Origin of the sequence: Acinetobacter sp. 161(2023) (assembly GCF_037027805.1) — a bacterium.
In the GTDB taxonomy this organism is placed as follows: Bacteria; Pseudomonadota; Gammaproteobacteria; order Pseudomonadales; family Moraxellaceae; genus Acinetobacter.
The window spans coordinates 1-57671 of sequence record NZ_JAZEYD010000002.1 but is presented as its reverse complement, the minus strand read 5'-3'; the positions used below and the strand labels follow the sequence as shown (position 1 = coordinate 57671).

The window sequence follows — 57671 nt, the reverse complement described above, 5'->3', positions numbered from 1 at the left end:
CTAATAAACGTTCAGTATCAGATTCTGATAACCCATAAGATGGTTTAATATCAATTTGAGCCTGTACACCTGAAGTTGTTTCACGAGCCGAAACAGTAAGTAGACCATCTGCGTCTACCTGAAAGGTAACTTCAATGCGTGCTTGACCAGCAGTCATTGGAGGAATGCCATGAAGGACAAATCTTCCTAATGAACGACAATGTTCTACCAAATCTCGTTCACCTTGAACCACATGAATAAGCATGGCTGTTTGGCCATCTTGATAAGTTGTGAATTCTTGACGACGAGCAACAGGAATAGCGGTATTACGTGAAATAAGACGCTCTACTAATCCACCCATGGTTTCTAAACCAAGTGAAAGAGGAGTTACGTCTAAAAGTAATGAACCGTCTTGACTGTTTCCAATTAATTGGTTGGCAGTAATCGATGCGCCAATTGCAACTACTTCATCAGGGTTGATCGTGCAAAGTGGTTCTTGATTAAAGACATTCCGAACTGCTTGCTGAACAGCATACGAACGGGTAGAACCACCCACTAAAACAACATTTTGAATATCTGATAATTCAAGTTTTGCATCACGTAAAACACGCTTACAAACACTGATTGTTTTATCTAAAGCAACCTGAATAATGCTTTCAAAAGTTGAGCGATCAAGTGTTAGTACATTTTCAAGTAATTTTAACTGAACTGATTCTTGCGTAGATAATTGTTCTTTTGCTTGACGAGCAGCAACAATAAATACGGCATATGCTTCATCACTCAAAGTATCAATATCTAATTGCTTTTTAGCCCATTTAACAATGAGACGATCTAAATCATCACCACCTAATGCAGTGTGGCCGCCGGTAGCTAAAACTTCAAAGACACCTTGTGAGAAACGCAAGATTGATACGTCAAAAGTACCACCACCTAAATCATAAATTACATAGTTATGATCTGTAGCTAAATTAGTTTCTTGATCTAAACCATAAGCCACAGCTGCAGCAGTTGGCTCATTTAATAAACGTAATACATTTAAGCCAGCAAGTTGTGCTGCATCACGAGTTGCTTGTCGTTGAGCTTCATCGAAATAGGCAGGAACAGTAATAACAGCACCATTTACTGGATTCTGTAGGCTAGTTTCAGCACGGTCTTTTAATTGTTTTAAAATTTCAGCAGAAATTTCAACAGGGGTTTTACGACCAGCGCGTGTTTCAAAAGCCGGCATCTCATTTTCAGAACCCATTAATTCATATGGATGTTGAAATTTGATATCTGCTTTTGAACGACCCATAAACCGTTTTACAGAAACAATTGTATTTTTAGGATCGGCAATAAGGAAAGGCTTTGCTTCTTCACCATAGTGAATTACATCATTTCCATAGTGCACAATAGAAGGAAGGAGTCTTCTTTCTTTTTCGTCATTGAGTACTTTAGGTTTGCCTGATAACACTGTCGCAACTAAAGAATGTGTTGTTCCTAGGTCGATACCAATCGCAATGCGGTGTTGATGTGGGGCACTGGATTGACCCGGTTCAGCAATTTGCAAAAGTGCCATGAGTTAAATCCCTTGAATATAATTTGGAAAAAGCAAAATTAAAAATCGTCGTCTAAATCAAAGTTGTCTTCGTCATCCAACATTTGATCTTCTGCTTTTTCAATATCGTTAAGAACGCGCTGGAAGAAACGTAATTTACGTACAGTATCTCGAGCTTCACTCCAGTCTTCATCTGAGTAATCAATTTTAAATTCGCGAACTAAACTCTCTATCCACTGAAACACTTCTTGTTTAAGAGTGCTTAGGTGCTCTTGTGAGGTTGCTTCATCAAGTTGTTCACGAAGTTCCAAAGCTGATTGTAAGAACTCAAAATCGCTAATAGATTGATCGAGGTGATGGTCTTGCTTTTTTAATGCTAAAAGATAAGCGGCGCGGCTGTCTATTTGCGATAGTGTTTTAAAAGCTTGATTGATTTCACTTGATTTGATCAAAGCCTGATTTTTATCTTCTGCTTTATCAGGATGATGTTGCTGCTGCAAATTCAAGAAACTAGATTTTAAGCTCGCCAAATCGATATCGAGTTCTACGGGTAAATTGAACAACTCAAAATGATTCATTAGAAAGGAGGTCCACGTTAATTAAATACATTAAAACAGTGCTATAAAAGTCACTGTTTTAATGAGAGATGGAAGGAGAAGGGTTATACAGTGAAAGACTCACCGCAACCACATTCACCTTTTTTATTGGGATTGTTAAATTCGAACCCTTCATTAAGGCCATTTTTGACGTAGTCCATTTCTAAGCCTTCTAAATACACATGACTTTTTGGATCTACAAATACCTTAACGCCAAATTGTTCGAAAACTTCGTCATGTTCATCGACAGAATCAACAAATTCAAGAACGTAAGCCAACCCAGAACAACCAGAAGTTTTCACACCCACGCGAATGCCTTCACCCTTACCTCGATTTTTAAGGTAATTGCTAATATGAGTCGCAGCATTTTCAGTTAAATGAATCATGAAAACTCCAACGTTTAGAATGGTAACAAATTACGCTTTAGATTTTTTAGTGCGGTAATCTTCAATCGCAGCTTTAATCGCATCTTCAGCTAATACAGAACAGTGGACTTTTACTGGTGGAAGTGCAAGCTCAGTCGCAATATCAATATTCTTGATGGTTTGAGCTTCATCAAGAGTCTTGCCTTTTAACCATTCGGTTACAAGAGAACTTGATGCGATTGCAGAACCACAACCATAAGTTTTAAAGCGTGCTTCTTCAATCACACCGTTATCGTTTACTTGGATTTGTAAACGCATTACGTCACCACATGCAGGTGCACCGACCATACCTGTACCAACATTTTCAGAGTTTTTATCTAAAACACCAACATTACGTGGATTTTCGTAATGATCAATTACCTTTTCGCTATAAGCCATGTCGCTTCTCCAAACCTCGGGGTCAGCCTAATATTAATATGAGGGTAAAAACACTAATTTCAATGAATTAGTGTTCAGCCCATTCAACTGTAGAAAGATCGATACCTTCTTTATACATATCCCAAAGCGGAGAAAGTTCACGTAATTTCTCAACAGCGGCTTTGGTAATTATAAGCACATGATCAATGTCTTCTTCAGTTGTGTATTTACCAAAACTGAAGCGGATCGAGCTATGCGCTAGCTCATCAGATAAACCTAATGCGCGAAGAACGTATGAAGGCTCTAAAGTTGCAGAAGTACAAGCGGAACCACTTGATACAGCAGCATCTTTAAGTGCCATCATTAGAGATTCACCTTCAACAAAGTTAAAGCTGACATTTAAATAGTTAGCAACGTTTTGAGTTGGATGGCCGTTTAAGAAAACCTGTTCAAGGTCTTGTAAACCATTCCAAAGTTTGTCACGTAGTTTACGAATACGTTCTTGTTCTGCGTGCATTCTTTTGCCAGCAAGTTCAAAAGCTTCACCCATACCAACAATTTGGTGAGTTGCTAAAGTACCAGAGCGCATACCACGTTCATGACCACCGCCATGAATTTGTGCTTTTAAACGAACACGTGGGCTACGACGTACATATAATGCACCGATACCTTTTGGACCATAAATTTTATGAGCAGAGAAACTCATAAGATCAATTTTCATGGTAGATAAATCGATTTCGACTTTACCAGCAGCTTGAGCAGCATCTACATGGAAGAACGTTTTATTGGCACGTGTTAATTCACCAATTGCTGCTACATCTGTAACTGTACCGATTTCGTTGTTTACCATCATAAGAGAAACAAGAACAGTATCAGGGCGAAGGGCAGCTTTTACCATTTCAGGGGTAATTAAACCAGTTTGTGGTTCTGGTTCTAAATAAGTAATTTCAAAACCCTGATCTTCTAATTCACGACAAGGATCTAGAACAGCTTTGTGTTCAATTTTACTTGTAATAATGTGCTTGCCTTTAGATGCATAAAATTGTGCTACACCTTTTAGGGCAAGGTTATCTGATTCAGTTGCACCAGAAGTCCAAACGATTTCACGTGGATCAGCTTTGATTAAATTTGCAACTTGCTCACGTGCATATTCAACTTTCTCTTCTGCCTGCCAGCCATAAGCATGGGAACGAGATGCAGCATTACCAAAGGTACCGTCGAAAGTTAAACACTCCATCATACGTTCTGCAACTTGCGGATCTACTGGAGTGGTTGCTGCGTAATCAAGATAAATTGGACGTTTCATATCAAATACCTGTACCCGATAAAAGAGCTGAATCTATGCCAGTCACATTTTGGCGTAATGCAACAGTTTGAACGTTGTCTCGGCTAATGAGGTCGGCAAGAGAGATTTTTGCTAAATAGTCGGCAATATGATGAGAGAGTTCTTGCCATAAATCGTGTGTGAGACACATTGCACCATTTTGGCAGTTAGCTTTGTGGTCGCAACGTGTTGCATCAACAGTTTCATTTACAGCTTCAATAATTTCTAACACAGTAATTTCATCAGCATTTCGAGCCAAATGATAACCACCATTTGCACCACGAACGCTAGAAACTAAGCCATGACGCTTAAGTTTTGCGAATAACTGTTCTAAATAAGCAACTGAAATGGATTGGCGAGCGGCAATTTCGGCGAGCGTGATCGTTTGTTCAGTTGGCTGCAAAGCTAAATCAAGTAGAGCAGTCACTGCGTAGCGACCGCGAGTTGTAAGGCGCATGATTCGATACACATGTTAAGACTAGATAATAGGATTTTATGAATCCCGACTAAAATAGTCAAGTTTTTTTATTTTTAATTCAAGTGCAGGAACAAAAGGAAAAAATTAATTTAAGCAGCCCACAAATTATATATGAAATAAACAATAAATATTAGGCTAATTATACCAAAGGCGAAGTTAATATTACGTTGACGCTGCTGTAAGCGAGTAATTCGATTTTGATATTGTTTGATTTCGACATGAAGTGAATTGATTTCTGAACGTTGTTGATCAATTTTTTCAAGCAATGGGGCAATTCGTTTACGTGAAGCAAGAGTTTCAGCTTCATCATCAGGGGTGTTAAACCATTGCTTCCAGTCAGCTAATAGTTTAGGCAGAGTAAGATGAGAAATTAAATCCAATAACTCTTTCTTGGTTTCTGCATCACCATCAATGCGCATGTTTTTAAGACTGCGCTGGTTTGAAAAAGCGAAAATCTTAATCAAATCGATAAGCGTACTATTGATTTCAAGATCAATACGTCGGTCAAAAGAGTGGATATCGAACAACAAACCCTTTTCTGTAAATTGAACATAAAAGTCAAAAAAAGGAAGGTAGCTATTGATACGAATAGTTGTTTTGTTTGAAATAAACTTTTTCGCTTGCAAGCGAAGAACACCATCGTGGGTGAGAATAAATGAAAAGAAAGTTTCTAAAATAATTAGAACAATATTCAGCAACAGACGGGGGTGTTTTTGTCTTTGTTGCGTTTCACTCATAAAAGTTTATCCTTACAAATAGCAGTTAACCGAAGAATGGGACATCCTATCCCAAACTTTAATAAATGTCCTGTTAAATATATTTACATGACTTAATTGCTTTGTAGAACAGTTTTGTAAATGGATCAAGTCTTTACTTTGATATTATAGAAATATTTTGTGGTCAAATCAGTCATCATCTCTCTCATCTGATTAGGAGTTTAGATTAATGGATAATGCAAATATAGATACGCAGGCAGAAGAGTTAGAAGAAAAAAATAAATTAAAATCAAAAAGTTCAAGAAAGTCGGCTTTGGATTTTAGAAAGTATACCAAGCAAATTTGGTTAGCTGGGCTAGGAGCTTTTTCACGCGCAGAAGAAGAGGGTAACAAGCTATTCGACTCTTTGGTAAAGGTAGGAGAAGAGTTAGAGTCAAAAACTGGAGACTTAGCAGATAACACTGTAGGCAAAGTCACAGAAAAAGCGAAAGAATCTGTATCTGAAACAAAAGATAAAGTAGAGAAAATTCTTGATACCAGTGTTAACCATTCTTTAAACCGGATTGGATTGGTCACTCCAAAGGATTTACAGCACATTGAACAGCTCTTAGTACAGCTTCATATTAAGGTGGATGCTTTAATAGAAGAAAACCAGCAGTTGAAAGAAAAATTGAATAAAAAGTAAAAAATGTTGGGATTTAGCAAATATATAACAGTTTTTTAGCATTTATTTTCGCTAAAAGCCCTGCTCTAGTATTGCGTTTTCCCCCAAAGCATTGCTATAAAGGCGTCATGGCCTTTTAAACTATAGCCTTGGACCTTAAACAAACGATATTAAGAGGATGTTTTATTCATGAATAAATCAGAATTAATCGATGCAATTGCTGAAAAAGGGGGAGTATCTAAGACTGATGCAGGCAAGGCACTCGATGCGACAATTGCGTCAATTACTGAAGCACTTAAAAAAGGTGACACAGTAACTTTAGTTGGTTTTGGTACTTTCAGTGTTAAAGAGCGTGCTGCACGTACTGGTCGTAACCCTAAAACTGGTGAAGAGCTTCAAATTAAAGCAACAAAAGTACCTAGCTTCAAAGCGGGTAAAGGTCTTAAAGATTCAGTAGCTTAATCTTTTAAGATGATTAAACGCGCCAATATAGGCGCGTTTTTTATTAAAAATCTGAATTGACCAATATTGCTCATTCATTGATTGTGGTTTTTCAGTTAAAATTCGCCTCGAAATAAAATATTGGAATACTTATGGAATCGTTTCGTACAGTCATTAAGGGTTGGCTCGGCAAAGTCCTTCTAATTTTGTTTTTGACCCCTTTAGCACTTGTAGGTATTGAAGGATATTTTAATAGGGGAAACAAGGCTGATGTTGCAAAAACAGTAAATGGCCAAGAAATATCTAAGAAAGACCTCGAAACTTTAACTCAGTCTTACAAAAAACAATACTTAGCTGCTGTTAAAGGTGATGAGAGTTTACTTAATTTGCCTGTTATTCAGGCTAAAGCACTCGATATTTTGGTGTCGCGTAATTTATTAATTCAACAAGCTGAAAAATTAGGTATTTCACTGAGTGATACTCAAATTGAGCAAATGTTAGCTCAGCAGCCTAGTTTGCAAGAGAATGGACAGTTCTCGCAAAAACTCTATGAAAATTATTTACGTTCTATTGGTATGACAAGTCAGGGCTTAATATCTAGCCTTCGTCAAGATCATGCTTTAAAAATGCTAACTTCAACTTTTTCTGATTATTCCTTGGTAAGTAAAGTTGATTTAATGCAAATTGCGAATTTGCAAACTGAACAACGTACATTACATTTGGCTAGTATTAAATTAGATGGTTATAAAACAGGTTTAACTGCATCTAATCAAGAAGCTACAGATTATTACAACAAACATCAAAATGAGTTTAAACAACAGGCTTCTGTTGATGTGGATTATGTTGTTCTGTCTCCATCAATGATGGCTAAACCAGCTCCTGCAACTGAGGCTGAACTCCAGCAGGCATATAGCAAGTTTGTTGAAACTCAGAAAAAAGATGCTAAACGAACTGTGAAGCATATTTTAATTACTACAGATGCTCGTGATGATGCGGCAGCTCAAAAACTTGCAAATGAAGTATATGCAAAAATTCAAGGCGGCCTAGCATTTGCAAAAGCTGCGTCTCAGTTCTCTGAAGATCCAAGTTCAAAAGCAAAAGGTGGTTTAGTTGAAGCATATGCGCCAGGTGTTTTTTCCGATGCGTTTGATAAAACTGTACTAAGCCTAAAAAATGGACAAGTTTCACAACCAGTAAAAACTCAATATGGTTATCATATTATTGAGGCAGAAAATCAAGCCAATCAGATCCCTTCATTCGAAGCTGAAAAAGCTCGTTTACTAGCGGAAGTTGAGAAGAATAAAGTTGCGACTGTTTATTCTGACTCGGTAAATAGCTTAAATGAAACGGTAGTGGGTAATGATTCTTTAGAAGGCATTGTACAAGAAGTAAAGGGTACAAAAGTTGAATCATTAAATGGAGTGACTTTAGCTACACAAAATCCATACTTAAGTGATCCGAGCGTTAAAATTAAGTTATTTAATGATGACGTAAAAAATGGTGACCGTAATGCATCGTCTAATATTCAGTTAGCGAATGGTGATACGGTATGGGTTAAAGTACGTGATTATCATGCTGCTGGTGTAAAACCTTTAGCACAAGCGATGAATGAAGCGAAAGCAAAAGTTATTGATGAAAAAGCGCGTAAAGCTGTTCAAGCAAAAATCGCTACAATGTTGGCTGAATTTAAGACTCAACCAGCAGATCAAGTTATTGCTAAAAATAAAGTGGCATTTGAATCGGCTGGCGTATTTAGTCGTTCACAGGGATTAAAGCGTGAAATTGAGCGTGCAGCATTTAGCGCAGCTCCACCTAAGGCTGGTATGTGGTCTGTTACGACAGCGAACTTACCAAATGAGCTGGTTGTTGTTGCAGTGTCAAATGTAAATTCATCTGCTGTAAATGCGATTCCAGCTGATCAGTTACAGCAGTTAAAACAACTTTATCGTCAATCGCGTGGTCAACAAATATTGGAAGATTACAGTCAATATTTAAAATCACATGCGAAAATTAAATAATAATTTGATTCAATAAAAAAAGCGCCTCGGCGCTTTTTTTATTGGCAGTTAATCTAAGCTGTTTCCAATATATTGCTGTCTATATTGTTTAGGAGATAAATCAAAAATTCGTTTAAATGCCTGACTAAATGCTGTTTCGGATGAATAGCCAACCTTATTTGATATTTGCTGAATTGATAAGTTACTTGTACGTAAATACTGACTGGCTAAACGGAAACGATAATGCTGTAAATAAGTTAGAGGTGGCTCACCAATAATGCTACTAAACAAATTTGCAAATTTAGAACGTGACATACAGCATTGTTCAGCTAAAGATTCAACTGTCCATGTGACTTCAGGTTGGCTGTGAATAGCAGATAACGCATTGCTCAGTTCAGGATGAGTTAAAGCACTTAACCAGTTTTGTTGATCTGTCATCTGTTGAATATGATCGCGAATGCATTCGATGAGCAAAATACTGACTAAGTGATCAATAATTTTGTCGTGACCTGGCCTGATTTTTTGAGTTTCAATTGCTAAAAAATAAAGCCCAATTTGTAGCCATTCGGGTGGAGTGGTTTGATTTTCATGCTTAATATGCATGATGGATGGCAGGGCATTAATAAGTGGCCCAGCCATATGAGTATCGATTTGGCAGCGTAAAGATAGCAATAATGTATTATCTGGAGATGAAGTACCAAATTCGATGGCGTCTTGTCTATGACCATTAAAAAGCGACGTTATATCTAAAGAATCTACCAACTTACTCGCTGTTGATTTTGAGTCAGTCGCACTATGTGCTTTCCCTGAAGGAATTAAAATAATATCGCCAGCAGTCGCAGTTATTTTTTCTGAAGTGTTAAGTTGAATATATACAGAACCAGTTAAAACAATATAAGCAAGTAAAGCAGATTGATCTTGTGTTTTAAAAGCCCATTCTCCTTGCGCTTTTAAATAGATGTATTCAGACTTATTCAGGTGAATATCATCAAAAAATTTACTTAGTGCATCCATATTTAAATGATCAATCATTATTTTAATAAAATTATAGTGAGCTATAAGAATAGATCAACATGTGTTTTTAGGACAGAAAAGTGGAAGAAAATGCCAAAGACTTTAACATAGGTTTTTTGGACAGTTACTACTGTTAACTAAACACTATTTCTTTAACTATATAGACATATAGAAAAAGGAAATATAGCTATGAATGCACCAGTAAATGTTCAGCACGAACTTATGCCAGTGCCTGCGTCTATGCGTGAAATAGATCGCAAACGCTTTTTATGGATGATTAGTCCTGCTTTACCTGCTATCGGTTTAGCTATTTTAGCTGGTTATCAGTTTGGTCCACGCCCTTTGAAGAAAGTCTTCGCATTAGGTGGTCCACTTTTATTACATGTCGTGATTCCTGCAATTGATACTATTATTGGGAAAGATGCTCGAAATCCGACAGATGAAGAAATTAAGCTTTTAGAAAAAGATCCATATTACTCACGTCTTGTGAAGAGCTTTATCCCTCTACAGTATGCTGCGAATGTTTATGCATGTTATTTAACAAGTCGTAAAACAACATCTTTTATTGATAAGATTTTACTTGGTATCTCAATGGGTGCAATCAATGGTATTGCGATTAATACAGCCCATGAGTTAAGTCATAAGCATGATCGTATAGACCATATTCTGTCTCATCTTGCTTTAGTTCCAACTGGCTATAATCATTTCCGTATTGAGCATCCTTACGGCCATCATAAGCGTGCAGCAACACCAGAAGATCCAGCTTCATCACGTATGGGTGAAACATTCTATGAGTTCTGGCCACGTACTGTTATTGGTTCTTTTAAGTCTGCAATAGAAATTGAAAAAAATCGTTTAAAACGTAAAGGTAAAGAATTCTGGTCTTCAGATAATGAACTATTACAAGGCTGGGGAATGACTGCTGCTTTTCATGGTTCTATGGTTGGAATTTTTGGTAAAAGTACAATTCCATATTTAGCGACGCAAGCATTTTATGGCATTAGTCTTTTTGAAATTATTAACTATATTGAGCATTATGGTTTATTACGTCAGAAAAAAGAAAATGGTCAATATGAACGCACAATGCCAGAGCATAGCTGGAACAACAATAACGTAGTAACAAACTTATTCTTGTACCAATTGCAGCGTCATTCAGACCATCATGCTTATCCGACTCGTCCTTTCCAAGCATTGCGTCATTTTGATGAGGCGCCAGAGTTGCCAAGCGGTTATGCAAGTATGTTACTACCAACATTAATCCCTTCATTGTGGTTTAAAATAATGGATAAGCGAGTTTTTGATCATTATAAAGGTGATTTAAACAAAGCAAATATTTCACCAAAACGACGTGCAAAAATCTTTAAGAAATTTGGTGTAGTTGATAAAGCCTTAGACAGTACAACCGAATAAATAAAAATATTAATTCCTGAAATACGAAGCCCTCTAGCGATTAAACTAGAGGGCTTTTTAGTTTTTGACATAAAGCTAATAAAAGAAGGGAAAATTTCCCTTAATTATTATTTTAGTTCGCTAGAAGATTTACCCAGTTCTCGGCGGGCAATGATTAATTGCTGGATTTGCTGAGTACCTTCAAAGATATCGAGAATTTTTGAGTCACGTGCCCATTTCTCAAGTAACTCATCTTCGTTATAGCCAACGCTTGCAGCCAGTTCGACACATTTTAAAGTAATCTCGTTACCCACACGACCAGCTTTCGCTTTCGCAATAGAAGCTTCTTTAGAGTTTGGCTTTTTGTTATCTGCCATCCACGTTGCTTTTAACATGAGTAGGCGAGCAGCTTCCCACTCAGCTTCCATACGGTAAATTTGCGCTGCAAGATTCGAAGCATGCAGGTAAGGGGTAGAGTAATTAGGATCGAGTTGGTCTTTAAAAATCTCTTTAATACGTTCTAGTGAAGCTTTAGCACAACCGATTGCCATTGCAGCGACTAGAGGCCGAGTATTGTCAAAAGTTTCCATTACTCCAGCAAAACCTTTAGCCACATCTACTTCGGCATTACCTAAAAGGTTTTCGGCTGGCACACGGCAATCAATAAAACTAATCACTGCCGTATCTGAAGCTTTAATTCCTAATTTATGTTCGAGACGTTCAACCTTCATTCCCGGTGTACCTTTAGGTACCACAAATGACTTAATAGCTGCACGTCCAAGTTTGCGATCAAGCGTGGCCCAAACAACGACTGAGTCTGCACGTTCGCCAGAGGTCACAAAAATCTTTTCACCATTTAAAATATAGTCATTACCATCTTTGGTTGCAGTGGTGCGGATAGCAGCAGAGTCAGAGCCACATCCTGGCTCAGTAATTGCCATTGCTGCCCATGTTCCATTGAACCGCTCTAATTGCTCATCATTTGCGACAGCAGCAATTGCTGAGTTCCCAAGCCCCTGACGTGGCATACTCAGCAATAAGCCTGTATCGCCATAACACATCTCAATAATTCCAAGAGCAGTCGACATGTTGGTTCCGTTACGAATACCCTCACTGTCTGTATCACCGCGCTTTCCAGCACCTGCAGCTCCAGCATTAATACCTTCACCACCTTCATTCATACCATCAATGAGTGAAGCGAGCATATCCAGCTCTTTGGGATACGCATGCTCAGCTTTATCATATTTACGAGAAATAGGGCGTAAAACATTGATCGCAACATCATGTGCTTGATCAATCATCATTTTGAATTTTTTAGGATTTTGTAAATTCATTAAAGTATCCTCTGATTGATCATTTAAGCATGTAAGCCAGATTGTAAAATTGCAGTAGCTCGTAAATCACGGTACCAGCGTTCAACTGGATGTTCTTTTGTGAAACCATGTCCACCAAGAATTTGCACACCATCTGTACCGATTTTCATGGATTTTTCAGCACAAAGTAGTTGGGCTAGATAAGCTTCGCGGTGAAATGGCTTGCCTGACTCTGCAAGACTTGCCGCATTTAAAATCAACATACGCATCGCATCAATTTCAATAACCATATCTGCAATCATGAAAGCGACACTTTGGCGATGAGAAATTGGTTCACCGAATGCAGTTCGTTCATTGGCATATTTAATACAATAAGCTTTTACAGCTTCACATGTACCTACAGCTATTGCACACCACATTAAGTTACCCAAATCTAAAAAAGCAGTGTAATCAAAGTCTGTTGCACCTAAGCGTAGAGCAGGAGTGTGATTAAAGCGAAGAGTTGCTGTTTCTGTGGCTTTAAGACCCATGGCTGGAGTGTTTTTTATTGAAATTGTGTCACTGCATTGCACGACAAATACGTCTGGCTTACCGTTAAAGTCTGCACTTACTAAAAATACATCAGCTAAATCACCTAAAATCACTAATGTTTTTTCGCCATCAATAAAAAACTGATCATTTTCAAGTGATGCTTTTGTTTTTAAAGCATAAGGATTAAATGCTGGAGTTGCTTCTTGAACTGCAAAGGTTGCTGTAATGTCTGAGTCTTCTGCAAAACATGGTAGATACATTGACTGAACTTCAGCAGAACCCCAACGTGTGATTGCATTGATAACGCTAAATGTACTGAGTAACCCTGCTGTGAGGCTAAAATCACCTTCAGCTAGTTTTTCAGCTATTAATAGATTACTCACAATATTTTGTTCGGTTGCGACACCACCTAATGCCTCTGGAAGTGCATAGTAGTTAAGACCTAGCTCCTCAACATATTGCCAAAGACTTTCAGGAAACTGAGCATTCTGGTCAGCTTCGTGTGCTAATCCTAATAAAACCTCTTGAGCAAATTGAGACATTGCATCAGAGGTCATTTGTTGTTCTTCAGTTAGGCTCAAATCAAATAGATTTTTTTGTTGGTGAGGTAATCGCTGTTGGGAGATCTGTTTTGGTTTAAATGCTTTTTGAGTCTGGCTTAATACTTTAAAACCAGCTTTTGAACCTTGATAAAGAGATTTTTCAACAAATTTACGCAACTTGAGTTGATCAAGTACATCGCTACCAGCCAATCTGGTGATCAGCGATAAACCCAAACCCTGAGCTTTATTGATCATACTTGTCATGATTATGGTGTCCTAACACGTTGTTATTGTTTTATGCTGACACGCCTCATATTAAAAAACTATGTCGTTACTGACATTCAAAAAATGAGTAGATAAATGGCAAATAGAAAATAATAAAATTATAAGTTTTTGATTTTATTTGTTTAAAATTATTTAATGATTGGGTGTATTGAGAGGTATTGACTAGAATGACATGGAATCATTCTAGTCCTTTATTAAATTAAGCAAAGTTACGAATCATACGTCGCACATTTGTTTTTGCATCAATAACTGTCATAAACGTATAGGCCCCAATAAACTTACGGCTAATAAACATAAATTCTTTTGGAGGAACCGAGAAATAACGTGACGCCATTGATTTACTTGCTTGCTGCATAACACGGCTATGTAATTGGCTTTTCTTCCAGTCATAACGTTCATGTTCATCCATAAGGCCAGCGGGCATATCTGGATTATTTGCAGGGGTACTAAATGCTTCTGTCGCGATTAAAAAGACATCGGCCATGCCGGGTTTAATACTTTCAGGCATTGCATCAAAAAACTCATATCCAGTCATGGCTTGTACCATCGCATTTTTATCATGCTGATAACCTGCCTGAATTAAATTACGTGCAACCGATAACAAGTGTTCATCAAACTGACGGATAGCACCAAAATCTAATAGCACAATTTTGTCTTGAACGTCTTGACCATTACCCAAACGAACAAGGTAATTACCAAAGTTAGGGTCAGTCTGCATTTCACCCCATTCAAAAATTTCACGAACTGCAATTTCAAGGGAAGCTTCGCCGAGTTGATTACGACGCTCTTGAGGCAAAGACAACATCACAGGGCTATTGATTGGAACACCGCGTTCGAAAGTCATGCAAAGTACTTGATTGGTGCAGTATTCATCTATAATTGTCGGAACAATATAACGCTCGTCATCTTTTAAGCGTTCACCGAAACGACGGGTAGTGGCAGCTTCAACATCATAGTCAACTTCGCGATGCATCATTTCACGTACTTCATCAAACCACTGATCAAATTCACGGGTTTGTGGAACCATACGTGTCAGTTTAAGCATGTTTTTAAACAAGCTCATATCTGAATCAATTGCATTTGCAACGCCAGGATATTGGATTTTTAAAACTAACTCTAAGCCGTCTGATTTACGTGTTGCACGATGTACTTGTGCGAGAGATGCAGTACCAATTGGTTCATGATCAATCGTTAAATCATTTAATTTAGCACCCAGTTGCTCTTGTAGATGTGGCTTAATTGCAGGCCAATCTAAGGCAACAGTTTGGTTATTTAGGGTATTTAATGCTTGTGTAATTTCTTCTGGTAAAAAGTGTTCACCATAAAGAGCCATCATTTGGCCAATTTTAACAATAGAACCCTTAAGTTTACCTATTTCAGAAACCAGATAATTAGCTTGTTCGCTCATCGCTTTTTTACGTTTCTTTTCTTTTTCTTCTTCATTAGAAAATAAAGAAGAGGCACTTGCAGTTGCCCAACGTGTTCCTGCAAGTAAAGAAGCTTTCGCGATTGATAAGCGTCGATCCATGGAAGAAGTTTTTAAACTCTTAAGCTTATCTTTCTGATTTGACATGAAAATAGAATCCTATGCGCATCATGCAGCCAAACGCTGGTGATCTAAAATTGTAACGAATATTACATGTTTTGAGCGTATTAAAATAGTTCTCTCAGACTGAATGATAGGCCGAAACGGTCATCTTTATTCCAATAATTCTTAAATAGCCTAAGTAATTTGAAAATTTAAGAAATTAAAACAATTCAGATGAGTAAAACTAAGATAAAACAGATCTTTGATAACAAAATGGATTACATTTTAAATTGAATCTTTAATTCAGATTTCTGCATCAAATGCAGGCGATTGGTCTGAATATGTTGCAATAACATCTGTTTGACTGAATCATGCATAAAACCAAGTGCATGAGCTTTTACTATAATGATGCTAGGAAGGGTATAAAAGAAGTACTTAACATCATCAAGAGTTGCGTTATTAAAAATACCTTGTTCAATTAACGTCTGCTGTAAAAATTGCTTTTCATTTAATACAGAATCTGAAGATTCATCCCAAAAACGGTGACGCATTGCCATCAGATTGTTGTGTTTATAACTCATAAAATTGTCAGCTCAGACTTCAAATCTAAATAAAATATATGGAGTCGAGCAACGAATATCAAGTTGAGATTATTTTTTCTTCAGTTGCTGTTTGAATTTTTATGTAACTCTTATAAATAGCCTAAGCAAATTTAAAAATTTTTTAAAAAAACTATAATCGAAACAATTTCATCTATAACACCACTTATCATGACTCCTGCATGTAGATTGTTAAAAAGTAATAAAATCGACTTTTCTATTCATGAATATGAACATGATTCAAATGCCAAAAGTTTTGGATTAGAAGCAGCCGAAAAATTAGATTTAGATGTAAACGAAGTATTTAAAACTCTAATGGTAAGTGACGATAAGAATTATTTCGTTGCTGTCTTGCCAGTTAATCACCAATTAAATTTAAAAAAAGTAGCTACGGCGTTTGGATGTAAAAAATTACAGATGGCTAATCCTAAAGATGCCGAACGTTTAACAGGATATTTAGTAGGAGGGATTAGTCCTTTAGGCCAAAAGAAACGATTAAAAACTGTCATTGATGCATCAGCTCAAAACTTTAATAAAATTTATGTAAGTGGTGGAAAAAGAGGGCTGGATATTGGTTTAAATCCAAAAGATTTAGCTCAGCTTTTAAATGCTCAATTTGTTGATGTGCTTGATTAATAATAATGACTGAAAAACATACTTTAAGAACTAACCATGATTCTCTATCTATATTGAGAAAATACTTTGTTGCAGATCTTTTTTAAAAAAGAGAGAAGCACAAATAGTGAAGAAAAAGCTTGAACTATTAAATGAAAATGATTATCATTATTGTTAATGGCGATGTAGCTATTTCCTAAAGGAGCAAAGACATTGGTTGTAATATCAATCTTATATTCTATTCGTTCATGCTCATTTTCTTACGAATTTTAGAGTTATACCAGAAGCACCAACAATGAGAATAGCGAAAGGTGAGTTGATTCCTGGTATGTGACACCTGCGAGACATTATAAAAATATGCAGGTTCAAGTAGCGGTAAATGGAACTAAGAAAAATAAATACTATCAGCGCAACAAAAAGAATAAACCAAGAGTGGCAAGCGAGGATGGCTTGCCACTCTTGTATTTACAGTTAGCTTCATACTTATTTATATTGTTCAACCTTTTTAGAGTTTTAACTCTGTTCAGTAACAGATCTCTTATATTTTTGATTAAAAAATAACCACTAATGTTTCATTTATTAATATCCCGCCTTTTTAACCAATTTTTTGTATACCCTGAATAAAACATGATCAAAAAAGAGGTAAAAGCGTGCTTATTTTTCATGGAAAACCTGTTCATGGAGCAATTTTTGATATGGATGGGACAATGTTTGATACTGAGAGGTTGCGGTTTCAAACATTGCAACATGCATCTCAAGAACTCATTGGACAGGAATTTTCACACGAATATTTAATGCAATGTTTAGGTTTAAGTGCAACTACTGCTGAACAATTGGCTCAACGTTTATATGGCGTAAATGTTCCCTATAAAGAAATACGAAAAAGAGCCGATGAGATGGAACTCGAATATATTCGAAAACACGGCGTACCGATTAAGAAAGGTTTGGTTCAAGTTTTAGAACGTTTACGAAAATCTGGTTTAAGAATGGCTGTTGCGACTTCAAGCCGCAGAGCAATTGCCGAAGAATATTTAATTAATGCGAATGTTTATAAGTTTTTTGATGTGATTACCTGTGGTGATGAAGTAGAACAAGGAAAGCCGCATCCAGAAATCTTTTTAAAAGCTGCTAGTCAACTTCACTTGGATGCTAATCAGTGTCTTATGTTTGAAGATTCTGAAAATGGTTTAACTTCAGCTCACACTTCAAAAGGTTTGACGATTTTATTAAAAGATATTAAAGAACCAAATGATGAAATGCTGGAAAAAGCCGATTTTTATTACGATCAGATGTATGACTTGTTAACTGATCTCGACCAATTTATTCCTGTTATGGATATGCCAGAGATGCAGGAATCTTTTCCGCAAAGCCTAAATCAACTGACGGTTGGGATACACGGTTTCGGTGCTATCGGTGGCGGTTATATGGCGCAAATCTTGTCACATTGGGATGGATACACCAAACCAAAGAAAATCATTGCTTCAACACGTAATAGTCTTTTTCGAGAAGCCGTGAATGCATTTGGAACTTATAGTATTCGCTATGGGCAGTTTTCTTATGATGAACGTATTGAGAATATGACCATTGTTGATTCTGACAATGAACAACAAATGTTAGAGATGTATACACATTCAAGTTTGATTGCACTTTGCTTACCTGAACAAGCGATTGAGGCCGAGTCAAAAATGATAGCAAAAGGATTATATGCTCGTTTTAACTCTCCACTTGAAACATGTATAGAACCGTTAACTTTTTTAATTATTTTAAATAAAGTTGGCGCCAAATATTTGGTGATGAAGCATCTTAGAGAAGCTCTACTAGAGTTAACCAATGATGAAGACGTAACTGAGCATATTTTAAAAGAACATTACTTTTGCGACACCGTTGTAAACCGTATGGTTTCAAAATTGTCTAATCAAAATCTCTATCGACAGCTTCGCATTAAGCATCATTTTCTTGAACAGCATTTATCTGATGTGGAGCATGAAGAACAAGTCGAAATTGAAGATTGCAATAAACTTTCCCAAGATCAGCAAAATCAGGCATCTTTATATGTTGATAACATGCGCCGTAATTTCCAACCAGGTCATATATTACAAAGCATGGATCTAATTCTGTTTCACAGCGAAACGGATATGCCAATTTATGTAGAAAAAGGCAGCCCTTTACTCGAAAAGTTACGTCAAGTTGTCTTGGTTAATCAGATTACGGACATTCAATTAATCAAAAACCGTCTATGGAATGGCGTGCATGCCATGCTTGCTTGGTACGCATCTTTAGTAGGTTATGAATCTATTGGTGTTGCTATGGGTGATCATTCAGTTAAAGCATTTGCAGAAAACTTAATTAGAGAAGTAAAGCAAGGGCTTGCAATTGTATTACCTAACTATGCAAAAGATTTGGATCGCATGGCACAGAGCTTTCTAGACTCATGTGAATATGCTTTTAAAGACCCGTGTCAGCGTGTGGCAAGAGATCCACTTCGCAAATTAACTCATAATGAAAGAGTAATTGCGTCAATTGAGATGAATATAGGTCATGATTTGCCTTATAAAAACCTATTAAAAGGCGCTGCGCTAGGGTATGCCTATGCGATTCAATATTTAGAAATTGAAGAGGCTGATGCGATTAAGCATTTACAACAGCAAATTCATAAATTGGATATGAGTACTGCCCAAAAAAGACAACTTGAAGTTGAGTTAACGCAATTAGTTCAATATTTATTTTCTGAACAAGGCAAACAGCCTTTAAACATGAATATTACCAACTCCAAAAGCACGCGTACTCAGTATGCTTAAGTTCGTTTAAATAATTAATGTTCTACAACTGAAAGCCAAACATGCTTTAATACGAAAATTGAATGATTTTGAATTAAAGCTGTGCTGCTAAAACCTTCAACGTTCATGGTGCCAACTTCTATACGGGATTATCCCGAATGGCATTTTGGGCGCCAAAATTATGCTTTATGGTATTTAGAAATTAATGATCAAAAAATAGTTGATTATTTAGATGCCTTGCGCGCGCATTTTTCAGAATTCTTATTAGAACCCAATAGCCGTCAATATCATATCACGCTGTTTATATGTGGATTTTTAACACACGAAACTGAACTCTATAGTGATGACTTTAGTTTGAGTGAATTTGAGCAGCAAAGAGAAATCTTAAGAAAAGAGAATTTTTCCTCATTTCAATTAAAAATTGGTTCAATTGATAGTTTTACTAGTGCTTTATTTGTAGAAATCCAAGACACCGAAAATATTTTATCTCAAATACGTCAAAAGTTAGATTTAGTTTCTCATGAAATTGCCGCTTTAGAGTATTGTCCGCATATCACTTTGGGATTATATGAAAATGCCTATAGTAGTGATTTGATTTTACATAAAATTTCTGAATTACCTGTACAATACAAACACGCTGAATTTGATCTTAAGTTCGAGCATCTAACATTTGGTTATTATCAAGCTCAAACTTTACAAGGTAAGTTATATCCATCTCAGCATTTGTTCTTAGGTGATTCATGTTGCAACTGATTTTGGGTGGAGCCCGTTCTGGCAAAAGCCGACTGGCTGAACAAACGGTAATAAATACGCAATTAGCTGTGACTTATGTTGCTACGGCGCAAGCGCTTGACCCAGAAATGCAAAGTCGAATTGAACACCATCAAAATCAGCGTCCTGCTCACTGGTCTTTGGTTGAAGAACCATTATATTTAGCAAATGCTCTACAAAAAATTGATAGTCCTAATCAAATTATTTTGGTGGATTGTTTAACGCTTTGGCTAACCAATTTGTTACTTTTAGATGATCAAAGTATTCAACAATTTGAATGTGAGCAGCTGTTAAAAGTTTTACCTAAGCTTGATTCAGAAATAATTTTAGTAAGTAATGAAACAGGACTTGGGGTTGTCCCGCTCGGTGAGATAAGCCGCCGTTTTGTCGATGAAGCAGGCAGATTACATCAAGCTTTAGGACAAATTGCAGATAAGGTTGTGTTTTGTGTGGCGGGTTTTCCAATGATTTTAAAAGGTGAGAAATAAAATGAACTGGTGGTTAGAGTCTGTACAGCAACCAAATTTGGACGCAAAACAACAAGCAGAGCAACATCAACTCCAACTCACAAAACCTACTGGTGCCTTAGGGGATTTAGAACTGATAGCAGTTAAACTTGCCAGTTTACAGTCAAATGCACATCCACAAGTTAACCATCCATGGATCACCATTTTTGCGGGCGATCATGGCGTGGTTGAAGAAAATATCTCTGCATACCCTCAAGCCGTAACTCGTCAAATGCTGCAAAACTTCACGACGGGTGGGGCAGCAATTAGTGTAATTGCCAAATATCATCAAGCTCATTTGCAAGTGATTGATTGCGGTACAGTAGGTGAAGCGTACGAATACGCAGGCGTTGAACGTCATTGTATTCGTGCTGGTACGGCAAATTTTGCCAAACAAGCTGCAATGAATGCAGATGAATGTCGTGCTGCTTTAGAGTTAGGTAAAAATAGTGTAGATACGGCTAAAGCCGAAGGTGCAGATATTTATATTGCTGGTGAAATGGGAATTGGAAATACCTGTTCTGCTTCTGCCTTAGCATGTCTTTTATTAAATGATACTGCCGAACAATTAACTGGAGTCGGGACAGGAATTGGTGCCGATCAGTTAAGACATAAAATTGAAGTCATTGAACAAGCAATCGAGCTTCATCACAAACATGTTACTGGTGATGCGTTCAAAACATTGTGTGCAGTTGGTGGATTGGAAATTGCGGCGATTGTGGGGGCATACATTCGATGTGCGCAGATTGGCTTACCTATCATTGTAGATGGCTTTATTAGTTCGGTCGCTGCTTTATGCGCGGTACGAATGAACCCTAAAGGACGTGATTGGATGTTATTTGGCCATCAATCGGCAGAGTATGGTCATCGCCGTATTTTGCAGGAACTCAATGCAGAGCCGATTTTAAAAATGAATTTGCGTTTAGGTGAAGGCAGTGGTGCAGGTGCTGCCTTAGGATTAGTTAAAATGGCATGTGTATTACACAACCAAATGGCTACCTTTGCTCAAGCTGCCGTAAGCGGGGATAAAATTGGGTAAATTCAAAATTGATTTGCTCAGACATGGCGAGAGTCAATATAGCCATACTTTACGTGGACATTTGGATGATGAGTTAACGGAAAAAGGTTGGCAGCAAATGCAGTCAACCATTGAGCAAGTTACAAATCAGCCATGGGATGTGATTGTTAGTTCCTCATTAAAACGTTGTGCTTGTTTTGCTGAGCAACTTGCAAAGACAACTCAGCTACCTTTACTTTTAAGCCATGACTTAAAAGAAATGTATTTTGGTGAGTGGGAAGGCATCTCAACTCAGCAAATTTATGAAACTTCACCGGAATTACTAGCAAATTTTTGGCAAAAACCGAGTCAATATTGTCCACCGCGTGCAGAAACATTAATGCAATTTCAAACAAGGGTGCTTAAAGGCTTTCAGGAACTACTTGTACATATGCAAAAGCAAAATTGGCAACATGCATTGGTTGTTACCCATGGTGGCGTGATTAAGCTATTGGCCTGTTTAGCCACGCAACAACCTTTAGATGATTTACTGAAAATGCCGGCAGAGCTTGGGAAATTATATTCATTCGAATTTTCTGAAACAGATGGTCAATTAACTTTCATGTTGAGATAGCAATTTTATATTTCTCTACACATGTAAGTTATTATTTTTATAAAAGATATTTGAGTGATTGTAATAGAACTGTCATTGCTAAAAATTAAGCTATTGACATTTCTTATTAATCACTCATCTGACTTATGAATATTTTATTTAAAACGACTGTGCTCGCAGCATCATTATTACTTGCAGCTTGTAACAATAATAATGATCAAGATGTTCAAACTACGCCATCTACAAATCAATCAAAATATTATCAAACAAAAACACCCTACCAACCACAACAAGAAATAAAAAACTATGAACAAGCACCCAACGGGTTCCAACCAGTTTTTACAGAGCTAGTTGCACGTCATGGTTCAAGAGGACTCTCAAGTCTGAAATATGACTTAGCGCTTTATAATTTATGGAAGCAGGCAAAAGCAGAAAATGCTTTAACGCCGTTAGGTGAGCAGTTAGGAGCTGACTTAGAAGCAATGATGAAAGCCAATATCTTATTGGGCTACGGTGTTGAAGGTATTCGCCAGTATGGTTATGGAAATGAGACCATGACCGGTATTTTAGAACACCGTGGCATTGCAGATCGTTTATTGCAACGCTTACCAAGTCTTTTAAATTCACAAGCATCTATATTGGTACAAAGTTCTGGGGTGGATCGTGCAGTAGATAGTGCTAAATTCTTCACTGCTGAACTCATTCAACAACAACCGCAACTTAAAGATAAAATTGTACCAACGCCTTATACCAATTTATCGAGTGCAAGCGTTCCAAGTGTTGAAGATGGTGGTGTTGATCGTTTTAAACTCTATTTTCATAGTTTGAATGCAGATGAAGACTTGACTCAACCATTGAGTGTTAGTCAACAAAAGATTTATGATGCTAGTCAGACCTATCAAGATTTTGAAGAAAATAATAAAGATTTAGCCCAAAAGTTAGATGAGTTATCAAAAAATACAGCAGCTGAAAAAACAGCCCAAACTGTACTTAATCCGATTTTTAAAGCAGACTTTATTAAAAAACTGGGTACAACAGGTTATAGCTTTAGCAATACCGGATCCTTTACGGTAACTTCACCAAAAGGTGAGCAAATTACAGAAAAAGGTAAGGGTAAAAATACAATTGCCAGTGCAGTTGATACAGCAGCTTATATTTATGAGCTGTATTCAATTTCTGGTGGCATGAAAGATGAGTTAAAAGGTATCAATTTTGATAAATATATGCCGTTAGATGCTGCAAAATTCTACGCTGAATTTAATGATGCAAACGATTTTTACGAAAAAGGTCCAAGTTTTACAGAGTCAAATCAAGTCACAAGTGAAATTGCTCAAGGACTTAAACAGGACCTGTTCCAACAAGTTGACGCCGTGGTGAATAAAGCTCAGCCTTACAAAGCAGTTTTACGGTTTGCCCATGCTGAAATTATTATTCCTTTGGCAACCAGCCTAGATTTACATAATATGATGCAGCCTTTACCACTTCGCCAGACCTATAATTACTCAACCAGCGCATGGCGTGGTGAAATAGTTTCACCTATGGCGGCAAATGTCCAATGGGATATTTACCAAAATAGCCAAGGCAATACTTTGGTAAAAATGCTTTATAACGAAAAAGAAACTTTGTTCAAATCTGCATGTAACTATGCACGTTATACACCAACTAGTTTTTACTACGACTACATTAAATTGAAACAGTGCTATCAAATGCAATAGATTTTCAGTTTTTGGAGTCTTTCATGGGAATAGGGATTGCTATTCCCATTTTTATTTCTTCATAATCCAATTTGCTTTTAAATATAGATCAGTTAGAGACTTGGATATGACACCTTTTTGGATTGCATTGCAATTTTTAACTGTTCTGCCTATTGAGTTAAAGACAATGCCGACGGCGCAACAAAATGGTCGAGCTATTTTGTTTTATCCACTGGTTGGACTGATTATTGGTGGCGTTCTTTTTCTTACGTCGTGTCTTTTAGTTAAATTACCCGTTCTTTTACTTGCTGCTATCATACTGACTTTATGGATTTGGCTGACAGGGGGATTGCATTTAGACGGACTGGCAGATACAGCAGATGCGTGGGTAGGTGGTTTTGGAGACAAGCTACGTACTTTACAAATTATGAAAGATCCAAGTTGTGGTCCAATTGGAGTGCTGAGCTTAGTTGTTATTTGTTTGCTCAAGTTTGTACTGGTCTATGTGTTGATTGAACAGCATCAAGCATTATTTTTAGTCTTTGTTCCTGTACTTGGACGTATTGTTCCATCCATTTTATTTTTAACTACGCCGTATGTTCGTGAAAAAGGTTTAGGCCGTTCTTTGACCGATCATTTACCAAAAACTGCTTCATGGATAATAACCGCGTTAGTTTTGCTGCTACCTATCTATTGGGAATGGCAAGGGCTTATTGCCGTAGCTGGCTTTTTAATGGGCGTTGTTTATTTAAGACATCTATTTATAAAACGAATAGGTGGTATTACTGGCGATACAGTCGGGGCAGCAATTGAGCTTAGCGAAACCCTGCTACTTTTTGCTTTTGTGGTGAGTTATTTTTATTTAGTTTGATGTTGAATTCCGACAAAGAAAAAAAAGCCCTCAAGAATGAGGGCTTAATTGATCTTCTTAAAAAGATGAATTAACGATTTGGTAAAACGTCTTTTAAAGCTTCATGCATTTCAAGTAATGTTTTTTCAGTCGTTTCCCAGTCAATACAGCCATCAGTTACTGATTTACCATATTCGAGATCACAAAGATTTTCAGGAATATCTTGGCGGCCGCCTTTTAAATGACTTTCAACCATAAGACCAACAATTGACTTATTACCATCTAAAATTTGTTCAGTAATATTCTTAAGAACAAGAGGTTGTAAGTACGGGTCTTTATTTGAGTTCGCGTGGCTCGCATCAATCATGATTTTTGTGCTAACTTTTGCTTTCGCTAAAGCATTTTCTGCTTCTTCAACAGAGCCAGCATCGTAGTTTGGCTTACCATTACCACCACGTAATACTACGTGCGCGTAAGGGTTACCACTCGTATTAATAATCGAAACTTGTCCGTCTTCATTAAGACCTAAGAAGCTATGACCATATTTAACAGACTGCATCGCATTGGTTGCAACAGTTAAACCGCCATCTGTACCATTTTTAAAACCTACTGGTGATGATAAACCAGAAGACATTTCTCGGTGAGTTTGGCTTTCGGTTGTACGTGCACCAATTGCAGACCAAGAAATTAAGTCTTGGTAGTACTGCGGAGAGTTCGGGTCAAGTGCTTCAGTTGCACATGGTAAACCTTTTTCATTTAATTCAAGCAAAAGCTTACGACCAATACGTAAACCTTTTTCAATATTAAAAGAGTCATTCATGTCAGGGTCATTAATTAGACCTTTCCAACCAATTGTTGTACGTGGTTTTTCAAAATAAACACGCATAACTAAATACAATGAATCTTTAACCTTTTCACTTAATGCTTTTAAACGATCGGCATATTCGTGAGCAGCTTTTGGATCATGAATAGAGCAAGGACCAATAACGACAAACAAACGCTTATCTGAACCATCTAAAATATTACGAATGGTATCGCGACCTTTTAGAACAGTTTGTGAAGCAACATCAGATAAAGGAAGTTCTGATTTAAGCTCGGCTGGTGTTACAAGAGTTTGAATGCTTTTAATATTAACGTCGTCGATATCTGGCTTTGAAACGGAATTTGAATGTGTAGTCATTGCTGTCACTGGTTCGATCATACTAAAGGTTGTTTTGTGTACTGAATATACCATGAAATAATTATGAAAATCCTACATCTCATGGTATTTCAGTTTGGAAAAATCTTATTGATTTTGCTATCTTTCAGTTGAGTTGCTTGTTTTTTCGGCAACCACAGCTTGTTGTTGTACCACAGGTGCTTTCGGTTTTGCTTTGACTGGGTGAACCATAAAGTTAACACCGAGGGCAAATAGGGTAATCCCTAAAATTTTTCGGATTAAACGTTCTGGCATACGAGAACTAATTAGCGTACCAACAATAATTGCAGGAATTGAACCCACCAATAACCACATAAGAAGCGTAAAGTCGACGTTACCAGCACTCATATGTCCAAGGCCAGCCACTAAAGTGAGCAATACGGCATGTACAACATCTGACCCAATAATTCGAATCATTGGTAAGTTCGGGAACATGATCACGAGTGCCATAATTCCAAATGCACCAGCACCGACTGATGAAAGCGTTACGAATACACCTAAGATGATACCCATAACCACGATAAAGCTACGTTTCTTATGGATAGCTAAATGCTCATTCTCAGTTTGAGTGACTTCTTTACTTCTAAAACGATTAAAGAACTTCTCAATACGCGAGCGGAAAATGATAGATACACCAGTTAAAGTCAGCATAAAACCTAACACCATGGTGAGCACAGCTTTATAGTGTGTTGACTGACTTAAATAATGCTCAAGTACCCATGTGGTTCCAAAAGATGCAGGAATACTGCCTACTGCTAACCATAAAACAATTGGCCAGACAATATTGAGCTTTCTAGCATGAACCATTGATCCACAAAATTTTGAAATTGCGGCATAAAGTAAATCGGTACCAATTGCGATATGAGGTTCAATTCTAAAAAGGCCAATTAAAATTGGTGTCATTAATGATCCACCACCAACTCCTGTAATCCCTACACAGAAACCAACTAACATACCCGCTAAGATAAATTCAAAAGCACCAGACATCTTTATCGCCACTTATCACGAAACGCACATATCTTATTCCTTTTAGAGATAAACAGTTGTCATGAATAATGATTTGCTTATGCAAAAAAAAGCTAAGCAATCATAATATTGCTTAGCTTGTTCTATTTTTCATCATTTTTTTAAAGAAAAGCTTATTTTGAAGACTTTAGAGGATTAACTAAAAGTATAAGAATAAAAGTTAATGGCGTTACAAAGATCCACCAACTGACAAAACCAATTGAAAATTTATAGTGTTTAATCAGAATAAATGCACATAAACCAAATAGCATGAATGCAGCTATTTTAAAGTGTCGATAATACTTTTGAGCTATCGATTTGAAATGTCCTGTCGATTTCGGTGATCGATATTTTTCGCTCGCCATAAATAACAAATACATCCCTAATAAGATTAAGAGGAAAGCTATAAGAATCATGAGCTCACCTCAGTATTTAATTTATTCAACTTTTTTTGAATCTTTTCTACAGCTTTATGTTGGATAGGTTGAATTTTGAAGAATATAAAAATTGCTAAAGCTGCAAAGATCCACAAAAATACATCTACACGTGCAAAGGTCCAATAATCTCTGAGGCTTTGAACATACTCATGTTTAAGTAAATAACTTAGATTCAAGATGGGAAGTGCAATACTGAGCATAATAAAAACGCAAAGTTGAGTTCGCCACAAATGCTGCTTTTTAGTGAATAAAGCAATGATCAAGCTGATTAACCAAACTAAGAAAAAGCTATAAATTTCATAATTGATCGTAGTTGACGTAATTGTAAACAATCGATTGGCGCTTAAATAGGCGACAGTTGCACAAGGTAATCCTACAAACGCTGCAACATTTAAACGGTCAACTAAATAGTGCCCGAAATGAAACTTACTATTCTTATTTTGAATTTGACGTTTAAGACTCCAAAGTAACAAACCAGAGGCAATCATTACACAGCCTAAAATGCCTGAGAAAAAGAATCCTAAACGAAGTAAAGGCTGAGCAAATGTCGCCATATGCAGCCCATAGACACCCGCATTTAACGTTGCAATAGGACTATTATTACGTGTGTCTTCTAAGACTTTGCCAGTTGAAGCATTTAATGTAATTTGAGCCGGATTACGAGTGATTGAGTGATCTTCTTTTTGAAGAAAAGTAATTTGCGCCTGATTAGTATTCGGTTTTTTTACACTAATCGTTGATAAAGGTTGATTACCCCAACTTTGTTGAACTTGACTCAATAGCTTATCAATAGCTAAGTTTTGAGCAGGCTGAATCGATTGGTTCTCAGGCACAGTTTTTGTACGTATTTCGGTAAAATATTGATAAGGGTTTTCAGGGTAAATCTTTTGCATTCCCCAAGGCAGATATAAATAAAAGAAAATTGCTAAGCCCGTAAATGTAATTGTTAAAAAGAAGGGCAGTGCAACGACTGAAGAAATATTGTGAAAGTCTAGCCATGAACGCTGAGACTTAAATGTTCGTAAAGTAAAAAAGTCGGTAAATATTTTTTTATGGGTAATAATGCCTGAAACCAAAGCAATCAGCATAATAAATGCGGCAAGACATACGACTAATCGTCCAACTATTATTGGAATGCCAAAAAGTTGGTAATGGAAACGGTAAAAAAAATCGCCGCCTAGAGTTGCCGAAAGTTGAAGTTCTTTTCCCGTGTTAGCATCAAGTGTGGCATTGCCATAACCGCCGTCAGCTTTTTCCCAATACATAGTGTTGACGGAACTTTCAGGTGTAGCCACAGTTAAATACCAAGACTTGGCATCTGGAGCGTTTTCTTGTAAATATTGATATGCTGTTTTAATAGCAATATCTTGCTTTACCTCATATTGCGCAAGTGCTGGTTGCATCCATAAATTAATTTCATGGCGGTAGTAGGACAAACTTCCCATTAAGAAAATGGCAAATACGAGCCATCCAAAAATTAAGCCAGTCCATGAGTGGAGCCATGCCATAGATTGACGTATACCTTTATGCATAACCCACCATACGCGTTGCAAAAAAGAAAAGGGCACACAAAACAATTGATAGCCCAGTGAGTTTCAAAAGTGATTGAACGCAGAAACCAACGATCACAAAGATGACGTAAAATAGAATTGCTATAAATGCTGCTAGATATATAGCTTCAGCTTTGGCGAGGGTCAAAAGAAAAATTCCAATGAGTCCAAGACTTAAATATGCCATACAGGCAAAACCCATACCGAAAACTAGCAAGAATCGATAGAAAACTTTTATACGATATGACACTGGGAGATTTACAGTTTTGGACATCTTTACTGACACATACACAAAGAATAATAAATAAAGCCAATCCCTAAATTGAGATTGGCTACGATATTAATATTTAAACTTTACAGCAACTGTATAGTTGGCAGAAGGGCCGTAAAAAGCTTGGCCATCTGGAAAACTATTTAAATATTTCTTGTCAAAAATATTATTACCATTTGCCTGAAGCGTAATATGATCGTTGACTTCATAGCTCGCCATTAAGTTAACTAGAGCATATGCATCTTGTTTAATCGTACTGTTAACATTTGAATCATATAACTTTATCCCATCTTGCCATTGTAAGCCTGCACCAACTTTTAGCTTCGGTAAAACTGGTGGCGTGTAGGTGGTTAGCACGTTAAGTGTCTGGTTTGGATTATAAGTTCTTGCCTCGCCGCTATTTTTAATATCTTTAATACTAAATTGAGCATAGCCGAAGGAAAGATTCACATTATTTGTGATTTGACCTGATAAGCCGACTTCTACACCTTGTGATTCTAAATCACTCGTTGGTACTTTTCGATTAAGTGGATTTCCATCAGAGCTGCGTAGAGGGTAATTATTTTGTTCAGTTTTAAATACTGAAAGTGTTCCTGTTAAACGGTCATCTAGCCATGAACTTTTTACGCCCATTTCATAGCTTTTACCATCAATAGGTTTTAAAGCTTGATTGGTATCTTTATCAATACCAGTTTGAGGACGGAAAATTGAGGTGTAACTCATATAACCTGTATATTCAGGTGTAAAGTTATAAGTTAGTCCAACATATGGTGAGACTTTACTTTCACTATATGACATTGGTGAACCATAACTTTCACCTTTACTTTCAGCTTGGACATAGTTTGCCCCAAGTAAAAGTTTTAAATCTTCATTAAGATGCAAGCGTGTCGCAGCATAGATGGAATTAATATTCTGCTTATAGTTTGCAGCTTCTGTGAAATCTGACCAAGTTATAGATTGCGGTGTCCAACTTGACCAATCCGTGGTGGTTGATTTTATAACGTTACTATCATTAATCGTTCCTGTAGATTGTTTATCTTGCTGATGACTACGTACATAGCTGTAGCCTAAAGATGCCTCATGTTCTCGATTGAAAAGTTTATATGTTCCTTCGAGATTAAAATCGACAGCATGTTTTTCTTGGTGCTCTTGACCACCCCAAGGGGTTAGAGAAACACCTGATCCATCAGCTTTTGGATAACCATAATAATAAAGAAGACGACTATTATGCTTGGTATCAAGATAGTTATAGGTCAGCTTAGCGGTCCACTGATCATTAATTTTTTGCTTTAATTCAACAAAAGCATTTTGTGTTTCATTATCCCAGTGTGCCCAGTCAGGGTTAGGGTTATATGAGCGGTCATATGAAATTTGTTTACCATTGGCATCTAGCAAAGGCAGAGCACCCCAGTTGTTTGCATTGGGTTTATTTTGTTCTTGGCTATAACCAGCGGTCAGTAAAGTACTATCTGTCAAATCAGCTTCAATAATGCCTGCGAAACCATTTCTCTCTGACGAATATCGATCAAGGTAAGAATCACCAGTTTGCTCATAGCCCATAATACGGACACGTACTTTTCCACTCGGTATTATTGCGCCAGAGACATCAGCTTCATAACGCTGAGTATCCCAAGAACCATAACTTACACCGCCACTTGCTTGGAATTCTTGAGTCGGGCGTTTTCTAATATTATTGATTGTTGCGCTCGGATCACCGAAGGCGTTAGTTAAAGAATCAGCACCTTTAACGACTTCTACACGATCATAAAAATAAGTATCAGGATTCGTATTGTTGTAGTTATAACCTAAGAGGGGAAAACCCACGCCGTCAGTTAATATATTTGAAATCTCAAAGCCGCGAGCCATATAAGTGGTTCGCTCAGTTTCTTGATTAGATACGGTTACACCTGGAGTATTTTTTAAAACATCTCGGGTACTGTTAAGTCCGAAATCTTCAATTTGCTGACGAGTAACAACATTAATAGTTTGAGGGGTTTCTTTAGCCTCAATATTAAGCTTAGTTGCGCTACTCGAGTTTTTAACATTGTATGCTTTGGTCTGTTCAGAAGACTGCTCAGCATTTGATGCTTTAACTTGAATCGTCTGTAAAGCTTGTACCTCTGAGTCTTGAGCATAAGAGAGGTTCGCATAACAAATCGCGCAGGCGATTACGGTAAGCTTAAATGGTCGAGGTGGGGTATTCATAAGATTAAAGATAATGTAAATAATTCTCATTTATTTTATTGTTTGTAAATGTAAGCTACAATTGAAATTGCATTGTTAATTTAGATTAAAAGATGGTGAATGAATGTAATTTTAGATAGCTTGTGCTTTGGTTGCTCTTGGTAAGTACATATAGATCAAGTTCAAGATTGATAAACCTCTATGCTAGAATGCATTATTTCAAATTCTTAGGTAAATCGCCTTGGCAAACCGAAAGCTTAAAATAAGCATTGTAGTTGGGGAAGTTTCTGGAGATACGCTTGGTGTGAAACTTATGCGTAGTTTTCGAGAACAAGGAATCGATGCCGAATTTGAGGGAATCGGTGGTCCTCAAATGATTGCTGAAGGTTTTAACAGTTATTACCCAATGGAAACTCTGTCTGTGATGGGGATTGTTGAGGTATTAAAAGACTTAAAAAAATTATTCGCCGTGCGGGATGGTCTAATTAACCAATGGACTCAAAATCCAGTTGATATTTTTATTGGTATTGATGCACCAGACTTTAACCTCAGACTTTCTAAAAGTATTAAAGAAAAGAATCTTCCAATAAAAACAGTTCAATATGTCAGTCCTTCAGTTTGGGCGTGGCGTCAAGGACGTGTTCATGGCATTAAACAGAGTATAGATTTAGTACTTTGCTTATTTCCTTTTGAAAAAGTTTTTTATGAACGATATGAAGTTCCAGCAGCATTTGTAGGCCACCCATTAGCTAAACAATTGCCACTTGAAAATCCAATTCAAATTGCCAAACAGCAATTAGGTCTTAATGAAAATCAAAAACATATTGCTTTGTTGCCAGGTAGTCGAAAAGGTGAGGTAGAGCGACTTTTACCTATGTTGCTTGGAACTGCCAATATTCTGCATAAGAAATATCCAGATATTCAATTTTTAATTCCCGCGATTAACGATGCACGAAAACAACAGATTGAGCAGGGTGTTGAACAATTAGCGCCTCATTTGAAAACTGTAATTCATATTTTAGAAAATACAGACAGTGAATCAAAAGTTGGCCGTATGGTCATGAATGCAAGTGACATCATTGCTTTAGCTTCTGGAACTGCAACATTAGAAGCCATGCTCATGCATAGACCTATGGTCACTTTCTATAAGTTGCATTGGTTGACCTATATAATTGCTAAGCTTTTGGTGAAAATTCCTTATTATTCTTTGCCTAATATTATTGCGGGTAAAAAAGTCATTGAAGAGCTGATTCAGGCTGATGCTACACCAGAAAATTTAGCAACTGAAATAGAAAAACTAATGAATGTTGAGACAGCTCAAATTCAAGTGATGCAACATTTAACCATGCATAAACAGCTTATTTCTGGAAATACAGAAGATCCAGTACAGGCAATTTTGCAATGTTTAAATCGCTAATTTTTAAGATTTGATTGGCTAATTGCTTTTAGGCCAGCTAATGAAAATTTCTTAAAATGTTCAACTAAACCGTGTAATGGCATCTGGGCAATATTTTTAAGAGGCTCAGGTGCTTGAGCATTGGGTCCGGCAATAATAAGCATCATGCAAGGTGTCATCACGCTTAAAATACAAGGCAACACCGCTGGATCATTTTCATCTAAACCAGCAACTTGACTAATGAGCTTACGAATAAGAAAAAATTTCCTCATACCAGCAAGTTCAATAAAACTTAATAAATGTTCAGAAGGTGAGAACAACTCACGAATAAAGACTTTGCCATGCCAAACATCTTTTTCAGTTAATTTATGCAGCAAGGTCTCAAGTAATAAGCTTAGCTTTTCTTCTGGTGAGTGAGTACTTTCAACAAGTTCCAATAAATATTTTTCATCTAGATAGTGAGCGTGAGCTTCCAATAAAACTGCTTGATATAGCCCATCTCGACCATCAAAGTGATAATTAATTGCAGCTAAATCGACACTTGCAGCGTTAGCAATTGTTTTGTTCGCTGTCTTTGCAAAACCATATTGGGCAATTAAAGGTCCTGCTGCCTTAATAATTTTAGACTTGGTTAAGTCACCATCACTTCGCCTAGATCTGGACATATTTAACCCTAATTTTCACTCACCATAAAAAGTATATCTTTTATTCAAAGATTGGAGTAATTTAAATTTAAATTGAATTTAAACTAAGAAAATTTGAATTTAATAAGAAGGCCAATAAGATGAATAAAAAAGTGATTGCCGGTGTTTTAGTTATTATAGCCGTAACTTTAATTGGCTTTTGGGTGTGGGAATATCATAATAAAAAACAATCAGATAGTTCTTTAACTTTATATGGGAATGTTGACATTCGCCAAGTTTCACTTGCGTTTGAACAGTCTGGGCGTATTCAAAAACTTTTGGTTCAAGAGGGTGATAAAGTTAAAGCTGGTCAAGTACTAGCAACTCTAAATACCAATGCATTACAGATTCAGGCAAAACAAGCACAGGCACAGCTCAAAGCGCAACAAGAGGCAATTGTTAAACAAGAAGTGGGAGCTCGTCCTGAAGAAATTACCCAAGCAAAAGCACAACTTGCTTCTGCTCAAGCTGAGCTTGATAAAACCAATAAAAACTTGCAACGCTTACAAATTTTGGTAAGTAGTACTGATGGTCGAGCAATTAGCCAACAAGAGCTAGACTATGCCAAAAGTAATAAAGATAGTGCTGAGGCAGCGGTCCGTGAAAGACAAGCCAATTTAGAATTGATCATTAAAGGTGCTCGACAAGAAGATCGTGAAGCGACCAAAGCACAGTATGAAGTAACCAAAGCTAATTTAGATCTAATTAACTATAACCTTACCCAGACTGAACTAAAATCTCCTGTAAATGCAGTGGTACGAGCTCGGTTACAAGAAGTTGGGGATATGACAACTGCGCAAAAGGCCGTTTATACATTGGCTTTGACCGATCCAAAATGGATTCGTGTGTATGTAAACGAACAAGATTTAAGCTCTATTAAAATGGGCGGCACGGCCCAAATTATTCGTGATTCTGATCCTAATCAGCCCATTAATGGAAAAATTGGCTATATATCTTCAGTGGCTGAGTTCACACCTAAAACAGTACAGACTGAAGAGATTAGAACAACACTTGTTTATGAAGTTAGGGTGTATGTAAATGATCCGAATGATCAATTAAAAATGGGCCAACCCGTAACTGTAAAAGTGTCACGTGCTTCAGGTGAGAAAGCTCATGACTGATGAAAAAGCAGTGGTTCAAGTTAAAAATTTGTTCATGACTTTTAAGGCTGAGAGTAAAAAGGCAGCAGATATTAGTGCAATTGTTGATTTGAATATTCAAATTAATAAAGGAGAACTTACCGCTTTAGTTGGTCCAGATGGTTCAGGGAAAACAACCTTATTAAGATTAATTGCAGGACTATATAAAGCGACTTCAGGTTCATTAAATGTACTTGGAATTGATGTGAGTAAAAATCCGCAGGCTGTACAAGACCGTATTAGCTATATGCCACAACGCTTTGGACTATATGAAGATTTAAGCGTACAGGAAAATTTAGATTTATATGCTGACTTACACGGTGTTTCAAAGGATGTACGGGGGCAAAGGTTTAAGCGGTTATTGGAAATAACGGATCTTACTCAGTTTACTCAACGCCTAGCTGGGCAACTGTCTGGTGGGATGAAACAAAAACTAGGATTGGCATGTACGTTAGTTCGGTCCCCAGAATTGCTCTTACTTGACGAGCCTAGTGTTGGAGTAGACCCTTTATCAAGGCGGGATTTGTGGATCATTATTGAACAGCTTGTTCAGGAAGAAAACTTAAGCGTAATTATAAGTACTGCTTATATGGATGAGGCAGAAAAATGTGCTCAAGTTTATATCATGCATGAGGGAAAAATTTTAAAACAAGGTTCACCTGAACAATTAAAAGAAATAGCACGTGGACAAACATGGAATATAAAACCTTCAGAGCAGATTAAAGCTCGGACCTTACAAGCCCAATTACTTGATAACCATGTAGAGATTATTGATGCTGTTCCAAAGGGTGAACAAGTGAATTTTATTAGTTGTCAAAAAGAGCTATTAGCCGATACTTTACCTGAAGGGCTAAAAGCCAATGCGCGACCACCTGAACTTGAAGATGCATTTATGATGCTGTTGCAGCAGACTCAAAAGCAACCAAAACATATACCTATTTCTGAGCAAGCATTCCAATTAGAACAAAACGATAATTTAAAATCAGAGCCACCTATCATTGTAGTTAAAGATTTAGTCCGAACTTTTGGAGATTTTACTGCCGTTGCCAATACTTCATTTACTGTACAACGTGGTGAAATATTTGGATTACTTGGGCCAAATGGCGCGGGTAAAACGACAACTTTTCGAATGTTGTGTGGATTGCTACCAGCAAGTAGCGGGTATTTGGAAGTTGCTGGGAAAAACTTACGGACAGCTCGTGCTGAGGCAAGAGCAAAAGTAGGTTACGTCTCTCAAAAATTTGCACTGTATAGCAATTTAACTGTCTTGGAAAACTTGAATTTTTTTGGGGGAGCTTATGGGTTATCTGGCAAAAAACTAAATCAACAAATTGATACAGCCTTACAGCAATACGATTTAAAGCCTCATAGTAAAAGCGGTGATTTACCCGGTGGTTATAAACAACGCTTATCTATGGCTGCTGCACTATTACATGAACCAGAAATTTTATTTTTAGACGAACCTACGAGCGGAATTGACCCGCTTGCACGGCGATCATTTTGGTACAGCATTGGTGAGCTGGCAAATCAGGGCATTACCATAATTATTACCACGCACTTTATGGAGGAAGCAGAGTATTGCGACCGCATTGCCATACAAGATGCCGGAAAGTTATTAGCCTTAGGTTCCCCCCAACAAGTACGCAATTTAGCAAGTAAAGATAAACATATTGCTGACATGAATGAGGCTTTTATAGCGATTGTGGAACAAGCACGCACCTTAAGGCATGCTGTTTAGGAGGTCTACAATGAGCTTTGGATTTTGGAATCGGCTGACAGCGTTAGTTCGTAAAGAAACTAAGCAGCTTATTCGCGATAAAAGCAGCCTCGGGATTGGACTCGTTTTACCTGTTATTTTAATTCTATTGTTTGGTTATGGACTTTCCTTTGACTTAAATCTGGCACGAGTTGGCGTTGTAGTTGATCAACCTTCTCCACAGATCAATCAGGCTTTAGCTGGTTTAAATGGCTCAAGATATTTAACAAGCCAAGAGTTTCATAATTTGCCTGAAGCAGAGCAGGCCATTCGAGATGGAAAAATTGATGCCATTTTGCATTTTCCTTCAGATTTTGCGAATCAAGTACAGCAAGGTAATGCAAAGGTTCAACTGTTATTAAATGGTACATCAACCACCATAGCAACAGCCTTAGAAGGTTATGTTGCAGGTGCTTTAGCTACCGCGCCGTCTATACAAGTTGACCGTAGCCCAATATTAGCAACGTCAAGCGCCGTTAATATTGAACAACGAATATGGTTTAACGAATCTGGTAACAGTACTTGGTTTTTAGTCCCTGGCTTAATGGTGCTCATTTTAACTTTAATTGGCGCATTTTTAACTGGTTTACTTATTGCCCGTGAAAGGGAACGGGGAACTCTAGAAGCTTTATTTGTTACACCTGTACGGCCATTTGAAATTGTATTAGCAAAACTCATTCCCTATGTGGTGGTCGGCATGATTGATATTGTGATCTGTATTGTTGCTGCATATTTTATTTTTGAAGTACCTATGCGCGGTTCATTATTCTCAATTTTATCTGCTTCTTTTTTATATTTAATCGTCTCGTTATTACTTGGTTTAACCATATCAGGCTTTGCTCAAAGTCAGTTTCAGGCAAGTCAAATTGCTTTATTGGCAAGTTTTATGCCCGCACTTATGCTTTCAGGATTTGTTTTCGATACACGTAACTTACCTTGGGTTGTGCAAATTATTAGTCAGTTACTACCAGCTACGCATTTTATGATTTTAATTAAAACCTTATTTATGGGAGGCGATGATTGGAAGTTATGGTTTAAAGAGTGCGGTTTTCTGTTGGGATATATCGTTGTTTTGATATGTGCTGTGAACTTTTCACTGAAAAAACGGTTGAGATAAAGTTATGTGGCAGCAACTAATAATCACTTGGCTAAAACACTTAAGTTTTTTGGTCAAAAAAGAATTCTTAACTATTTTTAGTGACCCTGCAAATAGAGTTATTCTATTTGTTCCAGCTCTGATGCAGGCACTTTTGTTTGGTTATGCTGCTACTTATGATGTTAATCATGTGGATTATGCAATTTTAGATCAAAGCAATGGACAGGTTGCACATGAACTAATCTCAAAACTAGATGGCTCTGGTATTTTTAAGCGTGTTGCAACGCTTGAATATACTGATCAAGTCAATCAGGTAATTGATAGTCGTCAAGCATTAGTCGTGATTACAATACCTTCAGACTTTGAGAGCAAATTAAATAATAACCAGAGCTCGGCCATACAGGTCATTGTTGATGGCAGGAACTCATCAACTGCTGTTGTGGCAGGTTCATATCTAAACAAAATAATTAGTCAGTTTAATCAACAAAAATTTAATTCAGGCTTACCCATTAGCCTTGAAACAAGAACATGGTACAACCCAAATCAAGAATCTCGATGGAGTCTAATGCCTTCATTAATTGCGGCCTTAAGTATGATGCAGACATTACTTCTATCTGCTTTATCAGTCGCGCGGGAACGTGAGCAGGGTACGTTTGATCAGTTGTTAGTTACGCCATATACACCATTACAAATTATGATTGGTAAGGCTTTACCGCCAATTTTTGTAGGGCTGATGCAATCAACTATTATTTTATTAATCATTTTATTCTGGTTTAAAATTCCAATGAATGGCTCTATTGGGCTGCTTTATTTTGGTTTATTAAGTTTTAATGTGGCTGTAGTCGGTGTGGGCTTATCAATTTCGGCATTATCTTTAAATATGCAACAAGCCATGCTTTTTACTTTTTTATTGATTATGCCTTTGATGTTGCTTTCTGGCTTACTTACACCAGTAGAAAACATGCCGGAAGCATTACAAATAGCAACATATGCAAATCCTTTAAGGTTTGGAATTAACTTGGTACAACGGGTTTATTTAGAGGGGGCAAGCTTTGCACAAGTCAAATTTAACTTTATTCCAATGATCATTCTGGGAATAGTCACTTTACCTTTGGCAGCTTGGCTATTTAGAAACAGATTATCTTAATTAAAAAGCCCCATTTTAGGGGCTTTAAAATTTACTTAGGCACGTATAATGAGTTCGTAACCCGTATATTTACGGATGTTAATAACACCAATGTCAAAAATTAAATATTGGCCTTTAATGCCTTGTAATACACCACGAATTTTTGGTGTTTTATCTAAGTTTAGAGACTTAATTTTTTCAGGATATTGTTCAACTGGATAAACAAACTCACGTGGCAATTCATTTTCTAGTAGTTCAACCGTTTCGTTAAATTCAAGATTTTGACTAAATTCTTCACGAATAGATTGAATTTTTGGTGCAAACTCTTCGATTAACTGATCACGTTGTTCTGTCAGTTTCAGAGGTTCAGCTTCACCCTTAAGAAGTTTACGCCAATCAGTTTTATCAGCAACCAAAGAACCAAACATAGTTTCAAGTTGACCAGATAAACGGCGGGATCCAACTTTTAAAATAGGTAAGGCCTGAGTTGCACCTTGATCTAACCAACGACCTGGCATGTGATTGACACGAGTAATCCCCACTTTTAAAGCACTCGAATTTGCCAAATACACAATATGCGGTTGGAAACAAACATTGTGGGCAAAATCATCTTCACGACACGTACCTAAATGGTAGTGGCATGTTTCTGGTTTCATAATGCAGAGGTCACATTCTGCTTTAGTTTTAAAGCATTTAAAGCAGTGGCCTTGAGAATAAGACTTGGGTGTTTTAGTGCCACAAGAAGTGCAATAAATATTACCTGTCCATTCGATTTCTAGTTCTTGTCCTAAATTAAAAGGAAGATCAATTTCTGAACGGTCTAATACAAATTTGTATTCAACATTTGCCTTGGTTGTCTGTTGATCAGTTACACTAGCATCTTTTAGGCCTGCATGCATTTTATGGCAAATGCCTTGTAGTTCCATAAAGTTTAAACTCACATCTTTCAATTAAGGGTTGCAGTTATGGCTGAACAAAATGTCATCACTTCTATGCTAGACGATTTATCAAACGAACAGCCCATTCATACTGCACTTTCTATTGGCCAGAAAATTGACCAGAATAACGCAATTCAATGGCACTATTTTACCGTAACTGAGCTTTTAAGTCTGCCTTTTACTCAGCGTTATGACTTGGGTTTTGTATTGTTTGATACAGATGAAATGCAGAACATAACTGAAGTACAAAAGTCACAATTATTAGTGAAGCTAAGAGATTTATTAACAAAACGAATTGTTGTAGTAAGCAAACGCAGTGATGAACAGTTATTACGTTCTTTAGGTTTCACGCAACTCATTGATAAAACTTCACATGATAGTGATTTTGCTTTATGGCAATTTAATATATTGACCTATAAACATGTCCCTGATTGGTTTAATTCAAAGTTTTGGGCAAACCCAGAAAACTGGAATAAATTCCGCTGGTAATAGGTCATTAAATCTCTTTCAAAATTTAACAATTTGGCTTTTGCTGTCTTAACAAAAAAGCGCGTATGCTCATGTACAAACCATACATAAGAGTTACACATGACAAATTTAAGCAGTATTGTAGAAGTTTTGGCTCAGCAAGCTTTAGCTGGGAATCAACAAGCGTCAGGCCAAGGTGGTTTAGGTGGGATTTTAGGTTCTGTACTAGGACAAATGGGTGGTAATACTTCTTCTGGTGCTCAAGGTGGCCTTGGTGGAGTATTAGGTTCTGTATTGGGTCAAGTGACTGGAAATAATAATGCGCCTCAAGCAGGCGGTGGTGTACAAAGTTTATTAATTGCTGTTGTACCTTTAATTTTAGGTTGGGTTCAACAACAAGGTGGTTTGCAGGCTGCTTTAGAGAAGTTGAAAGGTGCAGGTTTAGGTAACCAAGTTCAAAGCTGGGTTGACCCAAATCAAAGCAATAGCGAAGTTCCTACTCAACAATTACAAAGTTTATTTAATCCAGCCGACATTGAACAAGTTGCTGCGCAAGCTCAAGCTCCAAAAGAGCAAGTTTACGGTGCAATTGCTTCGGTCTTACCTCAAGTCATTGATTCATTAACACCTCAGGGTGACAGTACCGATCATCAAGAAGCAAACCAAGATATTCAAAACGTGATGAATCTTGTAAGTGGTTTCTTAAAGTAAGCTACAAACTAAAAAAAGCCAGTATAAAAATATCGGCTTTTTTAATCTGCACAATAAAATAAAAGGGCTTCATATTCTTTCTAGTTGAAATTATATAAAATATTTTTATATATCTAATTATCAACAACATAGCTGCTAAATTGCATTTATATATATGAAATTTAATGTATAAAAACCGAAGTGAGCATTTTATTAATTATTTAATATTATTAAAACTTTATTTTATAAAAAATTCTCATTGAGTATAGTTTTCCAAGTTAAAAGCCGGCTCTATTGTTTGCAATTAACTCAAATTAATTTTTTTATATATAGATCTTTACTCCAGAAAGAACCAATATCGATATAAAAACAGTTATCTAATTGGACGGGTGCTTTTACAATGGTATGCCCTAAGTAGACCTCATCTATATTCTGTATAGTTTCAAAATCTTCACAATAGTGGCGGATACGCTCTCTTCCCCATAATGCTCTTCGATAAGAAGACTGTACGCCAGAGATATGATAATTACCTTGCTCAACATCTTTCTTGAATAATTCCCAGTCATTGCTATCTATATCTGCATGAACAAAACCAATCTTTTTATTACAAGTTTTCAATTCGATAAGAATAGGAAGTTGAGAGAAGATGGAAGAAATTTCTAACTGTTTATTCTGTGATAATGAGTAAAACCATTCACCACCATTTCTTAAATGTATATCTCTAATTCTAAGATCAGATTGCCCTAAAATACACATTTCCTCATGATTTCCTCGAACCATAGTGAACCACGGTTGGTTGATAAGAGTTAGACAATCGATATTTTCGGGACCTTTATCTATTAGGTCGCCAACTGATATGAGTAGATCATTATCAAAGTCAAAATTGTATTCACCTAATTTCTGCATTAGAAGAGAATAACAACCGTGTATATCACCTACGACAAAAACATGTCCTTGGGTATGGGATAAGTAGCGTGTAAACATAGCCAATACTCTATTACAGCAATCGAAGAGTGTAACTATCATTTTTTTTTTAAACTATTATTTTGAAAAGTTAATTTGTGTTTTCTAGTATATAAATCTAGATCATTAGATCTTTTAAAGTTAGCTATATAGCTAACTTTAGTCATTTTTTATAGCATGTTAGCTATATAGCTAACTTTTTATGGGAAGATTACGATGGCACATAGAGGTCAGATAGGTGAAAAAGTAAAAGAAGCAAGAAAAAACAAAGGTTATACGCAACAGAAGGTCTCTGAATTGACGAAAATTAATAAAACAACCATATCTGAAATTGAGAATGGCCGTTTTACAGGATCTTTTGATATCTTTGAGCGTATATTGGATGAGGTTGGATTACAGTTTGAAGTTGTGCAAAAGAAGCGTATTTTACCTGATTGGGATGAAATCGAAGCATTATTTGCAGAGAAAGATTAATGAATATCATGATAAATAAATTAAAAATTTTCCATTAGTTATCAGGCAGTAACTCTTTTGCATTAGTATCTAGGACTTCAGAAATCTCATACAATTTTAATATCGTAATATTGACTTCACCCCTTTCAATTCGACCAAGATAACTACGATCTATGTTACAAAGTAGTGCCAATTTTTCCTGACTAATTTGTTTCTCTTTACGTTTTTGACGAATTAATTGTCCAATTTTTATAGATAAATCTTGCATAAATTCTATTCACATAAAGAATAGAACTATTATTTTTTGCGGTTTAATAGTCCACGGATTATAATCCTCTTTTCTAATATTTTAAGTGAATTAAAAATGAGCAAGATTCCACTAAGTATAATTACCCTTTTCAGTTTGACTTTAGTCGGTTGCCAACAAATGCAGGAAGCTGCAAATTCAACCGTAAAAACAATTTCTAAAGGTGTTCAAGCTTATGATGGGTGGGTGAGTAATGGTACGGTCAAGGTTTGGAACGATATGCGGGATGAAAATATCCGCAATAAGTTCTTGGTACTTTCTTCACAAGGTAATAATAACGTTATCACTCTAAACTCAGCTTTATTAAAGGATAAGTACAAATTAGAGAAACGAACTTTCGATGCTATATTTCTAGAAAAATATATTACTCACCAAGCTAATTTTTCAGAAGCAAACCGTAGAATTAATAATGGTATTTATGTTTCAGAAAAGGACTTGGCTGCACAACTTTTTATTGAGCAAGCATTAGCTAGAGGTAATGAAGTTCGTTTATATAAGAAAGGTGTAAATGCATCACTTAACAATAATTTAAGACAAGCGATTACAGCCTTTAATGGTGCATCTAATCGTTATGATATCGATCCAGCTCTAATTGAATTTGATAAAAAGGGTAGTCCAGTTGCGATTATGACTCGTTCTTGGCAAACCATCTCAGCAATTGGAGTTGATAGCCGTATATATACCAATATTTACTTTGGTAAAGATATGATGCGTTGGTTTGAAAATAATTATACCAATCGTTACTTGGAAAATAATTTAATTCGGACATATCGTTAATTTACTTCAGTTTAAACCCAAATAAAGCATAGGAAAGACCAGTATTTTCCTATGCTTATCTATACTTTGGCTAAATAGCTGATTATTCATTGTCTATTTCAATAGTTGAACTTATATCGTTATGTCTAGACTAACTTTACCTTTTTACCATGAATTTTTTGAAATCCTTGAAAGTAATGAAATATTGAATTGGAGGGCAAATGACTTCGTCCGAGCCATTTTTAGTAAAAGGAAAAATATAGGAGACCAGGACCGCCAGTTAGTCTACAGAGGACTAGCTATTTTAGTGGAGTGTAAATATTTAAATCGTGAAAAGAAAGTCGAGAACAATAGGATATATAGATATAGTGAGGCTCCACGACTTAAGTTACATAAGGAAAATATCCAGCAAGAGAAAATAAAAGAAGTACTAGCTATCGAGCAAGATATTATTGAGAAATCATTACAGAGAATCAAAGTAGAGCAAATTCTTCTTCAAGATATTACCAATAAACATCCTGATTTTGAAAAATTCTTAAAAAAGTATGATGTGTATATTTCTAAAAAAATAATAGAACTGGAAACTAAAGTCATATTTATACGAGAAATTATTAATGATATAGAATGTTTTTAATTATTTGATTTTCTAATGATTATTTTAGGGTTGTGCGTCTATTCTGAGCTTTGGAATCTTTAACTAAACTAGTGGTATAAAATAAACTTAAGTTGTTGATTAATAGGTTATTGTCTATCATGTCGTTTTTTAATCTTAAATTTTCTGCGATTAGTAATTTTTTTGGAAAGATTAGGATTTCTTCCAGTTAATTTTTTAATAAAAACTGGTTGATCATCTTCTGGAGTCTTACTCCAAAGAATATCATTCTCTACGTAAAGTACTTTTCCATTACTTGCAGCTTTGACGAAGGTATCTCGAAGTACTTTGGCAGCTGCTTGAGCAATAGCACGTTCACCTATAATTCTTGTAGTTGACATATCTGAAACTCACAAAAATGATATTTTCTAAGTTATGACGAATCCTGTTATAGATAGCCATAAATATTTATAAGCATAATATTAATTTTTTATGATTCCAATATTAACTTTTAATCTCATAAAAGTTATAGGTAGTTCATAATTTAGATTTTTTTAATTGAGTTAGAGAAAATAATTGAAAACAGCATCTTTAGCTTTAGAGAGATAATTAAAAAATACGAGTTAGAAGGGGCAGAAATAAAATAAATTAGGTCAAATAAAATTACTACGTCAAATTGTGGCGTAGAGCATAACCAATCTATCTACTTCTTGTTAAAATTGTTTTAAACTCTTTACATAATTAATATCAAATATATATATTTCAAATAAGTAGCTAAATTACCTTGACTATGTGCATAAGGTAATTTCTGTTTGAAACTTCTAGGTGAAAGATATGAGTCTTCAAAGCAAATTTAATACTTTTAATCAACGGATCCAACTTACTCGTCAAGATGAGGCCTATAAAGAAGCACGGCAGAAAGATGAGAGTATCACTGATGTAATCAAAACAAAGTTTAAAGAAAATGGTTATTCTGTTATTGAAAATTTTGTACAAGGTTCTTTAGCTACTTTCACTGGCATTAAGGAGAAAGACAAGGATTTTGATATAGATCGTGCAATTGTTATTAACCATGATGATGCGCCAGATGATCCTGTAATAGTTAAAAGAGTAATCCTCGATATTCTAGAAGATCGTGGATTTCACAATACAAAAATTAAAAAACCTTGTGTTACTGCTGACTACAAATTTAAAGATTTACATATAGATATCCCAGTCTATAGAAAAACTCCTTGGGGAAGTTATCAACTAGCGGTAGGGAAAAAAGATTCTAATGCTGAGAATAAGGTATGGTCTGATTCAGCTCCATTGGCTCTAATTGATTGGGTAAATGATTCTTCAATTTTTGGGGAATATGAAGTTCAAAAGCTATATCAATTTCGTAGATTAGTTAGATATCTAAAACGATGGAGAAATCTAAAATTTAGTCACGATGTAAGCAGAAAGATTTACTCAATTGGCTTGACCATCATGATTAAACAGCACTTTAAACCTAGTATTGATTCAGAAGGTTGTCCAAATGACTTAATAGCCTTGAAAAATACTTTAAATTCCATTCTTAATTGGTCTGGGTATTTTATTTCTTATCCAGACGATCAATGGAAGATTCAAGTTAGTCTTCCAGTTTCACCATATCGGGACATCTTTCATGGGAGTAGTTTGAATACTGGTACAAGATTTAGAAACAGACTGTCCAATCTAAATTCATCACTTCAAACAGTCATTGATGAAAGTGATGAATCTAAACAATGTTCGCTGCTTATTGGTCAATTTGGCGATGATTTCCCAGAGGGTACAAATAATGCTTCTGCTACACGTAAGGCTGTATTTGCAACTTCTGGAGCTGTAGGGACCTCTCAAGGCGCATGAATTATCAGACTATTATTCAATACTTAACTACTCGCGGATACAATGTATCCGCAATAGAGTTTTGTTTATTACCAGCTATTAAAGTTGAATGTGAAATTTCAGGTTATGAAGTCTCCCTCATTCACATTAATGTTGATGAACTTAAAGAAATGCCATCTTTTGTTCTCCAAAAGCCAGAAGCATTTCCACGATTAGCACATACTCTTTCATTAGATAAATTAGGAGTTGCTTCCATATGTGTTAATGTTCCTGATTCCGTTTCTATCAATTACGAAGTACCTGAACTTGCATTTGAAGAGTCATTAAAGCGACATATAGCATTACTGAATCAATGCCTATCTGATCAAGAGTGGAATGAACAAGAATTATTACGTGAATTTTTAGCTGGATGGTATCAAATTCGAGAACAGGAATACGCCAATTTTCTTTGCCTATCTGATGCTGGTAATTTTGAAGTGATTGATGTTTTTCCACCTAAAAAGAAAAATGATAAATATGGTCTAGACTCTTATCACTTTGGAGTTCCAAAAGATTATAACCAGAATTCAAATTACTCTTTAATCAATAATCAAATCAAAGGGCGGGGTGTTTCAGTAGGTACAGGTTGTATAGTTCCTCTTCAAAATTTGATTCCTGCCCCATGGAGAAAGAGTGATTTAATTGATTGGTATATAAAAATATTAGATTTCATTGACCCATCAATACGTGAAAAACTCACTCATACTTTTGGTCAATATAGAGATCACTCTTTCTGGATTATTTTTAATGCTGTAACCGATTCAGGAAAAACTTGGTTTGGTTTGCACTTTGTACTCAAAAAAGACATTAAAGGTAAAAAGAATTTTCCACTAAATACCAATAATTTAGAGTTTTGGGATATTAAAGCGATGGATATTCGCCTGTTTAATAAAGAACGAATTATTCCTCGTAGCGGTGCAAATATATCACTACAAAATAAGAAAGTTTTACTTGTAGGATGTGGAAGCGTTGGGAGTCAGGTTGCAAATCAACTCGCTTCAACGGGTATTGGCCATTTAACGCTTGTAGATCCAGAATCACTTTCGCTCGATAACTTATATCGCCATAGCTTACCAACTACCTACGTAAATTGGCCTAAAACTTACGGGTTAATATTAGAATTACAAATGAAGTACCCGTGGCTTGATACGGCTCAAAAATTCTGTGGATTATTAGATTTAAGAGATGAAAACCTTCTTAATAGTTTCGATCTTGTCATTATTGCCATTGGTTCACCTACCCAAGAGCGCATCTTTCATGATTTCTGCATCAAAAAAGAAATTGAAACAGCAATAATTAATACATGGGTTGAAGGGTATGGTATTGGGGGGCACGCAACCTTAGATATACCTGATAGTGAAGGATGTTTCAGATGTGCATATGTAGATTCTTTAGAGTTTTCTAGAGGGTTGGTATCCAACCTTAACTTCTTAAAATCAGATCAACGGTTAACAAAAAATATAGCTGGCTGTGGTAATGCTTTTCTACCATATAGTAATCTAACAGCCATTCAAACAGCTCTAATTGCATCTGCCTTAGCGTCTAGATTCTTATTAGACGAAATCACTAAATCATCAAAAGTAAGTTGGAAAGGAAGCCCTACAGGTGTTCTCAGCAATGGCTTCGAACTAACGGATCGTTATCAAGCTTTTACAAAGCCGCTGGAAGTATTACCTCTTTTAAATTCAGGATGTGATATTTGTAATGCATGATGAATATTTTCACATTTCTTTCCATGATTTAGACTTATCTATTTCGAATTCAGTGTATGACCTATGGCTTAAATATCGTCAAATAAACCAAAATGATACAGAAGCTTGTGGGGTACTTATTGGCACTAAAGACTTTGATAGTAATCATTACTGGATTGAAAGTACAACTGTACCGATGTCAAAGGACATTAGAAAAAAATACAGCTTTATAATGAAAGATCCCAGACACCAACAAATTGTAGATAAAGCATATATGGACTCTAATGGAAGCTCCATTTATCTAGGAACTTGGCATAGCCATCCTCAAATTATTCCAATTCCATCTCATGTAGATTATCAGGATTGGAAAAGATGTTTAAAACGTAATCTTGACAGAAGTTTATTTTTCATCATTGTTGGATTAGAACAAATAAAAATTGTCGTATATATGAATAATAAATTTATTGATCGATCTCTTATTATTGAAAATGAGGATATTTAATATGACTATAGTAGATACAAAAAATTTTAACCAGGCAATGGATATGCCATTTGAAGAATTAGAAAAAGTTCTATCTTATATGACAGATATTAAAAAATTTATCACATGGGATAAAATTGGATTACTTAGTGATGAAAGCAGAAGAAATCTTATTATTCTCTTATTTAAAGATACTTTTCTTTGTGGAACCCTTCGACTAAATCTAGATATAAAAGAATGCGTGAAATGTATAGATATTATAAACGAAACTAATCAACCAATTGATTTACGGTTTTGGCAAGCTAATATTTTAAGCAAAGAAGATATCGAAAATATAGAAAATTTAAAAACTATTTGGGATGAGTGTGATGCAATATCAACACATCTCAATAATAGTCAACAAGTGCTTGATTTTCTTACATCCTATTTTAACCATACAAATAAGCTTGGTCGAGGGAAAGACTTTAATAAAGCGACGAAAGATAAAGTATGGAGTGATAGTCACGGTCGATGCATGTTTCTTGGTTGTGGTGAACAATTACAGTATGATTTCTTAACGGGGAACGGTGGAAATTTTTCTTATTTGGCACATAATGTTGCATCTGCTGAAGGTGGTGAGCGAGGTATACCTTATCTATCCGAAGCACTATCTAATGAACCTCATAATGTTTTACTACTGTGTGATAAACACCATCGCCTGATTGATAAAGTTGCAGCAGCAGATTATCCAGCCACAACTCTAGCATTAATGAGAAAAGAATTTTGTGATTTAACAGAAATTCTTTTGAATGGACTTCGTTTTGAAGCAGTTCCTGTATATACAATACTATGGCCTGTAAATGGACAGTTTGTTTCTAATCCCCAGTTAAAAGATATCGCATCCAGTTTATCGCTATTGAAAGCTAGAATTAAAGGTCAAGAGCGTTGTTTAACCGACAGTAACACTCCTTATAGAAAAAGACCTGAAAAATTTAATGAAGATTTAATTGAACTTATTCAGGAAGAGGCTGATCAAATCCTTCAAGGAACTAAACGGGAAGGATATAAAGCTGCTCTCTTTGCATTTGGACCTATGCCAGCTCTAATAGGTTTAGGAAGTCTATTAGGTAATAAAAATGAATTTACTCCTATGTTGCGATTTCGCGATAGTAGTAGTTGGTTATGGCCACATGAAAATATTGTCGATGCTTTTTATGAAATTACAGGACTTGATTCTCTTACACAAAATGATGATATAGTAATTTGTATAAACTTTACTGCAATAGCTGAGCCAATCAAGGAAAAGGCTAATCAACTTAATAAGACATCAGGAGCCAGTATTATAGAAATAACAGCATTACCAGAATATCTAGGAAATGGAGCTATCCCTAATCCAGAAAGCGGGAAAAAATTCTGCGCTCGTTTACAACAATTATTACATGAACTGAAGAATAAGTATGGTGCACAAAGAACTCATTTACTTGTATGTGCTTCAAATGCTGCCTGTGTTTTTATTGGCCAAGCTATAGATTTACATCATCCAGAAATCATTGTTTATGATTTTGCTAAAGATGATATGGTGGCACGTTTAGTAATTAAGAATAATGGAAGAACTAATATACTTGAGCTTCCACACTAATAAATAGAAAATATTTTATCTGTAGGAAATTCACTGACTTTGGATTGCCTGTATAATTAGATTTAGATATTAAATTTTAAATAACTTTATTAACTGTAGAAATATATTCTTAATTAAATATTTTGTTATTTAATAAAAGGTAATGAAAAGGTTTTTGAAATGATGAGTAAAATGGATATAGAGAATTTTCACCAGTCATTAAGTAATATAGATTTAAGATTTTTAGATTCAGAATATACTAAAACAACAAAAGAGCTTGTTAAAAAATTTAATGCAACTCGAGCTTTTTTGAATAAATGGTGGGTAATAACACCTACTGATTGGTCATGTCCTGTATGTCATAGAAAAAAAAGTGAAATTGTACATGTAAATGAATTAAATTATTTAGTCGGTCATTTACATGAGCATCATGACCATATGAAAGATATAGTAAAAAAACTATTCGAAAAAGCATGTAAAAAGAAAGAAAAAATTATAGCAGATGAACTTTCTGAAAGGTTTGCAACTAAAATAGCTTTTGCTCTTGAAGCTTATGATAATACAGTAATTTGTGCAGATTGTAATAAAGCAGATGGAATAGCTAAACAACTAGTAAAAACTAACTTTAATTTTTCTTTTTCACCAAATGAAATAAGTGAATTTATTATTATTCAACCAAATGTTGAACATCAAATTGATATAGATAAAGCAAGAAATATCTGGTTAGAAGCCCAACCTACCTTTGAATTGAGAATGAATTGGGCTTATCAATTTGCAGAGATGGCTGCTAATAAACAAGATTGGTATCAACCTTCATCACCAACAGCAAAGCAATTAGAGCGGCGTACAGAGAATTTATATAAGTTAAATGGTTTGCTGGAATATGATTTATATTTTCATTATGGATACCTTTACGAAGGGCAGCCTATAGTTGGAGCAAATAACTCATGGAGAATGCACGAAGCAAAAATTAATAAAGCTCCGTCACAAAAGGATTTAGAATTTTTAAAAAAAATGAAAAAAGCTGACTGGGAGAAATATAATGATGATTGGATTTGCCCTAGTTGTATGTTAAGAAAAATACAATGTATTAGAAAAAATAAGAAGAATCAGTGGATTCTTGAAATAAAAAAAGTTTATTTATTTAGAAGTGATGGTCAACAAAATATACAAACGGTAAGTACGGCTATGTGTAATGATTGTTGCAATACAGCATTACATATTGGTAGAGAAGTAAAAGGTTTGTTAGGAGTAGAAGTTGATTTCCCCAGTTCATTTATATCTTTAGATGAATTATCAAAAACAATATTGCCTAGACCTCATTCTAAGCATGAATATCAAAATGAAATAATTGATAATTTATTGCCAGTTTTAATGAAAAGATATGAGATTCTTAAAGAAAAAAAACTCATCTAAAATTGATATTCTTGAATAGTGATTGTAGAAAAATAGAAATAATATTGAAATTTCAGTTTACTATACTGTATTTAATTTTTCATTCATCCACTTAAAAGCTTCTTGCACAACATAGTGGACAATAAGATAGAGGAGAACATCTATCTTTAATTTTAAAATCATTAGTAAATGCATGCTGTTGAAGGTGCGATTGCATCTAAATTCCGCAATAGTGGACAAACATGTGTATGTACCAATCGCTTATTAGTTCAGGCTTCTGTTTACGATGTATTTATTGAAAAATTAAGCATTGCGGTTGCAAAACTGAAAGTGGCACCAGCTTTCGAAAATGGAGCAGAGCAAGGTCCTCTAATCAATGAAAAGGCGGTTGAGAAAATTCAAGAACATATTTTAGACGCTACCTCAAAAGGTGCAAAAATTATTTATGGTGGTCATCGACATGCTTTGGGGCAGACTTTTTTTGAACCAACAGTTTTAGCTAATGTAACGCCTGATATGTTAGTAGCCAATGATGAAACCTTTGGACCATTAGCTCCTGTATTCAAGTTTGAGACAGAAGAACAAGCTGTTGAGATGGCAAATGACACTGAGTTTGGTCTAGCTTCATACGTCTATACGCAAAACTTAAGCCGTGCTTGGAGAGTAGGCGAAGCTTTGGAATATGGTATGGTTGGCATCAATGAAGGCATTATTTCAACTGAAGTTGCTCCATTTGGTGGAATCAAAGAGTCTGGTACAGGCCGAGAAGGCTCAAAATATGGCTTAGAAGACTATCAAGAACTCAAATATATGTGTATGGGAATCTAATTTCCCTAATTAATTTAAAAAAATATCCACATAGTTAATATGTTAACTATGTGGAATGAGGCATATCTTTTAGTCACTACAGAAGAAGTATTAAATAAATGGTTAATATATTAACTATTTTGAAAAAAGTATAGAAATAAGATTTCATCATGCAAGGAGCAAGCAATGAGTGACACGATTACAACTTTTGATAAGGAAAATTTAAGTGTGGAAGAAAGGAAAGTTGCTTTCGCCACAATTATCGGTACCACAGTGGAGTGGTATGACTTTTTTATCTATGCGGCAGCCGCTGGTCTAGTTTTTAAAGACCTTTTCTTTTCTCCAGCAGGTGACTCATTAGGAACAATACTAACTTTTGCAACTGTAGGACTAAGCTTTCTTTTTCGACCATTAGGAGCTTTCTTGGCAGGCTATATTGGAGATAGATATGGGCGTCGTTTTGTACTTGTAATGACTTTAATTCTCATGGGTCTTGCCACCACAAGTATTGGACTATTACCTACTTATGATTCTATTGGTATTTGGGCACCTGTACTTTTACTTATCTTAAGAATATTACAGGGTTTAGCAGCTGGCGGTGAATGGGGAGGTGCTGTTTTAATGGCTGTCGAGCATGCACCAAATCACAAGCGAGGACGTTTTGGGGCTTTTCCGCAGATAGGTGTTCCTTTAGGGCTTATTTTGGCCTCAGTAATGTTCGCATTAATGACAGGGTTTATCTCCCCTGGAGACGCATTTATAGAATGGGGATGGCGAATTCCTTTCTTATTCAGTATTGTTTTACTATTTGTAGGGCACTGGATACGCCGTACCGTTGAAGAAAGCCCTGTATTTGAAGAGATAAAACAACGTAAAAGCACTTCAACTACGCCCATTCGTGATCTCTTTAAAAACCATGCTCTTCTTGTTATTTTAGTTGCGCTTGTTTTTGCAGGAAATAGTGCTTGTGGTTATATGACTACAGGAGGTTTCATTCAAAATTATGCAACTAATCCTGACGGACCGCTGGCCTTACCGAGAACCCCAATTCTAATATGTGTAACGTTAGCTTCAATAATATGGTTAATTTCAACATGGTTTTCGGGAGTTTTATCCGATAATATTGGACGAAAGAAAACCTATATTTTTGGATGGATTGTACAATTATTCGCTGTTCTAACTTTATTTCCACTTGTTAATACTGCTTCAATTCCATTAATTGCTTTGGCATTATGTTTTCTAGCACTTGGAATTGGTCTTACCTACGGCGTGCAATCAGCCTTCTATTCTGAACTTTTTCCAGCATCTATTCGTTTTTCCGGGATTTCAATATCTTATGCTCTTGGAGCTATTCTAGGAGGAGCGTTTGCTCCCATGATTGGGGCTTGGCTCATTAACGTGACTGGATCAACGTATGCAGTAACCATCTATTTATTATTAATGACAAGTATAGCTTTTCTTTCCACAATTTCATTAAGAGATCGTACTGGTATACCGTTAGGGCCAAACCATGAGAAAGAACAATCAGAATCTCCTGTGATATGGCACCACAATCAATAAAATAATATATTTTTATAAAGATAAAGCATCAATTTTCATTGGTGCTTTATTTGTTTAGAAATGAATAAAACATCTAAATACATAATTAATAAATAGTCGTGTTTGAAACTATGAAAAGTACCGTTTTAACTTTTAAAAGTGCATTAATCATTTAAATCATTTTCTTAATAATGGATTAAAGAGAAGCAAACATCATATGTAGACAAGAAGTCTATTTAGGAATGACTTTTAATTGAATGGAAACAACATTATGGAAAATACAGTTTTAAATCTGAATTCTGATGTAACTCATAATTCCGAAGAAAATTTCCAGCCAATTCGGCTTGTATATACTCAAGCGCAAACACCAGCTGTTAATGGAATGTCAATGCTTGAGAAAATTAAGCAAATTCTTCCGCAAATTGCACAGAATGCTGAAACAGCTGAGCAATTACGCCGTGTTCCTGATGAGAATATAAAACTCCTTAAAGAGATTAATTTTCATAGAGCGTTTCAGCCAAAAGTATATGGTGGCTTAGAAATGAGCTTACCAGATTTTGCAAATTGTATTGTTACCTTGGCTGGTGCATGTGCAGGTACGGCTTGGGCTTTTAGTCTTCTTTGTACCCATAGCCATCAAATCGCAATGTTTAGTAAACAACTTCAGGATGAGATTTGGTTAAAAGATCCTAATGCAACTGCAAGTAGTTCAATCGCACCTTTTGGAAAAGTTGAAGAAGTAGATGGTGGAATAATTTTAAATGGTGATTATGGCTGGAGTAGCGGTTGTGATCATGCTGAATATGCAATTGTTGGTTTTAACCGCTTTGACACTGAAGGCAATAAAATTTATAGCTTTGGAGTTATTCCTCGTAGTGACTACGAAATCGTAGATAATTGGTATGCTCAAGCTATTAAGAGTAGTGGTTCAAAAATGCTAAAGCTTGTGAATGTTTTTATTCCTGAATATCGTATTTCTAAAGCTAAAGATATGATGGAAGGGAAGTCAGCTGGCTTTGGCTTATACCCTGATTCAAATATTTTCTACTCACCATATCGTCCGTATTTCGCAAGTGGGTTTTCAGCTGTGAGCCTAGGAATTGCAGAACGTATGGTTGAAGCATTTAAAGAAAAACAAAGAAATCGTGTTCGCGCATATACGGGTGTAAACGTTGGTCTTGCTACTCCTGCTTTAATGCGCATTGCAGAATCCACACATCAAGTTGCTGCTGCACGTGCATTACTTGAAAAAACTTGGGAAGACCACCGTATTCATGGAATAAATCATCAATATCCCAATAAAGAAACGCTAGCTTTTTGGAGAACAAATCAAGCTTATGCAGTCAAAATGTGTATTGAAGCTGTTGATCGTTTAATGGCTGCTGCTAGTGCAACAAGTTTTATGGACAACAGTGAACTTCAACGTCTATTCCGTGACTCTCGTATGACTGGTGCACATGCTTACACTGATTATGATGTGTGTGCACAGATTTTGGGGCGTGAATTAATGGGTATGGAACCGGATCCAACAATGGTTTAAATGCGGGGATAAAGGAATATGAATGCAATGAATCAAGTAAATACGAATGTTGGGGAAAATGAAATTATTGATCCGAAAGCCTTTCGTCGTGCTTTAGGTAATTTCGCAACAGGTGTTACCATTATGACTGCTCAAAATTCATCAGGTGAGCGAGTAGGGGTAACGGCAAATAGTTTTAACTCTGTTTCACTAGATCCAGCTTTAGTTTTATGGAGTATCGATAAAAATTCTTCAAGTTATCAAGTTTTTGAAGAAGCTACCCATTTCGGAGTTAATATTTTATCAGCTGCTCAAATTGAATTATCTAATCGTTTTGCACGCCGAGGTGAAGATAAATTTGCCAATATTGATTTTGAGTTAGGGACTGGCAATGTACCACTTTTCAAAAACTGCTCTGCAGCTTTTGAATGTGAGCGGTATAATATTGTCGAAGGTGGTGATCATTGGATTATTATAGGCCGAGTAGTGAAGTTTCATGATCATGGTCGTTCACCACTACTCTATCACCAAGGTGCATATTCAGCAGTTTTGCCACATCCAAGTTTAAATATGAAGTCTGAAACTGCGGAAGGTGTTTTCCCTGGTCGTTTATATGACAATATGTATTACTTATTGACTCAAGCTGTACGAGCCTATCAAAATGACTATCAACCAAAGCAATTAGCGAGTGGTTTTCGCACCAGTGAAGCTCGTTTGTTGTTAGTTTTAGAAAGCAAAACCGCATCTAATAAATGTGATTTGCAGCGTGAAGTAGCGATGCCTATACGTGAAATAGAAGAAGCTACTAAAATCTTATCTGAAAAAGGGTTATTAATTGATAAAGGCGAACACTACGAATTAACTGAAGACGGTAATCGGTGCGCTCATATGCTCTATAAAATTGCAGAAAGTCACCAAGAAGATGTTTTTGCAAAATATACAGATAATGAACGAAAGCTATTTAAAAGTATGCTTAAAGATCTGATTGGAATTTAATAAAGATCTGAAAATATTATGAAATGAAGGGAGAAGGTCCCTTCATTTTTTTTATCTTGGCTTGTTAAACTAATAAAATACATTTCAGTATTATACTGATTTAATACTGAACAAAAATAAGTTAACATATTCACAAATTTGTTTTTTTGGAAAATAATGAAACCAATTCGTCCATCTTTAACATTAGCACTATTAGAAGCTCGTGAAGCTATCATGTCTCATTTTCGCCCAGCACTCAATGAAGTTGGATTAACCGAACAGCAATGGCGTATTATTCGAATTTTATATCAATATGAAGAGTTGGAGAGTAATCAGTTAGCTGAGTTGGCATGTATATTGAAACCAAGTTTAACTGGAATTCTAAATCGCATGATTGAACAAAAACTGGTTCAAAAGCGTAAAGATTATGATGATCAAAGGATTAGTTTGATTAGTCTTACTGAAAGTGGTCTTGAATGTTTTAAAACTCAAGCAGTAAAAATGGAAGCTTCTTATAAAAAAATCCAAGAACAATATGGTGAGGAAAAAATGGAAAATCTTCTGATTTTATTAAAAGACCTGACCAAAATTAAGCTCAATTAAAATCTTTGACCGATGAAAAAGTAGGGGTGGGTGTAGATAACAATGATTTGTTATCTACCGATAATAATGAATAGTATTTATAGTATAGAATTAATTTTTCAGACTTCTACTTTCTTAAATTTCTTTAATTGTAGTATTCCTTCAATTATGAGTACCAATACAGCCAGCCATATCGCTATGTAAGTAGGCCATTCAGCAGTTTGAATTGAATATCCAAGTAAGATTGATACAGCTAATAAGAACACTGGCTCAACATATACTAAAAGGCCAAAAAGAGTTAAATTCAAATATGGGGCTGAAAGAGATTGAAAACCTAATGCAAGTGCACTAATTAAGCCAAGCCCTAATATTAGCCAAATTATTTCGGGATCACTTATCAATTCAGCTGAACCAATATTTCCTTTAAAAATAAAATATAGACTAATTGGTAAACTCAAAAGCATGTCAAACCATAGGCCACCAATATTATTGGTTTGTGTCTTCTGTCTTAACCAGAAGTAAATCGGATAACCTAGGCATATAAGTAAAGTTGGCCAAGTAAATGTCTTTGCTACCAATACCATATTGATAATTCCAAGTATTGCAAAGATACACGCTATATTTTGCAATTTTGTCATTTTTTCTTTAAATGCGATTCGGCCTACAATAACCATGACGATTGGCATTATAAAATAACCAAGAGATACATCTATTCCATAACCATTTGTCGGCGCCCACATGAACAACCAAAGTTGTATTCCAATGAGAAATGAGGAAAATATTCGTGTTAAAAAGAAATAGCGGTCTTGAAATAGGCGCTTGTATATACTATTAATTTGATACCAATTTCCTTTTAAAATAATGAACAACGTTAAACAAGGTAAAGTCAGTAATATTCTCCAACCATACATTTCATTGCCCTTCAAAGTATCTAGCAAAGATGTATAGCCAAACATAGAAGCAAATAAAATTGAAGCAATCACATTCAATGTTATACCAAGTGATGTTTTCGAATTATTCAACATAATTAAATCTTTAAGAAATCCATGCAAATATTTTATTTCATTTGGATTGATAATTAGCCTTGTTTTTCTTACCATAAATGAGAAAATTTCTCACAGTATTATTTAGAATGTCATTAGATAAATTTGATTCAGCTTTACTTGAAATTTTACAAAAAGATTGTCTTATTCCTTTGCGTGAACTAGCAGATATTGTTCATTTGTCTACAGCATCTGTACAACGCCGTATCCAAAAACTACGTGAAAACGGCTATATAGTTGGAAATATTGCTGTTTTGGATCCCGATAAATTAAATCAGGTAATTACAATACTTGTAGAAATACGAGTTAATAAAACTCATGTTACAGATTTAAACGCTTTGAAAGAAAGCTTTTCTGGTCCAGAAGTCCAACAATGTTACTACGTTACTGGTGAGGCTGATTTTATGCTGGTATTATTAGTGCCTAGTATGAATCGTTTCCAAAAAATTTGTGATGACTTATTTCACAATAATTCTAATGTTGAGTGGTTTAAAACTACTGTTGTACTTGATCGAGTAAAAGTTACACTAGAAATCCCAGAAATAGGTTGAAATATATAGTCATTTAGCATTAAGACGGATTCTCTCTAAAAAGTAATTAAGAATAATA

General features: G+C 35.9%; 56 protein-coding genes and 2 pseudogenes (1 of these 58 running past the window's edge). 34 read left to right on the top strand and 24 right to left on the bottom strand.

Going from position 1 to position 57671, the window contains the following annotated elements; translation table 11 throughout:
* The 7 genes from hscA to WA249_RS01950 form a co-directional block, all read right to left on the bottom strand.
* A protein-coding gene (hscA, locus tag WA249_RS01980; RefSeq protein ID WP_336166197.1) for a Fe-S protein assembly chaperone HscA crosses the window boundary here: on the bottom strand, positions 1-1537 show its 5' portion. It extends 323 nt beyond the left edge of the window; 1537 of the gene's 1860 nt are visible here — the first part of the coding sequence; its start codon is at positions 1535-1537; its stop codon lies beyond the left edge, outside the window.
* Between the two features lie 38 nt (positions 1538-1575).
* Complete coding sequence (gene hscB, locus WA249_RS01975) at positions 1576-2094, bottom strand: Fe-S protein assembly co-chaperone HscB (RefSeq protein WP_336166194.1); 519 nt, start codon at positions 2092-2094, stop codon at positions 1576-1578.
* Between the two features lie 83 nt (positions 2095-2177).
* Positions 2178-2498, bottom strand: a complete 321-nt coding sequence (gene iscA / locus WA249_RS01970) for an iron-sulfur cluster assembly protein IscA (RefSeq protein ID WP_004792648.1) — start codon at positions 2496-2498, stop codon at positions 2178-2180.
* Positions 2499-2528: 30 nt separating this feature from the next.
* Positions 2529-2915 carry a Fe-S cluster assembly scaffold IscU gene (gene iscU / locus WA249_RS01965; RefSeq protein ID WP_003651560.1) on the bottom strand — a complete coding sequence of 129 codons (387 nt, stop codon included), beginning with the start codon at positions 2913-2915 and terminating at the stop codon, positions 2529-2531.
* A 67-nt stretch (positions 2916-2982) separates the two neighbouring features.
* A complete protein-coding gene (locus tag WA249_RS01960) occupies positions 2983-4200 on the bottom strand; it encodes an IscS subfamily cysteine desulfurase (protein WP_336166192.1) in 1218 nt (405 codons plus the stop codon).
* 1 nt (position 4201) lies between these two features.
* A complete protein-coding gene (locus WA249_RS01955) occupies positions 4202-4675 on the bottom strand; it encodes an Rrf2 family transcriptional regulator (RefSeq protein ID WP_016138261.1) in 474 nt (157 codons plus the stop codon).
* Positions 4676-4785: 110 nt separating this feature from the next.
* On the bottom strand, positions 4786-5433 hold the full coding sequence (locus WA249_RS01950; protein WP_336166191.1) for a hypothetical protein: 648 nt from the start codon (positions 5431-5433) through the stop codon (positions 4786-4788).
* A gap of 208 nt (positions 5434-5641) precedes the next feature.
* On the opposite strand from WA249_RS01950, the gene WA249_RS01945 reads away from it, so the two are divergent.
* From WA249_RS01945 to WA249_RS01935, 3 genes are all read left to right on the top strand, one after another.
* Positions 5642-6097, top strand: a complete 456-nt coding sequence (locus WA249_RS01945) for a phasin family protein (RefSeq protein WP_336166189.1) — start codon at positions 5642-5644, stop codon at positions 6095-6097.
* A 168-nt stretch (positions 6098-6265) separates the two neighbouring features.
* On the top strand, positions 6266-6538 hold the full coding sequence (locus tag WA249_RS01940) for an HU family DNA-binding protein (protein ID WP_001043034.1): 273 nt from the start codon (positions 6266-6268) through the stop codon (positions 6536-6538).
* Positions 6539-6669: 131 nt separating this feature from the next.
* On the top strand, positions 6670-8535 hold the full coding sequence (locus WA249_RS01935; RefSeq protein ID WP_336166187.1) for a SurA N-terminal domain-containing protein: 1866 nt from the start codon (positions 6670-6672) through the stop codon (positions 8533-8535).
* Between the two features lie 48 nt (positions 8536-8583).
* On the opposite strand, the gene WA249_RS01930 is transcribed toward WA249_RS01935, so the two are convergent.
* On the bottom strand, positions 8584-9528 hold the full coding sequence (locus tag WA249_RS01930; RefSeq protein WP_442891947.1) for an AraC family transcriptional regulator: 945 nt from the start codon (positions 9526-9528) through the stop codon (positions 8584-8586).
* A gap of 189 nt (positions 9529-9717) precedes the next feature.
* Between WA249_RS01930 and WA249_RS01925 the strand changes: the two genes are divergently transcribed.
* The gene (locus WA249_RS01925; protein WP_336166185.1) at positions 9718-10938 is read left to right on the top strand and encodes an alkane 1-monooxygenase; all 1221 of its coding nucleotides are present in this window, start codon (positions 9718-9720) and stop codon (positions 10936-10938) included.
* Positions 10939-11045: 107 nt separating this feature from the next.
* Here the strand turns inward: WA249_RS01925 and WA249_RS01920 are convergent, their stop codons facing one another.
* The 4 genes from WA249_RS01920 to WA249_RS01905 all read right to left on the bottom strand — a co-directional run bounded on the left by WA249_RS01920 (position 11046) and on the right by WA249_RS01905 (position 15697).
* Entirely contained in the window at positions 11046-12251 is a 1206-nt protein-coding gene (locus WA249_RS01920; protein ID WP_336166184.1) for an acyl-CoA dehydrogenase family protein, read from the bottom strand.
* 23 nt (positions 12252-12274) lie between these two features.
* The gene (locus tag WA249_RS01915; protein ID WP_336166451.1) at positions 12275-13558 is read right to left on the bottom strand and encodes an acyl-CoA dehydrogenase family protein; all 1284 of its coding nucleotides are present in this window, start codon (positions 13556-13558) and stop codon (positions 12275-12277) included.
* Positions 13559-13787: 229 nt separating this feature from the next.
* Positions 13788-15161 (bottom strand): ABC1 kinase family protein, encoded by a 1374-nt coding sequence (locus tag WA249_RS01910; RefSeq protein ID WP_336166183.1) that lies wholly within the window; start codon positions 15159-15161, stop codon positions 13788-13790.
* A 233-nt stretch (positions 15162-15394) separates the two neighbouring features.
* Entirely contained in the window at positions 15395-15697 is a 303-nt protein-coding gene (locus tag WA249_RS01905; RefSeq protein ID WP_004792622.1) for a hypothetical protein, read from the bottom strand.
* A gap of 189 nt (positions 15698-15886) precedes the next feature.
* On the opposite strand from WA249_RS01905, the gene ybaK reads away from it, so the two are divergent.
* The 8 genes from ybaK (at position 15887) to WA249_RS01865 (ending at position 24559) form a co-directional block, all read left to right on the top strand.
* The gene (gene ybaK, locus WA249_RS01900; protein WP_336166180.1) at positions 15887-16351 is read left to right on the top strand and encodes a Cys-tRNA(Pro) deacylase; all 465 of its coding nucleotides are present in this window, start codon (positions 15887-15889) and stop codon (positions 16349-16351) included.
* Between the two features lie 629 nt (positions 16352-16980).
* Positions 16981-19128: a bifunctional mannitol-1-phosphate dehydrogenase/phosphatase gene (gene mtlD, locus WA249_RS01895; protein ID WP_336166179.1), complete on the top strand. Its 2148-nt coding sequence runs from the start codon at positions 16981-16983 to the stop codon at positions 19126-19128.
* A gap of 105 nt (positions 19129-19233) precedes the next feature.
* The gene (locus WA249_RS01890; protein WP_336166450.1) at positions 19234-19860 is read left to right on the top strand and encodes a 2'-5' RNA ligase family protein; all 627 of its coding nucleotides are present in this window, start codon (positions 19234-19236) and stop codon (positions 19858-19860) included.
* Positions 19848-20366, top strand: a complete 519-nt coding sequence (cobU, locus tag WA249_RS01885; protein WP_336166178.1) for a bifunctional adenosylcobinamide kinase/adenosylcobinamide-phosphate guanylyltransferase — start codon at positions 19848-19850, stop codon at positions 20364-20366. The genes WA249_RS01890 and cobU overlap by 13 nt, the downstream gene beginning before the upstream one ends.
* A 1-nt stretch (position 20367) precedes the next feature.
* Positions 20368-21423, top strand: coding sequence for a nicotinate-nucleotide--dimethylbenzimidazole phosphoribosyltransferase (cobT, locus tag WA249_RS01880; RefSeq protein WP_336166177.1), 1056 nt, complete (start codon positions 20368-20370; stop codon positions 21421-21423).
* Positions 21416-22015, top strand: a complete 600-nt coding sequence (locus WA249_RS01875) for a histidine phosphatase family protein (RefSeq protein WP_336166176.1) — start codon at positions 21416-21418, stop codon at positions 22013-22015. Before cobT ends, WA249_RS01875 begins: the two co-directional genes overlap by 8 nt.
* A 125-nt stretch (positions 22016-22140) precedes the next feature.
* Positions 22141-23709, top strand: coding sequence for a histidine-type phosphatase (locus WA249_RS01870; RefSeq protein ID WP_336166175.1), 1569 nt, complete (start codon positions 22141-22143; stop codon positions 23707-23709).
* A gap of 106 nt (positions 23710-23815) precedes the next feature.
* Complete coding sequence (locus WA249_RS01865) at positions 23816-24559, top strand: adenosylcobinamide-GDP ribazoletransferase (RefSeq protein ID WP_336166174.1); 744 nt, start codon at positions 23816-23818, stop codon at positions 24557-24559.
* A gap of 70 nt (positions 24560-24629) precedes the next feature.
* On the opposite strand, the gene WA249_RS01860 is transcribed toward WA249_RS01865, so the two are convergent.
* A complete protein-coding gene (locus WA249_RS01860) occupies positions 24630-25739 on the bottom strand; it encodes a 3-deoxy-7-phosphoheptulonate synthase (RefSeq protein ID WP_013198033.1) in 1110 nt (369 codons plus the stop codon).
* A gap of 96 nt (positions 25740-25835) precedes the next feature.
* Positions 25836-26723 carry a sulfite exporter TauE/SafE family protein gene (locus WA249_RS01855; RefSeq protein WP_336166172.1) on the bottom strand — a complete coding sequence of 296 codons (888 nt, stop codon included), beginning with the start codon at positions 26721-26723 and terminating at the stop codon, positions 25836-25838.
* A gap of 61 nt (positions 26724-26784) precedes the next feature.
* Here WA249_RS01855 and WA249_RS01850 point away from each other — a divergent pair.
* Positions 26785-26901 (top strand): annotated as a pseudogene (locus tag WA249_RS01850) (hypothetical protein).
* On the opposite strand, the gene WA249_RS01845 reads toward WA249_RS01850, so the two are convergent.
* The 4 genes from WA249_RS01845 to WA249_RS01830 form a co-directional block, all read right to left on the bottom strand.
* Entirely contained in the window at positions 26876-27157 is a 282-nt protein-coding gene (locus WA249_RS01845; protein WP_336166171.1) for a DUF1634 domain-containing protein, read from the bottom strand. The pseudogene WA249_RS01850 and the gene WA249_RS01845 overlap by 26 nt on opposite strands.
* Entirely contained in the window at positions 27154-28710 is a 1557-nt protein-coding gene (locus WA249_RS01840; RefSeq protein ID WP_336166170.1) for a PepSY-associated TM helix domain-containing protein, read from the bottom strand. The genes WA249_RS01845 and WA249_RS01840 overlap by 4 nt, the downstream gene beginning before the upstream one ends.
* On the bottom strand, positions 28703-29002 hold the full coding sequence (locus WA249_RS01835; RefSeq protein ID WP_336166169.1) for a hypothetical protein: 300 nt from the start codon (positions 29000-29002) through the stop codon (positions 28703-28705). The genes WA249_RS01840 and WA249_RS01835 overlap by 8 nt, the downstream gene beginning before the upstream one ends.
* Positions 29003-29068: 66 nt before the next feature.
* On the bottom strand, positions 29069-31204 hold the full coding sequence (locus WA249_RS01830) for a TonB-dependent siderophore receptor (protein WP_336166168.1): 2136 nt from the start codon (positions 31202-31204) through the stop codon (positions 29069-29071).
* 220 nt (positions 31205-31424) lie between these two features.
* Between WA249_RS01830 and lpxB the strand changes: the two genes are divergently transcribed.
* Positions 31425-32600 carry a lipid-A-disaccharide synthase gene (lpxB, locus tag WA249_RS01825; RefSeq protein ID WP_336166167.1) on the top strand — a complete coding sequence of 392 codons (1176 nt, stop codon included), beginning with the start codon at positions 31425-31427 and terminating at the stop codon, positions 32598-32600.
* Here lpxB and WA249_RS01820 read toward each other — a convergent pair.
* On the bottom strand, positions 32597-33244 hold the full coding sequence (locus tag WA249_RS01820; RefSeq protein ID WP_336166166.1) for a CerR family C-terminal domain-containing protein: 648 nt from the start codon (positions 33242-33244) through the stop codon (positions 32597-32599). The two genes, lpxB and WA249_RS01820, sit on opposite strands and share 4 nt — an antisense overlap.
* Before the next feature lie 119 nt (positions 33245-33363).
* Here WA249_RS01820 and WA249_RS01815 point away from each other — a divergent pair, with 119 nt between their 5' ends.
* From WA249_RS01815 to WA249_RS01800, 4 genes are read left to right on the top strand one after another with little or no spacing between them, the layout of a single operon-like run.
* Positions 33364-34383 carry an HlyD family efflux transporter periplasmic adaptor subunit gene (locus WA249_RS01815; RefSeq protein ID WP_336166165.1) on the top strand — a complete coding sequence of 340 codons (1020 nt, stop codon included), beginning with the start codon at positions 33364-33366 and terminating at the stop codon, positions 34381-34383.
* Entirely contained in the window at positions 34376-36139 is a 1764-nt protein-coding gene (locus tag WA249_RS01810; protein ID WP_336166164.1) for an ATP-binding cassette domain-containing protein, read from the top strand. Before WA249_RS01815 ends, WA249_RS01810 begins: the two co-directional genes overlap by 8 nt.
* A 10-nt stretch (positions 36140-36149) precedes the next feature.
* Positions 36150-37274 carry an ABC transporter permease gene (locus WA249_RS01805; protein WP_336166162.1) on the top strand — a complete coding sequence of 375 codons (1125 nt, stop codon included), beginning with the start codon at positions 36150-36152 and terminating at the stop codon, positions 37272-37274.
* 4 nt (positions 37275-37278) lie between these two features.
* Entirely contained in the window at positions 37279-38400 is a 1122-nt protein-coding gene (locus WA249_RS01800; RefSeq protein WP_336166160.1) for an ABC transporter permease, read from the top strand.
* A gap of 35 nt (positions 38401-38435) precedes the next feature.
* On the opposite strand, the gene WA249_RS01795 is transcribed toward WA249_RS01800, so the two are convergent.
* Positions 38436-39305, bottom strand: a complete 870-nt coding sequence (locus tag WA249_RS01795) for a DUF2797 domain-containing protein (protein WP_336166158.1) — start codon at positions 39303-39305, stop codon at positions 38436-38438.
* Positions 39306-39344: 39 nt separating this feature from the next.
* Here WA249_RS01795 and WA249_RS01790 point away from each other — a divergent pair, with 39 nt between their 5' ends.
* Both WA249_RS01790 and WA249_RS01785 read left to right on the top strand, forming a co-directional pair.
* Positions 39345-39806 carry a DUF6231 family protein gene (locus WA249_RS01790; protein ID WP_336166157.1) on the top strand — a complete coding sequence of 154 codons (462 nt, stop codon included), beginning with the start codon at positions 39345-39347 and terminating at the stop codon, positions 39804-39806.
* 99 nt (positions 39807-39905) lie between these two features.
* Complete coding sequence (locus WA249_RS01785; RefSeq protein ID WP_336166156.1) at positions 39906-40496, top strand: YidB family protein; 591 nt, start codon at positions 39906-39908, stop codon at positions 40494-40496.
* A 288-nt stretch (positions 40497-40784) separates the two neighbouring features.
* Here WA249_RS01785 and WA249_RS01780 read toward each other — a convergent pair whose 3' ends face one another.
* Entirely contained in the window at positions 40785-41459 is a 675-nt protein-coding gene (locus WA249_RS01780) for a metallophosphoesterase (protein ID WP_336166155.1), read from the bottom strand.
* A 195-nt stretch (positions 41460-41654) separates the two neighbouring features.
* Between WA249_RS01780 and WA249_RS01775 the strand changes: the two genes are divergently transcribed.
* Positions 41655-41912, top strand: a complete 258-nt coding sequence (locus WA249_RS01775; RefSeq protein WP_336166154.1) for a helix-turn-helix domain-containing protein — start codon at positions 41655-41657, stop codon at positions 41910-41912.
* A gap of 34 nt (positions 41913-41946) precedes the next feature.
* Here WA249_RS01775 and WA249_RS01770 read toward each other — a convergent pair whose 3' ends face one another.
* Complete coding sequence (locus WA249_RS01770; protein ID WP_336166152.1) at positions 41947-42159, bottom strand: helix-turn-helix domain-containing protein; 213 nt, start codon at positions 42157-42159, stop codon at positions 41947-41949.
* A 96-nt stretch (positions 42160-42255) separates the two neighbouring features.
* Here WA249_RS01770 and WA249_RS01765 point away from each other — a divergent pair, with 96 nt between their 5' ends.
* Together WA249_RS01765 and WA249_RS01760 are read left to right on the top strand one after the other, a co-directional pair.
* Positions 42256-42975 carry a hypothetical protein gene (locus WA249_RS01765; RefSeq protein WP_336166151.1) on the top strand — a complete coding sequence of 240 codons (720 nt, stop codon included), beginning with the start codon at positions 42256-42258 and terminating at the stop codon, positions 42973-42975.
* 121 nt (positions 42976-43096) lie between these two features.
* Entirely contained in the window at positions 43097-43588 is a 492-nt protein-coding gene (locus WA249_RS01760; protein ID WP_336166149.1) for a hypothetical protein, read from the top strand.
* Positions 43589-43695: 107 nt separating this feature from the next.
* On the opposite strand, the gene WA249_RS01755 is transcribed toward WA249_RS01760, so the two are convergent.
* A complete protein-coding gene (locus WA249_RS01755; protein ID WP_336166147.1) occupies positions 43696-43947 on the bottom strand; it encodes a hypothetical protein in 252 nt (83 codons plus the stop codon).
* 433 nt (positions 43948-44380) lie between these two features.
* Between WA249_RS01755 and WA249_RS01750 the strand changes: the two genes are divergently transcribed.
* From WA249_RS01750 to hpaR, 10 genes and pseudogenes are all read left to right on the top strand, one after another.
* Positions 44381-45415, top strand: a complete 1035-nt coding sequence (locus WA249_RS01750; protein WP_336166146.1) for a nucleotidyltransferase domain-containing protein — start codon at positions 44381-44383, stop codon at positions 45413-45415.
* Positions 45412-47145, top strand: a complete 1734-nt coding sequence (locus WA249_RS01745) for a ThiF family adenylyltransferase (RefSeq protein WP_336166143.1) — start codon at positions 45412-45414, stop codon at positions 47143-47145. Before WA249_RS01750 ends, WA249_RS01745 begins: the two co-directional genes overlap by 4 nt.
* On the top strand, positions 47138-47626 hold the full coding sequence (locus WA249_RS01740) for a Mov34/MPN/PAD-1 family protein (RefSeq protein WP_336166141.1): 489 nt from the start codon (positions 47138-47140) through the stop codon (positions 47624-47626). The genes WA249_RS01745 and WA249_RS01740 overlap by 8 nt, the downstream gene beginning before the upstream one ends.
* A 1-nt stretch (position 47627) precedes the next feature.
* Positions 47628-49223, top strand: coding sequence for an SAVED domain-containing protein (locus WA249_RS01735; protein WP_336166139.1), 1596 nt, complete (start codon positions 47628-47630; stop codon positions 49221-49223).
* A gap of 159 nt (positions 49224-49382) precedes the next feature.
* On the top strand, positions 49383-50618 hold the full coding sequence (locus tag WA249_RS01730; RefSeq protein WP_336166138.1) for a hypothetical protein: 1236 nt from the start codon (positions 49383-49385) through the stop codon (positions 50616-50618).
* A gap of 174 nt (positions 50619-50792) precedes the next feature.
* Positions 50793-51425: pseudogene (locus WA249_RS01725) on the top strand (aldehyde dehydrogenase family protein); the annotation flags it as partial.
* A 165-nt stretch (positions 51426-51590) separates the two neighbouring features.
* Positions 51591-52964, top strand: a complete 1374-nt coding sequence (locus tag WA249_RS01720; RefSeq protein WP_336166135.1) for an MFS transporter — start codon at positions 51591-51593, stop codon at positions 52962-52964.
* Between the two features lie 250 nt (positions 52965-53214).
* A complete protein-coding gene (locus tag WA249_RS01715) occupies positions 53215-54483 on the top strand; it encodes a p-hydroxyphenylacetate 3-hydroxylase oxygenase component (RefSeq protein ID WP_336166133.1) in 1269 nt (422 codons plus the stop codon).
* Positions 54484-54510: 27 nt separating this feature from the next.
* Positions 54511-55458, top strand: a complete 948-nt coding sequence (locus tag WA249_RS01710; protein WP_336166449.1) for a p-hydroxyphenylacetate 3-hydroxylase reductase component — start codon at positions 54511-54513, stop codon at positions 55456-55458.
* A 156-nt stretch (positions 55459-55614) separates the two neighbouring features.
* Entirely contained in the window at positions 55615-56040 is a 426-nt protein-coding gene (gene hpaR / locus WA249_RS01705; RefSeq protein WP_270907198.1) for a homoprotocatechuate degradation operon regulator HpaR, read from the top strand.
* Between the two features lie 98 nt (positions 56041-56138).
* Here hpaR and rarD read toward each other — a convergent pair whose 3' ends face one another.
* Positions 56139-57044 (bottom strand): EamA family transporter RarD, encoded by a 906-nt coding sequence (gene rarD / locus WA249_RS01700; RefSeq protein ID WP_238515077.1) that lies wholly within the window; start codon positions 57042-57044, stop codon positions 56139-56141.
* Positions 57045-57151: 107 nt separating this feature from the next.
* On the opposite strand from rarD, the gene WA249_RS01695 reads away from it, so the two are divergent.
* Entirely contained in the window at positions 57152-57613 is a 462-nt protein-coding gene (locus tag WA249_RS01695; RefSeq protein ID WP_238515078.1) for an Lrp/AsnC family transcriptional regulator, read from the top strand.
* Positions 57614-57671 lie beyond the last annotated feature (58 nt).

Excerpts from the sequence above, each read along its gene's own strand:
- hscB (WP_336166194.1), bottom strand. The coding sequence starts at position 2,094 with ATGAATCATTTTGAGTTGTTCAATTTACCCGTAGAACTCGATATCGAT.
- iscA (WP_004792648.1), bottom strand. The coding sequence starts at position 2,498 with ATGATTCATTTAACTGAAAATGCTGCGACTCATATTAGCAATTACCTT.
- iscU (WP_003651560.1), bottom strand. The coding sequence starts at position 2,915 with ATGGCTTATAGCGAAAAGGTAATTGATCATTACGAAAATCCACGTAAT.
- WA249_RS01960 (WP_336166192.1), bottom strand. The coding sequence starts at position 4,200 with ATGAAACGTCCAATTTATCTTGATTACGCAGCAACCACTCCAGTAGAT.
- WA249_RS01955 (WP_016138261.1), bottom strand. The coding sequence starts at position 4,675 with ATGCGCCTTACAACTCGCGGTCGCTACGCAGTGACTGCTCTACTTGAT.
- WA249_RS01950 (WP_336166191.1), bottom strand. The coding sequence starts at position 5,433 with ATGAGTGAAACGCAACAAAGACAAAAACACCCCCGTCTGTTGCTGAAT.
- WA249_RS01945 (WP_336166189.1), top strand. The coding sequence starts at position 5,642 with ATGGATAATGCAAATATAGATACGCAGGCAGAAGAGTTAGAAGAAAAA.
- WA249_RS01940 (WP_001043034.1), top strand. The coding sequence starts at position 6,266 with ATGAATAAATCAGAATTAATCGATGCAATTGCTGAAAAAGGGGGAGTA.
- WA249_RS01935 (WP_336166187.1), top strand. The coding sequence starts at position 6,670 with ATGGAATCGTTTCGTACAGTCATTAAGGGTTGGCTCGGCAAAGTCCTT.
- WA249_RS01930 (WP_442891947.1), bottom strand. The coding sequence starts at position 9,528 with ATGGATGCACTAAGTAAATTTTTTGATGATATTCACCTGAATAAGTCT.
- WA249_RS01925 (WP_336166185.1), top strand. The coding sequence starts at position 9,718 with ATGAATGCACCAGTAAATGTTCAGCACGAACTTATGCCAGTGCCTGCG.
- WA249_RS01920 (WP_336166184.1), bottom strand. The coding sequence starts at position 12,251 with ATGAATTTACAAAATCCTAAAAAATTCAAAATGATGATTGATCAAGCA.
- WA249_RS01915 (WP_336166451.1), bottom strand. The coding sequence starts at position 13,558 with ATGATCAATAAAGCTCAGGGTTTGGGTTTATCGCTGATCACCAGATTG.
- WA249_RS01910 (WP_336166183.1), bottom strand. The coding sequence starts at position 15,161 with ATGTCAAATCAGAAAGATAAGCTTAAGAGTTTAAAAACTTCTTCCATG.
- WA249_RS01905 (WP_004792622.1), bottom strand. The coding sequence starts at position 15,697 with ATGAGTTATAAACACAACAATCTGATGGCAATGCGTCACCGTTTTTGG.
- ybaK (WP_336166180.1), top strand. The coding sequence starts at position 15,887 with ATGACTCCTGCATGTAGATTGTTAAAAAGTAATAAAATCGACTTTTCT.
- WA249_RS01890 (WP_336166450.1), top strand. The coding sequence starts at position 19,234 with ATGGTGCCAACTTCTATACGGGATTATCCCGAATGGCATTTTGGGCGC.
- cobU (WP_336166178.1), top strand. The coding sequence starts at position 19,848 with ATGTTGCAACTGATTTTGGGTGGAGCCCGTTCTGGCAAAAGCCGACTG.
- cobT (WP_336166177.1), top strand. The coding sequence starts at position 20,368 with ATGAACTGGTGGTTAGAGTCTGTACAGCAACCAAATTTGGACGCAAAA.
- WA249_RS01870 (WP_336166175.1), top strand. The coding sequence starts at position 22,141 with ATGAATATTTTATTTAAAACGACTGTGCTCGCAGCATCATTATTACTT.
- WA249_RS01865 (WP_336166174.1), top strand. The coding sequence starts at position 23,816 with ATGACACCTTTTTGGATTGCATTGCAATTTTTAACTGTTCTGCCTATT.
- WA249_RS01860 (WP_013198033.1), bottom strand. The coding sequence starts at position 25,739 with ATGATCGAACCAGTGACAGCAATGACTACACATTCAAATTCCGTTTCA.
- WA249_RS01855 (WP_336166172.1), bottom strand. The coding sequence starts at position 26,723 with ATGTCTGGTGCTTTTGAATTTATCTTAGCGGGTATGTTAGTTGGTTTC.
- WA249_RS01845 (WP_336166171.1), bottom strand. The coding sequence starts at position 27,157 with ATGATTCTTATAGCTTTCCTCTTAATCTTATTAGGGATGTATTTGTTA.
- WA249_RS01840 (WP_336166170.1), bottom strand. The coding sequence starts at position 28,710 with ATGCATAAAGGTATACGTCAATCTATGGCATGGCTCCACTCATGGACT.
- WA249_RS01835 (WP_336166169.1), bottom strand. The coding sequence starts at position 29,002 with ATGTCCAAAACTGTAAATCTCCCAGTGTCATATCGTATAAAAGTTTTC.
- WA249_RS01830 (WP_336166168.1), bottom strand. The coding sequence starts at position 31,204 with ATGAATACCCCACCTCGACCATTTAAGCTTACCGTAATCGCCTGCGCG.
- WA249_RS01820 (WP_336166166.1), bottom strand. The coding sequence starts at position 33,244 with ATGTCCAGATCTAGGCGAAGTGATGGTGACTTAACCAAGTCTAAAATT.
- WA249_RS01815 (WP_336166165.1), top strand. The coding sequence starts at position 33,364 with ATGAATAAAAAAGTGATTGCCGGTGTTTTAGTTATTATAGCCGTAACT.
- WA249_RS01810 (WP_336166164.1), top strand. The coding sequence starts at position 34,376 with ATGACTGATGAAAAAGCAGTGGTTCAAGTTAAAAATTTGTTCATGACT.
- WA249_RS01805 (WP_336166162.1), top strand. The coding sequence starts at position 36,150 with ATGAGCTTTGGATTTTGGAATCGGCTGACAGCGTTAGTTCGTAAAGAA.
- WA249_RS01800 (WP_336166160.1), top strand. The coding sequence starts at position 37,279 with ATGTGGCAGCAACTAATAATCACTTGGCTAAAACACTTAAGTTTTTTG.
- WA249_RS01795 (WP_336166158.1), bottom strand. The coding sequence starts at position 39,305 with ATGGAACTACAAGGCATTTGCCATAAAATGCATGCAGGCCTAAAAGAT.
- WA249_RS01790 (WP_336166157.1), top strand. The coding sequence starts at position 39,345 with ATGGCTGAACAAAATGTCATCACTTCTATGCTAGACGATTTATCAAAC.
- WA249_RS01785 (WP_336166156.1), top strand. The coding sequence starts at position 39,906 with ATGACAAATTTAAGCAGTATTGTAGAAGTTTTGGCTCAGCAAGCTTTA.
- WA249_RS01780 (WP_336166155.1), bottom strand. The coding sequence starts at position 41,459 with ATGTTTACACGCTACTTATCCCATACCCAAGGACATGTTTTTGTCGTA.
- WA249_RS01775 (WP_336166154.1), top strand. The coding sequence starts at position 41,655 with ATGGCACATAGAGGTCAGATAGGTGAAAAAGTAAAAGAAGCAAGAAAA.
- WA249_RS01770 (WP_336166152.1), bottom strand. The coding sequence starts at position 42,159 with ATGCAAGATTTATCTATAAAAATTGGACAATTAATTCGTCAAAAACGT.
- WA249_RS01765 (WP_336166151.1), top strand. The coding sequence starts at position 42,256 with ATGAGCAAGATTCCACTAAGTATAATTACCCTTTTCAGTTTGACTTTA.
- WA249_RS01760 (WP_336166149.1), top strand. The coding sequence starts at position 43,097 with ATGTCTAGACTAACTTTACCTTTTTACCATGAATTTTTTGAAATCCTT.
- WA249_RS01755 (WP_336166147.1), bottom strand. The coding sequence starts at position 43,947 with ATGTCAACTACAAGAATTATAGGTGAACGTGCTATTGCTCAAGCAGCT.
- WA249_RS01750 (WP_336166146.1), top strand. The coding sequence starts at position 44,381 with ATGAGTCTTCAAAGCAAATTTAATACTTTTAATCAACGGATCCAACTT.
- WA249_RS01745 (WP_336166143.1), top strand. The coding sequence starts at position 45,412 with ATGAATTATCAGACTATTATTCAATACTTAACTACTCGCGGATACAAT.
- WA249_RS01740 (WP_336166141.1), top strand. The coding sequence starts at position 47,138 with ATGCATGATGAATATTTTCACATTTCTTTCCATGATTTAGACTTATCT.
- WA249_RS01735 (WP_336166139.1), top strand. The coding sequence starts at position 47,628 with ATGACTATAGTAGATACAAAAAATTTTAACCAGGCAATGGATATGCCA.
- WA249_RS01730 (WP_336166138.1), top strand. The coding sequence starts at position 49,383 with ATGATGAGTAAAATGGATATAGAGAATTTTCACCAGTCATTAAGTAAT.
- WA249_RS01720 (WP_336166135.1), top strand. The coding sequence starts at position 51,591 with ATGAGTGACACGATTACAACTTTTGATAAGGAAAATTTAAGTGTGGAA.
- WA249_RS01715 (WP_336166133.1), top strand. The coding sequence starts at position 53,215 with ATGGAAAATACAGTTTTAAATCTGAATTCTGATGTAACTCATAATTCC.
- WA249_RS01710 (WP_336166449.1), top strand. The coding sequence starts at position 54,511 with ATGAATCAAGTAAATACGAATGTTGGGGAAAATGAAATTATTGATCCG.
- hpaR (WP_270907198.1), top strand. The coding sequence starts at position 55,615 with ATGAAACCAATTCGTCCATCTTTAACATTAGCACTATTAGAAGCTCGT.
- rarD (WP_238515077.1), bottom strand. The coding sequence starts at position 57,044 with ATGTTGAATAATTCGAAAACATCACTTGGTATAACATTGAATGTGATT.
- WA249_RS01695 (WP_238515078.1), top strand. The coding sequence starts at position 57,152 with ATGTCATTAGATAAATTTGATTCAGCTTTACTTGAAATTTTACAAAAA.